The 56,691-nt window shown below is 63.9% G+C and carries 54 protein-coding genes (2 of these 54 only partly in view); 32 read left to right on the top strand and 22 right to left on the bottom strand.

Going from position 1 to position 56,691, the window contains the following annotated elements; translation table 11 throughout:
- The 3 genes in view from LB566_RS08850 to phnG are tightly spaced (at most 1 nt apart) and all read right to left on the bottom strand, a layout consistent with a single transcriptional unit that may run on beyond the window.
- Positions 1-507, bottom strand: the beginning of a protein-coding gene (locus tag LB566_RS08850) for a carbon-phosphorus lyase complex subunit PhnI (protein WP_224624091.1). 606 nt of this gene lie to the left of the window's left edge; only the first 507 of its 1,113 coding nucleotides appear in the window; the start codon lies at positions 505-507; its stop codon lies off the left edge, out of view.
- A gap of 1 nt (position 508) precedes the next feature.
- Positions 509-1,120 (bottom strand): phosphonate C-P lyase system protein PhnH, encoded by a 612-nt coding sequence (gene phnH / locus LB566_RS08845; protein ID WP_224624090.1) that lies wholly within the window; start codon positions 1,118-1,120, stop codon positions 509-511.
- The gene (gene phnG / locus LB566_RS08840) at positions 1,120-1,581 is read right to left on the bottom strand and encodes a phosphonate C-P lyase system protein PhnG (RefSeq protein ID WP_224624131.1); all 462 of its coding nucleotides are present in this window, start codon (positions 1,579-1,581) and stop codon (positions 1,120-1,122) included. Before phnG ends, phnH begins: the two co-directional genes overlap by 1 nt.
- A 123-nt stretch (positions 1,582-1,704) precedes the next feature.
- On the opposite strand from phnG, the gene phnF reads away from it, so the two are divergent.
- The gene (gene phnF, locus LB566_RS08835; RefSeq protein ID WP_224624089.1) at positions 1,705-2,448 is read left to right on the top strand and encodes a phosphonate metabolism transcriptional regulator PhnF; all 744 of its coding nucleotides are present in this window, start codon (positions 1,705-1,707) and stop codon (positions 2,446-2,448) included.
- A gap of 15 nt (positions 2,449-2,463) precedes the next feature.
- On the opposite strand, the gene LB566_RS08830 is transcribed toward phnF, so the two are convergent.
- The 6 genes from LB566_RS08830 to LB566_RS08805 all read right to left on the bottom strand — a co-directional run bounded on the left by LB566_RS08830 (position 2,464) and on the right by LB566_RS08805 (position 10,068).
- Positions 2,464-3,480, bottom strand: a complete 1,017-nt coding sequence (locus tag LB566_RS08830; RefSeq protein ID WP_224624088.1) for a zinc-binding alcohol dehydrogenase family protein — start codon at positions 3,478-3,480, stop codon at positions 2,464-2,466.
- Between the two features lie 66 nt (positions 3,481-3,546).
- The gene (locus LB566_RS08825) at positions 3,547-4,515 is read right to left on the bottom strand and encodes an ABC transporter permease (protein WP_140500307.1); all 969 of its coding nucleotides are present in this window, start codon (positions 4,513-4,515) and stop codon (positions 3,547-3,549) included.
- On the bottom strand, positions 4,512-6,065 hold the full coding sequence (locus LB566_RS08820; protein ID WP_140549459.1) for a sugar ABC transporter ATP-binding protein: 1,554 nt from the start codon (positions 6,063-6,065) through the stop codon (positions 4,512-4,514). The genes LB566_RS08825 and LB566_RS08820 overlap by 4 nt, the downstream gene beginning before the upstream one ends.
- Before the next feature lie 62 nt (positions 6,066-6,127).
- Positions 6,128-7,123, bottom strand: coding sequence for an ABC transporter substrate-binding protein (locus tag LB566_RS08815; RefSeq protein ID WP_140513786.1), 996 nt, complete (start codon positions 7,121-7,123; stop codon positions 6,128-6,130).
- Between the two features lie 329 nt (positions 7,124-7,452).
- Positions 7,453-8,451 carry an aldo/keto reductase gene (locus LB566_RS08810; RefSeq protein WP_224624087.1) on the bottom strand — a complete coding sequence of 333 codons (999 nt, stop codon included), beginning with the start codon at positions 8,449-8,451 and terminating at the stop codon, positions 7,453-7,455.
- Between the two features lie 111 nt (positions 8,452-8,562).
- Positions 8,563-10,068 (bottom strand): UxaA family hydrolase, encoded by a 1,506-nt coding sequence (locus LB566_RS08805; RefSeq protein ID WP_224624086.1) that lies wholly within the window; start codon positions 10,066-10,068, stop codon positions 8,563-8,565.
- Between the two features lie 257 nt (positions 10,069-10,325).
- Here LB566_RS08805 and LB566_RS08800 point away from each other — a divergent pair, with 257 nt between their 5' ends.
- From LB566_RS08800 to gndA, 6 genes are all read left to right on the top strand, one after another.
- Positions 10,326-11,228 carry a GntR family transcriptional regulator gene (locus LB566_RS08800; protein WP_140500297.1) on the top strand — a complete coding sequence of 301 codons (903 nt, stop codon included), beginning with the start codon at positions 10,326-10,328 and terminating at the stop codon, positions 11,226-11,228.
- 138 nt (positions 11,229-11,366) lie between these two features.
- On the top strand, positions 11,367-11,717 hold the full coding sequence (locus LB566_RS08795) for a DUF2946 family protein (protein ID WP_224624085.1): 351 nt from the start codon (positions 11,367-11,369) through the stop codon (positions 11,715-11,717).
- 108 nt (positions 11,718-11,825) lie between these two features.
- Positions 11,826-12,368 (top strand): copper chaperone PCu(A)C, encoded by a 543-nt coding sequence (locus tag LB566_RS08790; protein ID WP_224624084.1) that lies wholly within the window; start codon positions 11,826-11,828, stop codon positions 12,366-12,368.
- Between the two features lie 38 nt (positions 12,369-12,406).
- Positions 12,407-12,925, top strand: a complete 519-nt coding sequence (locus LB566_RS08785; RefSeq protein WP_224624083.1) for a YcnI family protein — start codon at positions 12,407-12,409, stop codon at positions 12,923-12,925.
- Between the two features lie 52 nt (positions 12,926-12,977).
- Positions 12,978-14,615, top strand: coding sequence for a copper resistance CopC/CopD family protein (locus LB566_RS08780; protein ID WP_224624082.1), 1,638 nt, complete (start codon positions 12,978-12,980; stop codon positions 14,613-14,615).
- 68 nt (positions 14,616-14,683) lie between these two features.
- A complete protein-coding gene (gene gndA / locus LB566_RS08775) occupies positions 14,684-16,177 on the top strand; it encodes an NADP-dependent phosphogluconate dehydrogenase (protein WP_263498057.1) in 1,494 nt (497 codons plus the stop codon).
- Between the two features lie 14 nt (positions 16,178-16,191).
- Here the strand turns inward: gndA and LB566_RS08770 are convergent, their stop codons facing one another.
- Complete coding sequence (locus LB566_RS08770) at positions 16,192-17,235, bottom strand: LacI family transcriptional regulator (RefSeq protein WP_224624080.1); 1,044 nt, start codon at positions 17,233-17,235, stop codon at positions 16,192-16,194.
- 403 nt (positions 17,236-17,638) lie between these two features.
- Between LB566_RS08770 and LB566_RS08765 the strand changes: the two genes are divergently transcribed.
- From LB566_RS08765 to LB566_RS08730, 8 genes are all read left to right on the top strand, one after another.
- Positions 17,639-18,877 (top strand): ABC transporter substrate-binding protein, encoded by a 1,239-nt coding sequence (locus LB566_RS08765; protein WP_224624079.1) that lies wholly within the window; start codon positions 17,639-17,641, stop codon positions 18,875-18,877.
- A gap of 100 nt (positions 18,878-18,977) precedes the next feature.
- Positions 18,978-19,871 carry a carbohydrate ABC transporter permease gene (locus LB566_RS08760; protein ID WP_140549468.1) on the top strand — a complete coding sequence of 298 codons (894 nt, stop codon included), beginning with the start codon at positions 18,978-18,980 and terminating at the stop codon, positions 19,869-19,871.
- Complete coding sequence (locus tag LB566_RS08755; RefSeq protein WP_140549469.1) at positions 19,864-20,799, top strand: carbohydrate ABC transporter permease; 936 nt, start codon at positions 19,864-19,866, stop codon at positions 20,797-20,799. Before LB566_RS08760 ends, LB566_RS08755 begins: the two co-directional genes overlap by 8 nt.
- A complete protein-coding gene (locus LB566_RS08750; RefSeq protein ID WP_224624078.1) occupies positions 20,799-21,899 on the top strand; it encodes an ABC transporter ATP-binding protein in 1,101 nt (366 codons plus the stop codon). Before LB566_RS08755 ends, LB566_RS08750 begins: the two co-directional genes overlap by 1 nt.
- A gap of 35 nt (positions 21,900-21,934) precedes the next feature.
- The gene (locus LB566_RS08745; protein WP_224624077.1) at positions 21,935-22,681 is read left to right on the top strand and encodes a sugar phosphate isomerase/epimerase family protein; all 747 of its coding nucleotides are present in this window, start codon (positions 21,935-21,937) and stop codon (positions 22,679-22,681) included.
- An 11-nt stretch (positions 22,682-22,692) separates the two neighbouring features.
- Positions 22,693-23,853 carry a Gfo/Idh/MocA family protein gene (locus tag LB566_RS08740; RefSeq protein ID WP_224624076.1) on the top strand — a complete coding sequence of 387 codons (1,161 nt, stop codon included), beginning with the start codon at positions 22,693-22,695 and terminating at the stop codon, positions 23,851-23,853.
- A 115-nt stretch (positions 23,854-23,968) separates the two neighbouring features.
- Entirely contained in the window at positions 23,969-25,015 is a 1,047-nt protein-coding gene (gene mgrA / locus LB566_RS08735) for an L-glyceraldehyde 3-phosphate reductase (RefSeq protein WP_224624075.1), read from the top strand.
- A 184-nt stretch (positions 25,016-25,199) separates the two neighbouring features.
- The gene (locus LB566_RS08730) at positions 25,200-25,604 is read left to right on the top strand and encodes a Fur family transcriptional regulator (protein ID WP_140549472.1); all 405 of its coding nucleotides are present in this window, start codon (positions 25,200-25,202) and stop codon (positions 25,602-25,604) included.
- 48 nt (positions 25,605-25,652) lie between these two features.
- Here the strand turns inward: LB566_RS08730 and polA are convergent, their stop codons facing one another.
- Positions 25,653-28,604: a DNA polymerase I gene (polA, locus tag LB566_RS08725; RefSeq protein WP_224624129.1), complete on the bottom strand. Its 2,952-nt coding sequence runs from the start codon at positions 28,602-28,604 to the stop codon at positions 25,653-25,655.
- Positions 28,605-29,079: 475 nt separating this feature from the next.
- Here polA and LB566_RS08720 point away from each other — a divergent pair, with 475 nt between their 5' ends.
- From LB566_RS08720 to LB566_RS08685, 8 genes are all read left to right on the top strand, one after another.
- Positions 29,080-30,462 (top strand): M20/M25/M40 family metallo-hydrolase, encoded by a 1,383-nt coding sequence (locus tag LB566_RS08720; protein WP_224624074.1) that lies wholly within the window; start codon positions 29,080-29,082, stop codon positions 30,460-30,462.
- A 146-nt stretch (positions 30,463-30,608) separates the two neighbouring features.
- Entirely contained in the window at positions 30,609-31,229 is a 621-nt protein-coding gene (locus LB566_RS08715; protein ID WP_224624073.1) for a ribonuclease D, read from the top strand.
- An 83-nt stretch (positions 31,230-31,312) separates the two neighbouring features.
- Complete coding sequence (locus LB566_RS08710) at positions 31,313-31,516, top strand: hypothetical protein (protein WP_224624072.1); 204 nt, start codon at positions 31,313-31,315, stop codon at positions 31,514-31,516.
- 108 nt (positions 31,517-31,624) lie between these two features.
- On the top strand, positions 31,625-31,879 hold the full coding sequence (locus LB566_RS08705; RefSeq protein ID WP_140549477.1) for a GlsB/YeaQ/YmgE family stress response membrane protein: 255 nt from the start codon (positions 31,625-31,627) through the stop codon (positions 31,877-31,879).
- Positions 31,880-31,902: 23 nt separating this feature from the next.
- Positions 31,903-32,049, top strand: coding sequence for a hypothetical protein (locus tag LB566_RS08700; RefSeq protein ID WP_224624071.1), 147 nt, complete (start codon positions 31,903-31,905; stop codon positions 32,047-32,049).
- Between the two features lie 186 nt (positions 32,050-32,235).
- Positions 32,236-33,312 carry a type I restriction enzyme HsdR N-terminal domain-containing protein gene (locus LB566_RS08695; protein WP_224624070.1) on the top strand — a complete coding sequence of 359 codons (1,077 nt, stop codon included), beginning with the start codon at positions 32,236-32,238 and terminating at the stop codon, positions 33,310-33,312.
- 221 nt (positions 33,313-33,533) lie between these two features.
- Positions 33,534-35,798 carry a transglycosylase domain-containing protein gene (locus tag LB566_RS08690; protein WP_224624069.1) on the top strand — a complete coding sequence of 755 codons (2,265 nt, stop codon included), beginning with the start codon at positions 33,534-33,536 and terminating at the stop codon, positions 35,796-35,798.
- 50 nt (positions 35,799-35,848) lie between these two features.
- Positions 35,849-36,601 (top strand): SDR family NAD(P)-dependent oxidoreductase, encoded by a 753-nt coding sequence (locus tag LB566_RS08685; RefSeq protein ID WP_140500256.1) that lies wholly within the window; start codon positions 35,849-35,851, stop codon positions 36,599-36,601.
- A 27-nt stretch (positions 36,602-36,628) separates the two neighbouring features.
- Here LB566_RS08685 and LB566_RS08680 read toward each other — a convergent pair whose 3' ends face one another.
- On the bottom strand, positions 36,629-37,549 hold the full coding sequence (locus LB566_RS08680; RefSeq protein WP_224624068.1) for a zinc-binding dehydrogenase: 921 nt from the start codon (positions 37,547-37,549) through the stop codon (positions 36,629-36,631).
- Positions 37,550-37,692: 143 nt separating this feature from the next.
- Between LB566_RS08680 and LB566_RS08675 the strand changes: the two genes are divergently transcribed.
- Together LB566_RS08675 and LB566_RS08670 are read left to right on the top strand one after the other, a co-directional pair.
- Positions 37,693-38,502: an AraC family transcriptional regulator gene (locus LB566_RS08675; protein ID WP_224624067.1), complete on the top strand. Its 810-nt coding sequence runs from the start codon at positions 37,693-37,695 to the stop codon at positions 38,500-38,502.
- Between the two features lie 91 nt (positions 38,503-38,593).
- Positions 38,594-39,031 carry a VOC family protein gene (locus LB566_RS08670; RefSeq protein ID WP_224624066.1) on the top strand — a complete coding sequence of 146 codons (438 nt, stop codon included), beginning with the start codon at positions 38,594-38,596 and terminating at the stop codon, positions 39,029-39,031.
- Positions 39,032-39,167: 136 nt separating this feature from the next.
- Here LB566_RS08670 and LB566_RS08665 read toward each other — a convergent pair whose 3' ends face one another.
- Positions 39,168-40,952: a cation:proton antiporter gene (locus LB566_RS08665; protein ID WP_140549483.1), complete on the bottom strand. Its 1,785-nt coding sequence runs from the start codon at positions 40,950-40,952 to the stop codon at positions 39,168-39,170.
- Positions 40,953-41,166: 214 nt separating this feature from the next.
- The gene (locus tag LB566_RS08660) at positions 41,167-41,616 is read right to left on the bottom strand and encodes a host attachment protein (RefSeq protein ID WP_140549484.1); all 450 of its coding nucleotides are present in this window, start codon (positions 41,614-41,616) and stop codon (positions 41,167-41,169) included.
- Between the two features lie 431 nt (positions 41,617-42,047).
- Between LB566_RS08660 and cysG the strand changes: the two genes are divergently transcribed.
- The 5 genes from cysG to LB566_RS08635 all read left to right on the top strand — a co-directional run bounded on the left by cysG (position 42,048) and on the right by LB566_RS08635 (position 46,936).
- A complete protein-coding gene (gene cysG / locus LB566_RS08655) occupies positions 42,048-43,493 on the top strand; it encodes a siroheme synthase CysG (protein WP_224624065.1) in 1,446 nt (481 codons plus the stop codon).
- Positions 43,490-43,783 (top strand): DUF2849 domain-containing protein, encoded by a 294-nt coding sequence (locus LB566_RS08650; protein WP_140549486.1) that lies wholly within the window; start codon positions 43,490-43,492, stop codon positions 43,781-43,783. The genes cysG and LB566_RS08650 overlap by 4 nt, the downstream gene beginning before the upstream one ends.
- A gap of 48 nt (positions 43,784-43,831) precedes the next feature.
- The gene (locus LB566_RS08645; RefSeq protein WP_224624064.1) at positions 43,832-45,502 is read left to right on the top strand and encodes a nitrite/sulfite reductase; all 1,671 of its coding nucleotides are present in this window, start codon (positions 43,832-43,834) and stop codon (positions 45,500-45,502) included.
- Positions 45,477-46,241: a phosphoadenylyl-sulfate reductase gene (locus LB566_RS08640; RefSeq protein ID WP_224624063.1), complete on the top strand. Its 765-nt coding sequence runs from the start codon at positions 45,477-45,479 to the stop codon at positions 46,239-46,241. The genes LB566_RS08645 and LB566_RS08640 overlap by 26 nt, the downstream gene beginning before the upstream one ends.
- A gap of 161 nt (positions 46,242-46,402) precedes the next feature.
- Positions 46,403-46,936, top strand: coding sequence for a DUF934 domain-containing protein (locus LB566_RS08635; RefSeq protein ID WP_224624062.1), 534 nt, complete (start codon positions 46,403-46,405; stop codon positions 46,934-46,936).
- 110 nt (positions 46,937-47,046) lie between these two features.
- Here the strand turns inward: LB566_RS08635 and LB566_RS08630 are convergent, their stop codons facing one another.
- Both LB566_RS08630 and LB566_RS08625 read right to left on the bottom strand, forming a co-directional pair.
- Positions 47,047-48,069, bottom strand: coding sequence for a fatty acid desaturase (locus tag LB566_RS08630; RefSeq protein ID WP_224624061.1), 1,023 nt, complete (start codon positions 48,067-48,069; stop codon positions 47,047-47,049).
- A 132-nt stretch (positions 48,070-48,201) separates the two neighbouring features.
- Positions 48,202-48,402, bottom strand: coding sequence for a hypothetical protein (locus tag LB566_RS08625; protein ID WP_224624060.1), 201 nt, complete (start codon positions 48,400-48,402; stop codon positions 48,202-48,204).
- A 238-nt stretch (positions 48,403-48,640) separates the two neighbouring features.
- Between LB566_RS08625 and grpE the strand changes: the two genes are divergently transcribed.
- Together grpE and LB566_RS08615 are read left to right on the top strand one after the other, a co-directional pair.
- On the top strand, positions 48,641-49,276 hold the full coding sequence (gene grpE, locus LB566_RS08620) for a nucleotide exchange factor GrpE (protein ID WP_140549492.1): 636 nt from the start codon (positions 48,641-48,643) through the stop codon (positions 49,274-49,276).
- 91 nt (positions 49,277-49,367) lie between these two features.
- Positions 49,368-50,000, top strand: coding sequence for a trimeric intracellular cation channel family protein (locus LB566_RS08615; protein ID WP_224624059.1), 633 nt, complete (start codon positions 49,368-49,370; stop codon positions 49,998-50,000).
- A 90-nt stretch (positions 50,001-50,090) separates the two neighbouring features.
- Here the strand turns inward: LB566_RS08615 and LB566_RS08610 are convergent, their stop codons facing one another.
- The 6 genes from LB566_RS08610 to LB566_RS08585 all read right to left on the bottom strand — a co-directional run.
- Positions 50,091-50,978: a GNAT family N-acetyltransferase gene (locus LB566_RS08610; RefSeq protein ID WP_140549494.1), complete on the bottom strand. Its 888-nt coding sequence runs from the start codon at positions 50,976-50,978 to the stop codon at positions 50,091-50,093.
- A gap of 181 nt (positions 50,979-51,159) precedes the next feature.
- Positions 51,160-53,469, bottom strand: a complete 2,310-nt coding sequence (locus LB566_RS08605) for a PAS domain-containing hybrid sensor histidine kinase/response regulator (protein WP_224624058.1) — start codon at positions 53,467-53,469, stop codon at positions 51,160-51,162.
- Positions 53,470-53,554: 85 nt separating this feature from the next.
- Positions 53,555-54,547, bottom strand: coding sequence for an MDR family oxidoreductase (locus LB566_RS08600; protein ID WP_224624057.1), 993 nt, complete (start codon positions 54,545-54,547; stop codon positions 53,555-53,557).
- A gap of 62 nt (positions 54,548-54,609) precedes the next feature.
- The gene (gene lspA, locus LB566_RS08595) at positions 54,610-55,098 is read right to left on the bottom strand and encodes a signal peptidase II (protein WP_140549497.1); all 489 of its coding nucleotides are present in this window, start codon (positions 55,096-55,098) and stop codon (positions 54,610-54,612) included.
- A 13-nt stretch (positions 55,099-55,111) separates the two neighbouring features.
- Positions 55,112-55,972, bottom strand: coding sequence for a TrmH family RNA methyltransferase (locus LB566_RS08590; RefSeq protein ID WP_140549498.1), 861 nt, complete (start codon positions 55,970-55,972; stop codon positions 55,112-55,114).
- A protein-coding gene (locus LB566_RS08585) for a class I SAM-dependent rRNA methyltransferase (RefSeq protein ID WP_224624056.1) crosses the window boundary here: on the bottom strand, positions 55,972-56,691 show its 3' portion. It continues 366 nt past the right edge of the window; 720 of the gene's 1,086 nt are visible here — the last part of the coding sequence; its start codon lies beyond the right edge, outside the window; it ends in the stop codon at positions 55,972-55,974. Before LB566_RS08585 ends, LB566_RS08590 begins: the two co-directional genes overlap by 1 nt.

Raw genomic sequence — 56,691 nt, 5'->3', positions numbered from 1 at the left:
TCCGTCCGGCTCGATCAGCCCTTCGCGAGCGAGGATCGCCGAGACGCGCGGCATTGCCTGCGCTTCCGTCTCGCGCCGCAAGGGCGCGGGGACATCGGCGCCGGCGGCAAGCTCGGGATCGAGCAGCCGGTGCGTGTAGTCGAAGGTGGGCCCAAGCAACTGGCCGCCGGGCAGGTCCTTGTAGGTCGCCGAAACGCGACGTTCGACCAGCATGGTGGCGGTGTCGATGGCATTTGTATAGCCAAAGCGCGGTAGCGTGGTCCGGTAGGCCCGCACCAGGAAGATCGCCTCGATCATGTCGCCACGCGCCTGCACGATGGCGAGCGCGGCGAGTTCGCGGTCGTAGAGCGAGCCTTCGCTCATCACCCGGTCGACGCCGAGCGCCAGTTGTTCGACGATCTGGTCGAGGCGCAGCGCCGGCACCGAGCGATCCCCGCGCCGACGGTCGGCGAGCAGGCTGTGAGCATTGGCGATTGCCGCTTCGCCGCCTTTTACCGCGACATACATGTTAGGCCTCCATCGTCTTGATGCGTGTCGTCCGCGGCAGGCAGGCGAGGCTGTCATGTGCCGCCAGGATGATGTCGACGCCGCGCGGAAAGCGCCTGATATTCTGCTTCCACTGCTCGATGAAATGACGCGGCATCAGTGCCGGCGCTATCGCTGCCGTGTTCTCGATGCCGGGACCTTCGAGCAGCAGCGGCGTGCCTGACGTGAGATCGCCGACCTGCAGGATCAATGTGGTCGAGCGGTCGGGATAGTCCTGTGTGCCCTGCGAGAAACCATCGAGCGCCATCATCTCGGCCGGCGAGGCGATCAAAGCGAAATGCGCGTCGGCCGGGGTGTTGGCCAGCGGCGCGCCGCTGTGAAAGCCGAGCCAGGATATGACCGCTGCCGAGGCGTGCAGGGCCGGGTCGAGCCAGAGCGGCGTATCGTTGTCGCACAGTGCCAGCGCGACCGCGCCGGTTGTCGCCGAAAGAGGCGCGGGCGGGCGGGCCAGGGCCGGCAAGGGCTGCACGCTGCCCGGCCGCGCCATCGCGTCCATGACGGCGCGAAACACCGTCTGGGCGTTGAACACCGGATCGGCGAACCCGCCCTCGATCGATTGCGCTGCGATGTCCATCAGTCTTCTCCGCGAACCATGGTGAAGAAATCCACCTTCGTCGCCGCCGTCTCGGCGCGGCGCTTATCTCGTGCCGTGGTCAGGGCGGCCCGCAGCGGCGCGAGAAGGCCCGTTTCGACCGCCTGCCGGTGAGCGGGGTCCTGCCACAGCGCGTCGGCGATGGCTGCCAGCTTCGCCTTCTGCTTGTCGCGTCCGAGCGCATAACAATGGCCGACCTGTCCGGATGGCAGGCGCACGGTGGCGCGGGTCACGGTGGCTTCGCCAACATTGAAGGGCGCGCCGCCGCCGCCGATGCGGCCGCGCATGGTGACCAGGGCGGTCTCTGGACCGCGCAGCAGTTCGGCCTCGGCAGGCAGGCCGGATTCATTCCAGAAGCGAACGATGTCGTCGCCGCTGGACTGCGCCAGGGTTGCCATGGCCGCCTTGCGTTCGGCCTTGTCGCGGGCTTCCTGTCCTCGCATGAGCAACATCCCTTCGGTAGTAATTTGTCTATTGATATAGACAACTATACAAATTATAATCCATATGTAGCGCGAGTCCATGACGGGCGCGTGACAAATGCGGGTACGGGTGAGACCGGGGATATGACGGGGGGTTCCGACAGCATCGAGCGGCGCAGCGGCGTCTCCCTGTGGCGGCAGATCGCCGACAGGATCCTGCATGCGATCGCCATCGGCGATTTCGCCGAGAATGCCGCGCTGCCGCCGGAGATGGCGCTGGCCGAGCGCTATGGCGTCAACCGTCACACGGTGCGCAGCGCCATCGCGGCACTCGTGCAGGACGGGGTGCTGCGGGCCGAGCAGGGGCGCGGCACTTTCGTGCTGTCGCGCAGGCGGCTGTCCTATCCGATCGGTGCGCGCACGCGATTCTCTACCGGCTTGCAAGGCCAGGCCTCGGAGCGGCACATCGTGCTCCTCGCCTCATCGGTCGAGCCCGCCAGCCGGCGCGTCGCCGAAGCCTTGGGCCTTGCCAGGGGATCGGATGTCATTCGCCTGGAGACGCGCGGCGAGGCCGACGGGCAGCCGGTGTCGCGCGCCTCCGGCTGGTTCGACGCCAAGCGCTTCGCCGGCATCGATGCCGCCATGGCCGAGACCGGATCGATCACCGCATCGCTCAAGCGTTTCGGCATAGACGATTATCTCAGGCAATCGACGGTGCTGTCGGCGCGTCATGCCGATGCTTCCGACCTTGCCGACCTAGATCTGCAGCCGGGCGGCATCGTGCTGGTCACGGTGGCCGTCAACATCACGCCGGACGGCCAGCCGATCCAGTTCGCCGAGGCGCGCTTCCCGGCGGAGCGGGTGGAGCTGAAACTGTCGGCATTGTGAGCGCGGGACGGTTGTCTATCCGATCTCTATCACGGCCTTGATCAGGCCGGATTTCTCATGCGCCCAGCGGGCGAGGTCATGGGGCGTGTCGGCGAGCGCGGTGCGGTGGGTGACGAGCTTGGCGAGCGGCACCGCGCCATCGCGGATCGAGGCGGCGACGTGGTCGAAGTCGGCCTGCAAGGCGTTGCGGCTGCCGACAAGCGTCATCTCGCGCTTGTGGAATTCGGGGTCGGAAAAGGCGATGTCGTCCTTGACGACGCTGACCAGCACCAGTGTCCCGCCATGCGCGACATGGGCAAAGGCCGACTGCACCGAGGCGGTGTTGCCGGTGGCGTCGAAGACCACGTCGAAACCTTCGCCTGATGTCGCTTCGCTGACCAGATCGGATGCCGCGCCGCGCGACCCGTCGAGGGTCTTGAAGCCGAGTTCATTGGCGGCGAAGCCAAGCCTCTCGCTGCTCATGTCGAGCAGCGTCACGTCGAGCCCGGCGATGCGGGCGAAGATGGCGGTGCCGAGCCCGATCGGCCCGGCGCCGATGACGAGCGTCCGTGCGCCGGGATCGGCACGCGAGCGCCGCACCGCATGGGCGCCGATGGCCAGGAATTCGACGGCCGCGGCATCGGCCAACGACAGGCCGTTGGCTGGATAGAGGTTTTGTGCCGGGACAAGGATCTGTTCGCACATGGCGCCGTCCCGATGCACGCCGAGCACTTCGATCCGGACGCAACAATTGGGCTTGCCGTGCCGGCAGGCGATGCATTTGCCGCACGCCAGATAGGGATTGATGATGACCGGCTCGCCCTTGGCAAGAGCAACGCCTTCACCCGCCTCGACAATGGTCCCCGACACTTCGTGGCCCATGATGCGAGGGTAGGCGAGGAAGGGATGCTTGCCCTCGAAGATGTGGTAGTCGGTGCCGCAAATGCCGACATGGCTGACCGCCACCAGCGCCCAGCCGGCAGGCGGTGATCCAGGGGCGGGACGGTCTTCCACGACAAGGTCGCCGGGCGAACGGCAGACAACGGCTTTCATGCTTCAATCCAGTCGGTTTCATGAAATCGCCGGCCGATCTTCCGGTCAGGCGATCGATTTCAGTGGTTACTTGCCGCCGCGGCGGCGCAGGCCATCGAAATAGACGATGACGATGATCAACATGCCGGTGATGACGCGCTGCCAGAACGTGTTGACGTTGAGCAGATTGGCGCCGTTATTGATGGTGGAGAGGATGAACGAGCCGATCAGCGGCCCGTGCACCGAACCGATGGCGCCGAACAGCGACGTGCCGCCGATCACCGACGAGGCGATGGCCTGCAGCTCGTAGGTGTCGCCCTGCGTCGGATTGCCGATGCCGATGCGCGACGCGAGCAGCACGCCGACAAAGGCCGCGCACAGGCCGGACAGCACATAGGCCATGTAGATCGTGCGCGGCACGTTGACGCCGGAGAGACGCGCGGCTTCCGCGTTCGAGCCGACGGAGAAGAGATAGCGTCCCCATCGCGTGTGATGCAGGAAGACGTAGGAGGGCAGGGCAACCACGATCACCATCCAGAACAGATAGGGGATCCCCAGCAGCGAGCCGCGCGAAAACGCCTGGAACGCGTCGCTGTTGATCGATATCGAATTGCCATTGGTCATCAGGAGACCGATGCCGCGCAGCGAGGTCATGGTCGCCAGCGTGATGATGAAGGGCGGCAGGCCCATCCTGACGATGCCGAAACCGTGGAACAGGCCAATGGCGACTCCGACCAGCAGCGTCGCCAATACCGCGATCCAGACCGGCCAGCCGGCATTGATCAGCAGCGCGACGATGACGGTGGCGAAGCCGACGATGGCGCCGACGGAAAGGTCGATGCCGCCGGTGATGATGACGAAGGTCTGCCCGACGGCCAGGATGGCGATCAGAGAACCCTGGCGCAGCAGGTTGGTGATATTGAGCGCCGAAGCGAAGGACGGCGTGGCGACCGCCAGGATGACCCACATCAGAAGCAGCAGGCCAAGCAGCGTCAGCCCGAACAGGGCATTGTAGTTGCGCTTCGGCTTTTCGGCAGGGATCGCCTCGGTGCTCATGTCTGTCCTCCCGTCTTTTCTTGTTTCTCGGCCAGGGCCTGGCTCAGAATGTCCTCGTGATCGGCGGTGCGGAAACCATGCGTGGCCACCAGCTTGCCGCGCCGGAACACATGCAGCGTGTCGGCCAGTTCGTAGACCTCAGGCAGATAGGACGAGATCAGGATGATGCCCGCGCCCTTGGACAACAGCACACTGAACAGCCGGTAGATCTCGGCCTTGGTGCCGACATCGACGCCGACCGTCGGCTCGTCGAAGATGAACAGTTTGGCGCCGTGCGCCAGCCATTTGCCGATGACGATCTTCTGCTGGTTGCCGCCCGACAGGCTGGAGGCCAGCGCGCCGCGCGTCGGCGTCTTGATCCTGAGGTCGGCGATCTGCCGGTCCGCCTCGGCCTTCTCCTGCGCAGACGAGATCAGCAGATTTTTCGATATGCGCTTGTAGATCGGCAAATTGAGATTCAATGCGACCGGCAGGTTGAGGCACAGGCCCTGGTCGCGGCGGCTTTCCGGCGCCAGCGCCATGCCGAGCTTGATGGCGTCGTGCTCGGAGTTGACCTGCACCTCCTTGCCTTCCCACAACACTTGGCCGGCCGATTTGCGGTGGCGGCCGTAGAGGGTGGTGACGAATTCGCTGCGGCCGGCTCCGATCAGGCCGTAGAGCCCGACGATCTCGCCCGCGCGCACCGACAGCGAGACATTCTCGAAACCCTTGCCGGACAGGTTCCGCGCCTCGGCGATGACGGCGCCCGGCGTGAAATGCTCCTTGTGGTAGATCTGCTCGATCGAGCGGTTGATCATCAGCTTGACCAGCTCCGGCTCGTTGGTCTCGGCGATGTTTCTGGTACCGACCAGCATGCCGTCACGCAGCACCGAGACGCGGTCGGCGAGTTCGAACACCTCCTCCATGCGATGGCTGATGTAGATGATGGTGACGCCTTCACCCTTCAGGCGGCGGATCAGCGTGAACAGCTGGTCGGCCTCCTTGCGGGTGAGGTAGGCGGTCGGCTCGTCGAAAATCAGGAATTTGGTGCCGCGCACGGTGGCGCGGGCGGCGGCGATCAGCTGCTGCTGGCCGATGGTGAGATCGCCGAGCACGACATGCGCCGGCAGGTCGAAGCCGAGACCGTCGATGATCTTCTGCGCTTCCCTGACCATGGCCCGCTGCTGGAGGATGCCGAAGCGCGAGTTCTCCTCGCCGAGGAACATATTGGCGGCGACGGTCAGGTGGCGGCAGAGCACGACTTCCTGGTGCACGGCGTTGATGCCGAGGGCCATGGCTTCGTGCGGCGTCGCCAGGGCAGCCGGCTTGCCTTCCCACACAACCTCTCCGGAGGTGCGCGGGATGACGCCGGTCAGGAGTTTGATCAGGGTCGATTTGCCGGCACCGTTCTCGCCGACAATGGCGTGGATCTCGCCCGCCTTGAAGGCCAGGGTCACCGGCTTCAGCGCATGCGTGCCGGGATAGCGCTTTTCCAGACCCTGCAGCTCGAGGATCGTCCTGCCGGGCTCCAGCACGGGGGCCGGATGCAGTTCCTGCGCGGTCGACGTCATGGCAATCCTCCCTGTTGTTTCCGGGGCGCGGAGGCCCCGGAAACAGTTGCGCGTGCCTATGCTCAGTTGAGCTTCGGGTTGAGCAGCGCGTCGATCTTGGGATCCTTCATGTTGGCCTTGGTGACCAGGTTGGCGCCGGTGTCGACATTGGTCTCGACCTTTTCGCCCTTGGAGGCGGCAAGTGCGGTCTTGATGCCGTCATAGCCCATCCGGTAGGGATCCTGGACGACGAGGGCGGAAATGACGCCGTCATTGAGGAACTTGATCAGCTTCTCGTCGCTGTCGAAGCCAACCAGCGCCAGTTTGCCGCCGAGGCTGTTTTCGGCGACAGCCTGCCCGACGCCCTGCGCCATGATCAGGTTGGAAGCGAAAATACCCTTGAGGTTCGGATTGGCCGTTATCAGGTCGGTGGCGATGTTGAGGCCGGTGGTGGCCTGGCCGTCGGCATATTTGTCGGCGACCAGCTTCAGGCCTGGATACTTCGCCTTGAGCTGTTCGATGAAGCCCTGCTTGCGCTGTTCGAGCGAGCCGGCGCCAGGCGTGTTGGTGATCAGGGCAACGTCGCCCTCGATCTTGCCGCCATTGGCTTCGCCGATGGCCGCTGCGAGGCCGTCAGCGGCAACGCGACCGCCCTGGACGTTGTCGGTGGTCAGGAAGGAGGTGAAGGCCTTGGAGTCGGCGCCGGAATCGATGCCGATAACCTTGACCTTGGCCGCGGCTTCGTCGATCGGCTTGCCGAGCGCCTTGAACTCGGTCGGCGAGATGACGATCGCCGCCGGATTGCTGGCGACGGCGTTTTCGAGGATCGAGATCTGGCCGTTGACGTCGGTCTCTGCCTGGGCGCCGAGCTCCGGCACGTTGACGCCGAGATCCTTGCCGGCCTTGCGGGCCCCGGCCAGGACGATCTGCCAGTAGAAGGACGTGGTGTCCTTGACGATGATCGGAATGGTCACGTCCGCCGCCGAAACCGGCGCCGAGTGCATGACGCCGGCAAGCATCGACGCGGCCGCCAGCGCCATGACTGCGCGGCGATTGAGAATGCTGGTCACGAATTTCATGGAATTCCTCCCTAGGTCGCCCGGTGAACGATACGGAAGCTCGGTTCGGATAGGCGTGGCCAAACAGAACTTTATCAATAAAAAACAGTTACGCTGTTTTGATAGTGCATCGATCCGGTCGATGCAAGCGGTGTTTATGCCATCCTCCGGGCCTGGCGGCATGAACTCACTGGCGCCTTGCTATCCCGCGCGGCCGACGCTTCCGTTTCGCCTGACTAGCGTATGGAATATTAATTCCATAAATTAGTCAATGTAGAATGCCCGTTCCTTCTTCGGTTCGCGGGATCGTGAAGCCCCCGCGATCGCGCGCCTTCAAAGGACCCGCAGCTTCACGCCAATTCCTGCACCACGGTGTAGGGGCGATATCTGGCGTAGTCCGCCTGAGGCACGTCTACATCGAGCAGTTCGAGATTGCGGGTCAGGTTCGCCAGCTTGGCGGTGCCGGTCAGCACGGTGGCGACCGAGGGTTCCTGGAGGGGGAACTGGAACGCGGCGGCGGCAAGCGGGTAACCACCTTCGGCGGCGATCCGCTCCATCGCGCCGACGCGGTCGAGCACGTCACCGCTGGCGGGCTTGTAATCGAAATGGGCGCCCTGCACCGGTCCGGTCGCCAATATGCCTGAGTTGAACACACCGCCGATGACCAGCGAGGTCTGTCGGGAGCGGCAGAGCGGCAAAAGTTCGGCTTCTGCGCTGCGATCGAGCAAGGAATAGCGGCTGGCGAGCAGGATGCAGTCGAGCGGCGCGCGACGCATCACGTCGAGGCAGATCCGGACTTCGTTGACGCCAAGCCCGTAGGCGGAAATGACGCCGGAGGTTTTCAGTTCCTCGAGCGCCTTGAGGCCGCCGTCCATGAGCTGGCGAAAATGCAGCTTGGTCTTCTCGACGCCATGCGTGTAAACGCCGATGTCGTGCACAAACAGGATGTCTATCCTGTTCAGCCCGAGCCGCGCATAGCTGAAGTCGACCGAGCGCATGATGCCGTCATAGGAATAGTCGTAGTCGAGCGCGAAGGGCAGCGGATCGACGTAGGAGTGATCGGGAACCTGATCCTCCGGAACGGGCCGGAACAGGCGCCCGACCTTGGTCGACAGCACATAGGAATCGCGCGGCTTATACCGCAGGAAGTCGCCGAAACGCCGCTCCGAGAGGCCGAAACCATAGAAGGGCGCGGTGTCGAAATAGCGCAGGCCCGCTTCCCAGGCGCCTTGCAACGTTTCCATCGCCGCCTCGCGCGAACAGGCGCGGTAGAGGCCGCCGATCGCGGCGCCGCCGAAGCTGACTTCGGTGACCTCGAGCCCTGTCTGGCCGATGCGGCGTTTTTCCATGCACAACCTCCCCATTGCCCGCCATCGTCCGGCGCGGCGGATTCCAAGCGTCAACCCGCAGCATTCCAGGAAAGTTCGTGGCCACCTTCCGGACTGCGCGAACTCAAAGAGCTAGAGCGTCGCGCCGAGATGCCAGGGCACGAACTCGTTGTCGCCATAGCCGAAATCCTCGCTCTTGGTCTTGCGGCCGGAGGCCGTCTCGACGATCAGTTCGAAGATCTCGCGTCCCATGCCGGCGATGGTCTTCTCGCCGGAGGCGATGACGCCGCAATTGACGTCCATGTCCTCTTCCATCTGATGATACATGGTCGAGTTGGTTGCGACCTTGATCGACGGCGTCGGCCGGCAACCGAAGCAGGAGCCGCGGCCGGTGGTGAAGACGATGATGTTGGCGCCGCCCGCCACCTGGCCGGTAGCGGATACCGGGTCGTAGCCGGGCGTGTCCATGAACACCAGCCCGCTGCCGGTGACCTTTTCGGCATAGCCGAAGACGCCGTTGAGCGGCGTCTGGCCGCCCTTGGCAACGGCGCCCAGCGATTTCTCCAGGATGGTGGTGAGGCCGCCGCGCTTGTTGCCGGGCGAGGGGTTGTTGTCGATCGAGGCGCCGTGCTTGGCGACGTGGTCTTCCCACCATTTGACATAGCCGTCGAGCTTCTTGGCGATCTCGGGCGTCGCGGCGCGATACGCGAGCAGATGTTCGGCGCCGTAGATTTCCGTCGTCTCGGAGAGGATACCGATGCCGCCGACCCCGGCGAGGATGTCGACGGCTGCGCCCAGCGCCGGATTGGCCGTGATGCCGGACATGCCGTCGGAGCCACCACATTGCAGGCCGACGACGATCTCGCTGACCGGGATCGGTTCACGCTTGAGCTGGCCGACTTCCTCTGCGATCTCGGCCAGCACACCCATGGCCTTCTCGACCGATTTGCGCGACCCGCCGGCGTCCTGGATGTTGAAATGGCGCTTGCCGGCGGCCGCACCCTTCTGGCCGTACAACGTGAGCTGGTTGACCTCGCAGCCGAGCCCGACCATCAGCACACCGCCGAAATTGGGATGGCGGGCATAGCCGGCCAATGTGCGGTGCAGCACCATCATGCCGTCGCCGGTGGCGCTCATGCCGCAGCCCTGGCCGTGGACGATCGGGACGAAGCCGTCGATGCCGGGATATTTCGGCAGCAGCGTGCGGTTGGCCGCGTCGGCGATGGCGTGGCAGACGGTCGCCGAACAGTTGACGCTGGCGATGATGCCGATGAAGTTGCGGGTGCCGGCGCGGCCGTCGGCGCGGCGATAGCCCATGAAGGTGCGGGCGCGGTCAGCCTCGGTCGCATGCTCGGCCTCGCTTGGCGGCACCACCGGCAGGCGGCCAGCCTCGAACACCAGATTGTGCGAATGGACATGCTCGCCGGGCGCGATGTCCTGCGTGGCGCGGCCGATCGCCTGGGCATACTTGACCACGGCGGAACCGGCGGGAATCGGCTTGATCGCCACCTTGTGGCCGGGCTCGATGACGGCAGCGGCAAGCGCACCGCCCGGCAGCGCGGTGCCGATCTCGATGCGACCGTTGGCGACCGCGACATTGTCGGCTGGGGACAGAAGAATGGAGTTGGAGGCGTTCACGGGCGTTTCCTGGGGTGATCCTGGGCGGCGCGCGGATTGACACGCGCTTGTTAAGAGTTAATGTCTTTTATCGTGAAAAAACAGTTTTGCGTCAATTGTTTTTTCCCCGGCAGTTCCTGTGCCCGTGGATGAGTAGCGGCGCTGCAACCGGTAAGCGAGCTCCTCGGCAAAGCGATTCCGCTTTCAAGGGTGACGGGAACGTCATATTTGCGCTTCAAGTCGGCCGCCGCAAGCGCCGGCCAGCGATGGGTCAGGGCATGTCGAAGAGCAACAACGTCTACAAGGATGCCTACAACAGGTGCCTCAGGCTGCTCGACGAGACGCGCAGCCTGCCTTCGGAACCGGAGCTGGGTACGCTGCTCGGCGTCAGCCGCACCACCGTGCGCAGCATCCTTGCGCGCATGGAAGAAACCGGGCTGATCGCCTGGAACAAGCGCGCCAAGACGGTGCTGCGCGAAACGCGCCCCGATGATTTCTTCCCCGAGGAAGAGACCGACACGCTGGCCGAGATCATCGAGCGGTCTTTCATGCGCAGGCTGCTCGCCGGCGGCGCCGAGGCCGGCATGCAGATCAACGAGCTCGAACTGGCGCGCGAGATCGGCGTCGGCACCACCAGCGTGCGCGAGTTCCTGATCCGCTTCTCCCGCTTCGGCCTGATCGAGAAGCGCCGCAACAGCCATTGGGTGCTGAAGGGTTTCACTCGCGCCTTCGCGCTGGAGTTGACGGAAATCCGCGAGATGTTCGAATTGCGCTCGGCATCGGCATTCACCGCACTGCCGCAGGACAGCGCGGTGTGGGCCGATCTCGACAATCTCGAAGAGGAGCACCGCGGCCTGGCCCGCGACATCGCCACGCGTTTCAACGAGTTCTCGGAGCTCGACGAGCGCTTCCATCGGCTGATCCATCGTGCCTCGCACAACCGCTTCATCGTCGATTTCTATGATGTCATCGCCATGATCTTCCACTACCACTACCAGTGGAACAAGGCGCAGGAGCGCGAGCGCAACGAAATCGCGATCGGCGAGCATCTGGCCTATATCGCGGCGCTCAAATCACGCGACCTGGGCAAGGTCGATGCCGCCTGCCGCAAGCATTTGAAGTCGGCGCGCCAGACGCTGCTGACCTCGATTCCCGAGAGCCGGCACCCACAGAGGCCCTGATCGCGCCGCGTTGCCGCAGCACCGATTTGCCGATTTTCCGTCTCTTGCTGCCGTGGTAGACATCTTCCGATGATCGCTTGAAGAAGCAGATGGTTTGAACAGGCACGTCATTTGAACAAGAAGGGGAGACGGTGGAGCATGCCGGTCGCGCTTGTCGCGGCCTACCTGCTGCTGCTTCAGTCGACGCTGAGCGCATTCGCCTTCGCCACCGGGCCGGCCGCCTCGCAAATCGACGCCTTCGGCAACGTCATCTGTACCCACGAGGGCACTGCCCAGCTTCCCGATGGCGGCCCGCATCCGTCGCATCTGCCGGCATGCTGCATGCTGGGCTGCAGCATGGTTTCAGCGGCCTTTGCGCCGCCACCCGATGCCGGGCTTGCGCTGGCCTCGCTTTCGTTCGAAGCCGTCGTTTTCATCTTTCCGGCGGCGACGCATCTCGATTTCGCGCGCCAACGCTCGCCGTCGAACCCGCGCGCGCCGCCGCTTTAGGCCTGAGCCTGCTGTACGCTCGGCGGAACCTTCCGCCGGTGCTTTCATCCAAAGAACGGATCTTTCGCGACCGGCCATCGGCGCGATTCCCTATTCATGGAGCAAACCATGTCCCAAGCTTTTCATATCGCGGCGCCTCCTTCGGGCGACCGCATCAAGTTCCTGCGCAGTTTCAATGAACGTGCCGGCCTTGCCGTGCTGGCGTTCGTGCTTTTGTTCTTCGGTGCCCAGGCCGTCTGCGCGCATGAATTCAAGGCCGGCGATCTCGAGATCGAGCATCCCTGGTCGCGCGCGACACCTACCGGCGCCAAGGTGGCCGGCGGCTATTTCACCGTCACCAACAAGGGCAATGCACCCGACCGGCTGCTGTCGATTTCCTCCGACGTCTCCGAAAAGGCAGAGCTGCATGAAATGGGCGTCAAGGACGGCGTCATGACCATGCGGCCGGTGACGGGAGGCCTGGAAATCCCGGCCGGCGGCAAGGTGGCGCTAGCACCCGGCGGCTATCACCTGATGTTCATCGGCCTGAAGCGGCAACCCAAGCAGGGCGAAGAATTCGCCGCCACGCTGACCTTCGAAAAGGCTGGCGCCGTCAACGTCGAGTTCGCTGTCGAAGGCATGGGCGGCGGCATGGACGACCACGCCAATTAATCACGCCCATTCCGGATTTTGAAATCAGAGGGACCATCATGAACAAGTATCTTTTGTCGGCCGGCGCGCTCCTCGCGCTGGGGACCGGTGCCGCCTTCGCGCATGTCACGCTCGAAACCCAGGAAGCGGCGGTCGGTTCGACCTACAAGGCCATCCTGCGGGTGCCGCATGGCTGTGACGGCAAGGCGACGACCGCCGTGCGCGTGCAGATTCCGGAAGGGGTGATCGCGGTGAAGCCGATGCCGAAGCCCGGCTGGACGCTGCAGACCAAGAAGGGCAAGTACGAGAAATCCTACCAGCTCTACGGCCAGGCGGTGGCCGACGGCGTCAAGGAGGTCGATTGGAGCGGCGGCAATCTGCCGGACGAATTCTACGACGAGTTCATCTTCCGTGCGATGCTGACGGCAGACCTCCCGGCGGGTCAGAAACTCTATTTCCCAGTGGTGCAGGAGTGCGATGGCGCCGCCGACCGCTGGATCGAAATCCCGGCGGCCGGGCAGGACGAAGACTCCCTGGAGAACCCCGCGCCCGGCATCAAGCTCACGCCGAAAAAATAAGCTCTCGCGGCGCGCTCCATGTCAGGAGCGCGCTGCATTTCATGGCAATGACATGACGGTGATATTCCCTTCCAGGACGGTTCGTGCGGCCGGCAAGCTCATCGGCCGGGTTTCTACTGGGCTGCTGGTCGTGGCCGTGCTGCTGATTGCCATGGCGGCGACAAATCAGGCTTCCGCCCACGCCGCGCTGATCAAGACCGATCCGGCCGACGGCGCCGTGCTGTCGCAGGCCCCGGCGCAATTCGCGCTGACTTTCAGCGAACCGGTCTCGCCACTGGTGCTGACGCTGGTGAAACCCGACGGCACGGCCGTTCCGCTGACGTCCTTCCGCCTCAGCGACCAGACCGTCGTGATCGACGATCCGCAGGCACTTGGATCGGGCACGCATGTGCTGAGCTGGCGGGTCATTTCCGCCGACGGTCATCCGGTCGGCGGCTCTCTGCTGTTTTCCATCGGCGCGGCGAGCGAGCCGCCGGCCGTTTCCGAAGCCGTCGACTGGCAGTTGCGCTCGGCGATCTGGATCGGCAAGGTCTGCCTCTATATCGGCCTGTTCCTCGGCGTCGGCGGCGCCTTCGCCCTCGCCTGGCTGGCGCGGGGTGGCCGCGCCGGACAGCGCTTCGTTGCCGCCGCAATCCTGTGCGGGCTGGTCGCGGCACCCCTGTCGCTTGGCTTTCAAGGGCTGGATGCGCTCGGCGCGCCGCTCACGCATCTGGCGCAGCCGGCCATCTGGACCGCGGGTCTCGGCACCAGCTTCGGCTGGACGGTGTTGATCGCGCTGATCGCGCTGGGGCTCGGTCTTTTGTCGCTGGCCGGGCCGCGCGCGGCCGCCAGGCCCGTAGCGCTCGCCGGCCTGGCCGGAACGGGTCTCGCGCTCGCCGCCAGCGGCCACGCAAGCGCTGCCGAGCCGCAATGGCTGACGCGGCCGATGGTGTTCCTGCACGGCGCCGGCATTGCCTTCTGGGCCGGTGCGCTGGCGCCGCTCGGGCTCGCGCTGAAACGGCAGGATGCCGAAGCCGTCGCGTTCCTTCGCCGGTTCTCCGCCGCTATCATGCCGGTGGTGGCCTTGCTTGCCGCCGCCGGCGTGGTGCTGGCCGTCATCCAGGTGCAAACACCCACAGCGCTGGTCAACACCGCCTATGGCCGGCTGCTGCTGGTCAAGCTCGCGCTGCTGGTCTTCCTGTTCACGCTCGCCGCCGTCAACCGCTGGAGATTGACGGCGATGGCCGAGGCGGGGGCAACGGAGGTGCGGCGCAGGCTCACCCGTTCGATCGGCGTCGAAATGCTGATCGTGCTCGCCATCTTCGGTGTCGCCGCCGGCTGGCGCTTCACGCCGCCGCCACGGGCGCTGGCGATTGCAGCGGCGCAGCCGGTTTCGGTTCATATCCACGCGCTGAAGGCGATGGCCGATCTCAGCATCACGCCCGGCCATACTGGGCCGGTCGCCGCCTCGATGATCATCATGAGCGGCGATTTCGGGCCGCTCGACGCCAAGGAGGTGACGCTGGTGCTGTCGAAGCCGGACTCCGGCATCGAGCCGCTGAAGCGGGCGGCGACCAAGCCCGGCGACGGCAGCTGGCGTGTCGACGATCTCGTCATCCCGGTCCCTGGCCGGTGGACGGCGCGTATCGACATACTGGTCTCCGACTTCGAGATGGTGAAGATCGAGGCGCCGGTAGACATCAGGCCGTGATGGCTCTCCAACACAATTCGGCGAGGCGGTTGACGCGAGCCTGAAGGCTCGTCAATCATCCTGGCAGGATGCGTCTTGGAAAAACCCGGGCAATCGCGGCTCGAACAAACAAGATCCGAAAGCAGGGAAGAAACATGGAAAAAGCCGAAATCGGCCTGATCGGCCTTGGCACGATGGGCTCCAACCTGGCGCTCAACATTGCCGAGCACGGGCACCGCATCGCTGTTTTCAATCGCACCAGGGCGCGTACGGATGCCTTTGTCGAGAATGCCGGCGCGCTCAGGGATATGGTTGTCCCCTGCTACAGCCTGGAGGAACTCGCCGCCGCGATCCGGCCGCCGCGGCCGATCATCATCATGGTGCTGGCCGGCAAGCCGGTCGATGAACAGATCGCCGCCTTGCGCGGCGTGCTGTCCAACAACGACATCGTCATCGATGCCGGCAATGCCAATTTCCGCGACACGATGCGGCGCTTTTCCGAGCTGGCGGGCTCCGGCCTCACCTTCATCGGCATGGGCGTGTCCGGCGGCGAGGAGGGTGCGCGCCACGGGCCGTCGATCATGGTCGGCGGCACCGAAGAGTCCTGGAAGCGCGTCGAGAAGGTGCTGACGGCAATCTCCGCCAAGTTCAAGGACGAGCCATGCGCGGCCTGGCTCGGCACCGACGGCGCCGGCCATTTCGTCAAGACCATCCACAACGGCATCGAATATGCCGACATGCAGATGATCGGCGAAATCTACGGCATCCTGCGCGACGGCCTGGGCATGGGACCAAAGGAGATCGGCACCGTGTTCGCCGGCTGGAACAAGGGCCGGCTCAACTCCTACCTGATCGAGATCACCGCCAAGGTGCTGGCGTCAGATGATCCCAGGACGGGCAAGCCGGTGGTCGACATCATCCTCGACCGCGCAGGCCAGAAGGGCACCGGCAAATGGTCGGTCATCGAGGCACAGCAACTCGGCATTCCGGCGACCGCCATCGAGGCGGCGGTGGCGGCACGCGTCCTGTCGTCGATCAAGGACGAGCGGCTTGCGGCGGAAAAAGCCTATGGCAGCATCGGCGTCACCAGGATTTCGGGCGACAAGGCGGACCTGCTCAAGGACCTGGAATTGGCGCTGTTCGCCGGCAAGATATCAGCCTACGCGCAAGGCTTCGCAGTAATGAGCGGCGCTTCGAAGGAGTTCAACTGGAACCTGCCGATGCCGACCATCGCCAAGATCTGGCGCGCCGGCTGCATCATCCGATCGCAGATGCTCGACACCATGGCCGAAGCTTTCGGCAGCGGCGGCGCTTCGACCAATCTCCTGATGGCGCCGGCCTTCATCACCATGATGCAGGAGGCGCATCCGTCACTGCGGCGCGTCGTGGCCAGGGCTTCCGAAGCTGGATCGCCGGTGCCGGCGCTGTCTTCGGCCCTTGCCTATTTCGACAGCTATCGCCAGGGCCGTGGAACCTCGAACTTGATCCAGGCACAGCGCGACTTCTTCGGTGCGCATGGCTTCGAGCGCATCGACGACAAGGGCGCCTTCCATGGACCCTGGGGGAGCGGCGCGGCCGGCTGACGGCTCGGCTTCAATCAGCCGCGATAAGCCACAACCCCGCCCGGAGCGCTGAGCGACTGCAGCGAGCCGGGCGCCGCGCCGCCGATCCAGCCGAGCACGGCGCGGGCGAGTTCGGAACCGGCCAGCCGGAAGTTCTCGTTGACGATCAGCAGTTCCCGGCGGAACAGATGCAGCAGTTCCGACGACTGTTTCGACACAACGTCGATGTCGCGGCCGAGCTTCAACCCGGCGTCCTCGATGCCGGCAACAATGGCGAGTGTGGCGGCCGCGGCGCTGCTGACGATGCCGTCCGGCCTGATGTCGCGCCGCATCAGCTGCGCGGTTCTCATCCTGATCTGCTCGATCGAGTGGTCGATCGAAACGGTGTTGAACGGCACCTCCGAGGCGCCGACTTCGCTCAGCGCGTCGGCAAAGCCGTTCACGGTGTGCCCGTGATAGGTCAGGCCGACCGGCGGCGTCACCAGGGCCAGTCGACGCCGGCCCAAGCCGGCCAGATGGCGCACCGCCTCGGCCGCGAAGGCGTAATTGTCGAAATCATGATAGGGGTGCACGAGCCCCATATCGGTGCGGCCGTGCGTTGCAAAGGGTATGCCGCGCTCCAGCATGTAGCGGGCCCTTGGGTCGTTGGGCTGGGTGCGCGAAATGATGACGCCGTCGGCGGAGCCGGTCTCCACGAGATAGCGCACCGGGTCCAGCGGATCCTGCGAGCGCGAGTAGGGCGTGACGATCAGATGGTAGGGCGTATCGGCGATGACTTCGGTGACGCCGTAGATGATGTCGGAGACAAAGCTCATGATTTCGTGCTCGGTGTTGAGCACGAGGCTGATGACGTTGGTCTTGCCGGTTCGCAGGCGCACGCCGGCGCGGTTCGGCCGGTAACCAATCTGCTTGGCCACGAGCTGGACGCGGCGCCTGGTCTCGGCGCCGATCTCCGGCGCATCCTTCAGCGCCCGCGACACGGTGGTGACGCCGAGCCCGGTCATGAAGGCGAGCGTCTTCAGCGTCGGCCGCTCCCTGGCCGACGTCTCGTCATCGCTGTCCGTGCGCCGTCTGTCCATTCGTCCCGCCCCGTCAGGCGCTTAGCAGCCGCTGGGCAAGCCGGCAATCGCCGCCGTCGCTCCCATGGCGCGTCTCCTTAGCTGAACAAGCCTATACTGAAACGTTACAGCTTGTCACGATCGGTGTGTAATCAGGGCTGTGGCCGAGGTCGAAAGCCCGCACGGGCTCGCCGCCGAAAAGCGTTGGGAATCAGCAGGTAGGGCCTTGCGGACAAGCTTCTTGCGGGTTTTCCCCTTTGCTCAGAGCGATTTTGCATATTGCGATGCACAATGGGCCCACTGCCAAAGGATTTTGTTCGCAGCCCGAAAAATATCGGACTGACTTTCAAGGGAAGGGTTGCGCAGGCCTTGCAATTGACGTATCGAAAATCTGTAACGTTTCAGATTCTGGGAGGAAACCGAAATGCGATACAAATTCCTGACCGCCGCGTTCGCGGCGACGGTGGCGTTGAGTTTTGCCGGGCCGGCGGCCGCAACCGATCTGGAAGTCACCCATTGGTGGACATCCGGCGGCGAGGCGGCGGCGGTCGCCGAACTCGCCAAAGCCTTCGACGCAACCGGCAACCACTGGGTCGACGGCGCCATCGCCGGGTCCGGCGGTACGGCGCGGCCGATCATGATCAGCCGCATCACCGGCGGCGACCCGATGGGCGCCACCCAGTTCAATCATGGCCGGCAAGCGGAAGAGCTGGTGCAGGCAGGCCTGATGCGCGACCTCACCGATGTCGCCACCAAGGGCAAGTGGACCGAGGTCGTGCGGCCGAAGAGCCTGCTGGACGGTTGCACCATCGACGGCAAGATCTATTGCGTGCCGGTCAACATTCACTCCTGGCAGTGGCTGTGGCTGTCGAACGCGGCCTTCGAGAAGGCCGGCGTGCCGGTGCCGAAGAACTGGAACGAATATGTTGCCGCCGCCCCGGCGCTGGAAAAGGCCGGCATCGTGCCGCTCGCGGTCGGCGGGCAGGCCTGGCAGGCGTCGGGCGCATTCGACGTGCTGCTCGCCGCGGTGGGCGGCACCGACACTTTCCTCAAGGTCTACAAGGACAAGGATGCGACGTTCGCCGCCGGCCCCGAAGTCGCCAAGGTCTTCAAGGCGGCCGACGATGCGCGCAAGATGGCCAAGAACACCAATGTGCAGGACTGGAACCAGGCCACCAACATGGTCATCACCGGCAAGGCCGGCGGCCAGATCATGGGCGATTGGGCGCAAGGCGAATTCCAGGTCGCCGGCAAGACAGCCGGCAAGGACTACACCTGCCTTCCCGGGCTTGGCCTGAACGAGGTCATCGCCACCGGCGGCGACGCCTTCTACTTCCCGCTGCTCAAAGACGCCGACAAGTCCAAGGCGCAGGAAGTGCTGGCCGAGACCTTGCTCGATCCCAAGACCCAGGTCGCTTTCAACCTCAAGAAAGGCTCGCTACCGGTGCGCGGCGACGTCGACCTCAACGCTGCGAACGATTGCATGAAGAAGGGGCTCGACATCCTGGCCAAGGGCGCCGTCATGCCCTGGACGGACCAACTGCTCTCGCAGGACAGCCAGAAGCAGAAGGAGGACCTGTTCTCGGAGTTCTTCGCCAAGCCCGACATGACGCTCGAAGAAGCACAAAAGCGGTTCGCCGACATCATCGCCTCGGCCGACTGACCGCCGACGAGCCGCCTCGCTCCCGACCCGGCCACCCGCAGGGCCGGGAGCGAGGCGTGCCGACCTTGCCGCCCTTACCCGATCCAGCATGGCTGCACCGATGAGCAAGAGCGAACGCCCGAGCCAACTCTTCCGCAACCTCAATGCGAAGGTCGCCTCGATCCCGATGATCCTTACCGCGCTGGTGGTGTTCGTCGGCGGCACAGCCTGGACGGTGCTTTATTCCTTCACCAATTCGAAGCTTCTGCCGCGGCTGCATTTCGTCGGGCTCGACCAGTACTACCGGCTGTGGGCGACGCCGCGCTGGCTGGTCTCGATCGAGAATCTTTTGATCTACGGCGTGCTGTCGCTCGTCTTCTCGCTGGCAATCGGGTTCCTGCTTGCGGCACTGCTCGACCAGAAGATCCGTTTCGAGGACACGTTCCGCACCATCTTTCTCTATCCCTTCGCGCTTTCCTTCATCGTCACCGGACTTGTCTGGCAATGGCTGCTCAATCCCGATTTCGGCATCCAAGGCGTGGTTCGCGACCTCGGCTGGACAAGCTTCAATTTCGATCCGCTCTACAATTCGAGCATCGTCATCTACGGCATATTGATCGCCGCGCTGTGGCAAGGCACCGGGCTGATCATGTGCCTGATGCTGGCGGGTCTGCGCGGCATTGACGAGGACATCTGGAAGGCTGCCCGGGTGGACGGCATTCCCACCTGGAAGACCTATCTCTTCATCATCATCCCGATGATGCGGCCGGTCTTCATCACCACGCTTGTCATCATCGCGTCGGGCATCGTCAAGGTCTACGACCTCGTCGTCGCGCAGACCAGCGGCGGGCCGGGCATTTCCTCTGAAGTGCCAGCCAAATATGTCTACGACTACATGTTCTTTGCCCAGAACCTCGGCCAGGGCTTTGCCGCCTCGACCATGATGCTCTTGTCGGTGATGATCGTCATCGTGCCGTGGGCGTATCTCGAATTCGGAGGCCGCAAGCGTGTCTGATCATGCCGTCTCCCTGGCCGCATCCCACGCCGCCATCCGCGCCGATGCCTCGGGACCGAGCGGACCGAAGCCACGGCACATGTTCTCGCGCCGCAACATCTTCCTGTATGGCACGCTCATCGTGGTGGCGCTCTATTACCTGCTGCCGCTCTATGTGATGGTTGTCACCTCGCTCAAGGGCATGCCGGAAATTCGTCTCGGCAACATCTTCTCGCCGCCGCTTGAGATCACGTTCGAGCCCTGGGTCAAGGCATGGTCGCAGGCCTGCACCGGCCTTAACTGCGACGGTCTCTCTCGCGGCTTCTGGAACTCGGTGCGCATCACCGTGCCCTCGGTTATCCTGTCGATCGCCATCGCTTCGGTGAACGGCTATGCGCTCGCCAACTGGCGCTTCAAGGGCGCCGACACGTTCTTCGTCATCCTGATCGTCGGCGCCTTCATTCCCTATCAGGTGATGATCTATCCGATCGTCATCATCCTGCGCGAGATCGGCCTCTATGGCAGCCTCAGCGGCCTGGTGATCGTCCATTCGATTTTCGGCATGCCGATCCTGACGCTGCTGTTTCGCAACTATTTCACCTCCATGCCGGAGGAGCTGTTCCGGGCGGCGCGCGTCGACGGCGCCGGCTTCTGGGGCATTTATCTGCGCATCATGCTGCCGATGTCGCTGCCGATCTTCGTCGTCGCCGTCATCCTGCAGGTGACCGGCATCTGGAACGACTTCCTGTTCGGCGTCGTCTATACGCGCCCCGACACCTATCCGATGACGGTGCAGCTCAACAACATCGTCAACTCGGTGCAGGGCGTGAAGGAATACAACGTCAACATGGCCGCCACCATCCTGACCGGACTGGTGCCGCTGGTCGTCTACTTCATTTCCGGCAAATTGTTCGTGCGCGGCATTGCCGCCGGCGCGGTGAAAGGGTGATGTCGATGGCGGCAAACGGCACCAGCGTTTCGATCCAGGACCTGTCGCTGAACTTCGGCTTGGTCTCGGTGCTGCAGACGCTCAACCTCGACGTCGCCGAGGGCGAGTTCATCGTGCTGCTCGGACCCTCTGGCTGCGGCAAGTCGACCTTGCTCAACTGCATCGCCGGACTGCTCGATATTTCCGACGGCCGCATCTTCATCAAGGGCAAGAACGTCACCTGGGAAGAGCCCAAGGACCGCGGCATCGGCATGGTGTTCCAGTCCTACGCGCTTTATCCTCAGATGACGGTGGAAAAGAATTTGTCCTTCGGGCTGCGCGTCGCCGGCGTGCCCAAGGACGAGATCGCGAAGCGCATCGCGCGCGCCGCCGAGATCCTGCAGATCGAGCCGCTGTTGCAGCGCAAGCCCGCGGCCCTCTCCGGCGGCCAGCGCCAACGCGTGGCGATCGGGCGCGCGCTGGTGCGCGACGTCGACGTGTTCCTGTTCGACGAGCCGCTGTCGAACCTGGACGCCAAGCTGCGCTCCGAACTGCGCGTCGAGATCAAGCTTTTGCACCGTAAGTTGCAGAATACCATGATCTACGTCACGCATGACCAGATCGAGGCGATGACGCTGGCCGACCGTATCGCGGTCATGCGCGGCGGCGTTATCCAGCAGCTCGACGCGCCCCAGACCATCTATAACAAACCGGTCAACCGCTTCGTCGCCGGCTTCCTCGGTTCGCCGGCGATGAACTTCATCGACGGCAGGCTCGAAAAAGACGCTGGCGACTGGTTTTTCGTGGCCGATAATCTCAAGGTTCCGCTCGGCACCTATCAATTCGACAAGCAACCGGACGCCGGCCCTGCCGTGTTCGGCATCAGGCCCGAGCATGTCAGCCTGAACAGCGGCACGGGCTGGCCGTTCTCGACGGCGGCCAATGTCCAGGTGGTCGAACCGATGGGTTCCGACACGCTGGTGTGGCTGAAGCTTGCACAGCAGAATTTCAGCGTCCGGGTGACGTCCGAACGCACGCCCCAGAATGACGAGGTGGTGACCGTGGGCTTCGACCCGATGCGCGCCTCGCTCTTCGATGCCCAAACCGGCAACCGCATCTGACGCCGACAACATCCCCAAGCAGAACGGACAAGACGATGAACTGGTCATTCCAACTTTATAGCGCCCGCAATTTCCTGCCGTGGGAAGGCGTGCTCGAGATGCTCGGCAAGCTCGGCTACACAGAGGTCGAAGGCTTCGGCGGCGTTTATGACGATCCCAAGGCCTTTCGGGCGGAACTCGACAAGAACGGCCTTGCCATGCCGACCGGACATTTCTCCATCGATGCGCTGGAGAAGGATTTCGACGGCGTGCGCAGGATAGCCGAGGCGCTCGGCATCAAGCTTTTGATCTGCCCCTACCTCATGCCCGAGGACAGGCCATCGGAGGCTGCCGGCTGGCGCGGCTTCGGCGAGCGTCTGGCCAAGGTCGGCGAGACGGCGAAAAAGGCCGGCTACGGCTTTGCCTGGCACAATCATGATTTCGAGTTCAAGGCGCTCGCCGACGGCTCGCTGCCGCAGGATCACATCCTGGCTTCAGCGCCCGACATCGGCTGGGAAATGGACGTCGCCTGGGTGGTGCGCGGCGGCGCCGATCCGCTGCCCTGGATCGAAAAGCATGGCAAGCGCATCGTTGCCGTTCACGTCAAGGACATGGCAAGGCCGGGCGAGGGGCTGGACGAGGACGGTTGGTCCGATGTCGGCCACGGCACGATCGACTGGGCCGGCCTGATCAAGGCGCTGCGGGCCAAGAGCGCGGCCAAATACTTCGTCATGGAACAGGACAATCCCAACGACATCGAGCGCTTCGCCCGCCGTTCGATCGCAACCGTAAAGGCCTACTAGGAACAAGCATCATGGCAAACAAACTTGGCGTCGGCGTCATCGGCTGCGGCAACATCTCGAAGGCATATTTCTCGCTGGCGCCGCTGTTTCGCGGCATCAAGATGCGGGCTTGCGCCGATATCAACATGGACGCCGCGAAGGCGCGGGCGAAGGAGTTCAAGCTGCGCGCCGAGACGGTCGAGGACCTGCTCAAGGCCGACGACATCGATATCATCGTCAACCTGACCATTCCGGCCGTGCACTACGAAGTATCGAAACAGGTGCTCGATGCGGGCAAGCATGTCTATTCGGAAAAGCCGTTCGTGCTTTCGGTCAAGGAGGGGCTCGACCTGAAGAAGCGGGCGGAGAAGAAGGGTCTTCGCATCGGCTCGGCACCCGACACCTTCTTCGGCGGCGCGCATCAGTTGGTGCGCAACCTGATCGACACCGGCAAGCTCGGCAGGATCACCAGCGGCACCTGCCATGTCATGGGGCACGGCATGGAGCACTGGCACCCCAATCCGGACTTCTTCTTCCAGCCGGGCGCCGGCCCCGTGCTCGACATCGGGCCGTACTACATCACCAATCTGATCCAGCTGATCGGACCGGTGAAACAGGTGGCGGCCTTCGCCACAACCCCGGCCAAGGAACGCACGATCAGTTCGAAACCGCGCGCGGGCGAAAGGATCCCGGTCAACACGCCGACCACCATCCATGGCCTGCTGGAGTTCGAGAACGGGGCCGTGATCACGCTCAACACCAGCTGGGACGTCTGGAGCCACGGCCATGCGCCGATGGAGCTCTATGGAGAGATGGGAAGCGTGTTCGTGCCGGATCCGAACTTCTTCGGCGGCGACGTGCGCTTCACTGAAGCCGCCAAGCCGGTGAAGAAGCTACCGAAATGGCAGCATCCGTTCGGCGTGCCCAATGAGATGCATTCGCAGGGCATGATGGCCAATTATCGCACCGCCGGTCTCGCCGACATGGCGATTGCGATCTCCGAGGGCAGGCCGCACCGCTGCTCGATGGAGCTGGCGCTGCATGCCGTCGACGTCATGACGGGCATGCTGCGCTCGGGTGAAACCGGCAAGTTCGTCGCCATGCAGACCACCTGCGAACGTCCAGCCGCGCTCGGCATCAAGGAAGCCAAGGCGCTGATGGCGAAGAAGAGCCAGATCGGGGATTATCGATAATTTTGATGAACCCTCTCCCGGTTTTCGCCGGGAGAGGGTAAGGATTGGGGCGCAGGGCACGCGCGTCGCGTTCGCGATGACAGTGCCCAGTCATCCAGCTTCGAGGATTTTCCCCATGCCCTATGTCGCCGCCGAAAACCGCTATGAGAAAATGGTCTACAACCGCTGCGGGCGGTCCGGCCTGAAACTGCCGGCGATCTCGCTGGGGCTGTGGCACAATTTCGGCAACGACACGCCGCACAGGACCAAGCAGGCGATCGTGCGCAAGGCTTTCGACCTCGGCATCACGCATTTCGACCTCGCCAACAATTATGGGCCGCCGCCCGGCTCGGCCGAGATTGCTTTCGGCGAGATACTGCGCACCGACTTCGCCGCCTATCGCGACGAGCTCATCATCTCGACCAAGGCCGGCTACGAGATGTGGGCGGGGCCCTATGGCCAATGGGGCGGACGCAAATATTTGCTGGCCAGCCTCGACCAGAGTCTGAAGCGGATGGGGCTCGACTATGTCGACATCTTCTATTCGCACCGCTTCGATCCGGATACGCCGCTGGAGGAAACGATGGGCGCGCTCGACCATGCGGTGCGCTCGGGCAAGGCGCTCTATGTCGGCATCTCGTCCTACAATTCCCAGCGCACGCGCGAGGCGGCCGATATACTGAAGCGGCTCGGCACGCCTTGCGTAATCCATCAGCCGAGTTATTCGATGCTCAACCGGTGGGTCGAGGATGACGGGCTGCTCGACACGCTCGATGGGCTGGGCGTCGGCTCGATCGTGTTCTCGCCCCTGGCACAGGGCATGCTGACCGACAAATATCTCGGCGGCATCCCCCAGGGCAGCCGTGCCTCCCAGGGCAAGTCGCTGCGGCCGGCCTTCATCAACGACAACACCATCGCCAACATACAGGCGTTGAACGCGATCGCGGGCCGCCGCGGCCAGACGCTGGCGCAGATGGCGCTGGCGTGGGTGCTGCGCAAGGGCAAGGTGACATCGGCGTTGATCGGCGCCAGCCGGCCGGAGCAGGTGGAGGACTGTGTCGGCGCGCTGGAGGCGCCCGATTTCAGCGACGCCGAGCTTGCCGAGATCGACAATTACGCGCGCGAGTCCGACATCAATCTGTGGGCGGCCTCGGCCGAGCGCAACGGCCCGCCAAGGAAGTAGGCATGGAAGCCGGTGAACGACAATGGCGGGAGCCCTCCCGCCATTGTCGTTCGCGGAATGCCGCGCCAGCGCGTTTCAACAGAAGAGTAGCAAAGACGGCGGTTCGTCGCTATCTGAATGGGCAGCGGGCCGTATGCGTGTTGAAACGACCCGCATGTGACGCAAGACAGGTCGGAAACGGATCATGGCGGCAAGGGATGTGCTGACGAAGAACCAGCTGTGCGTGCTCGAGAAACTCGAGGCCGCCAGCGGGCCGCTCAGCGCCTACACCTTGCTTGACCAGCTGCGGGAGCGGGGATTCCGGGCGCCGCTGCAGGTCTACCGTGCGCTCGACACGCTGGTGAAGTCCGGCTTCGTGCATCGGCTGGAAAGCCTCAATTCCTTCGTCGCCTGCGTCGAGCCGCACGACCACAGCCATTCGATGACCGCTTTCGCCATCTGTGACACATGTGGCCAGGTGACCGAAATGTCCGACCACGATGTCGGACACCGGCTGGACGAATGGGTGCGCTCCTCAGGTTTTGCCGCCAAGAAGGCGGTGATCGAGTTCCGTGGGACCTGTGCCAAGTGCTTGTCGGAAGCTGCCTGACGCGTTCTCGCAATCCGAGATATTCGCTCCACGACGACCAAGTCCACGCTAATGCGCCTCGTCCCAATTGTCAGCAGCGCGCGCATCGACATGCAGCGGCACCGACATCGAGACCGCCGGCATGGCCGCGTTCTCCATGACGTGGCGCACGACGGGAATCGTCGCCTCGACCTCCGCCTCGATCGTCTCGAAGATCAGCTCGTCGTGCACCTGCAAGAGCATGCGGGCCGAAAGCCTGGCCTTCTCCAGCGCCTCGTCCATGCGCACCATGGCGCGGCGGATGATGTCGGCGGCGGTGCCTTGCAGGCGCGCGTTGATCGAGGCGCGCTCGTTGAAGGCGCGGATCGAGGGATTGGAGGACCGGATCTCGGGGTAGTGGATGCGGCGGCCGAAGATGGTTTCGACGAAACCGTGCTCGCGGGCATAGGCCTTGGTCTCTTCGATATAGTCGCGGATGCCGGGAAAGCGCTCGAAATATTTCTTGATGTAGTTGCTGGCCTCCTCGCGCGGAATCGACAGCTGGTTGGCGAGGCCGAAGGCCGAGATGCCGTAGATGATGCCGAAATTGATCGCCTTGGCGCGGCGGCGCACTTCCGAAGGCATGCCCTCCACGGGCACGTTGAACATTTCCGAGGCGGTGATGGCGTGGATGTCGGCGCCGTCGGCGAAGGCCTGCCGCAGTTGCGGGATTTCGGCGACATGAGCGAGCACGCGCAATTCGATCTGGCTGTAGTCGGCCGAAACCAGCCGGTTGCCCTTGTCGGCGATGAAGGCCGTTCTGATCCTGCGCCCTTCGGCGGTGCGCACCGGGATGTTCTGCAGGTTCGGTTCGGAGGATGACAGCCGTCCCGTTGTCGTCGCGGCGAGCGCGTAGGAGGTGTGGACCCGCTTGGTGTCCGGGTTGACGAAGCCGGGCAGCGCATCGGTGTAGGTCGATTTCAGCTTGGTCAGCTGGCGCCAGTCGACGATCTTGCGCGGCAGTTCGTGGCCTTCGGCGGCGAGGTCTTCCAGAAGCTGCGCCGAGGTCGACCATTGGCCGGTCTTGGTCTTGGAGCCGCCGGGCAGGCCCATGCGGCCGAACAGGATATCGCCGAGTTGCTTGGGCGAGCCGATGTTGATGCGCTCGCCGACGAGCTGGTAGATTTCTTCCTCGAGCCGGGCCGCGCCCTGCGCCAGTTCGCCCGACAGCCGCGACAGGATCTGCCGGTCGACCGAGATGCCGCGCTGTTCCATGCGCGCCAGCACCGGCACCAGCGGCCGTTCCAGCCGCTCATAGACCGACACCAGGCCCTTGGCGGCGAGCCGCGGCTTCAGCACCTGCCAGAGCCTGAGCGTCACATCGGCGTCCTCGGCGGCGTGGGCGGTAGCCTTGTCGACGTCGACCTGGTCGAAGCCGACCGAATTTTTCCCGGAGCCGGTCACGTCCTTGAGCTGAAGCGGACTATGGCCCAGCCATTTCTCGGCGAGCGCGTCCATGCCGTGGCCATGCGAGGTGCCGGCATCGAGCACGTAGGAGATCAGCATGGTATCGTCAAAGGGGCCGACCTCGATGCCGTAGCGGCTCATGATGACGAGGTCGTATTTCAGGTTCTGCGCGATCTTGAGGACAGACTTGTCCTCGAGCAGCGGTTTCAGCACGGCCAGCGCCTCGCGCAGTGGGATCTGGTTGTCGACCGGCCCGCCGCCGAGCAGGTCGCCATTTCCGCTCCTGTGGGCAAACGGCACATAGGCGGCGCGACCCGGCGCCGTCGCCAGCGACAAGCCGATCAGTTCGGCCTGCATCGGATCAGGCGACGTCGCGCGGGCATCGAAGGCGACGATGCCGGTCTCCAGCGCTTCGGCGACCCAGGCCTTCAGGCTGGCGACGTCGCGGATGCACTGATAGGCCGAAATGTCGATCTTGCGGGCGGTGGCGGCCTCCAGGCGAAGCGCCGACAGAAGCGAGGGGGTGTTGCCTTCCTTGGTGGCGCCAGCTGCGGCCAAGGTCGCCTCGCCGTCCTGCTCCGCCTCGGCGCTGGGCGCGACCGGCGCGCCAGCGCCGACATCGGGTCCATGCGCGGAGTCCGCGCGTTCGACCGTCACCGCGACAGCCTGCACGTCGCTTGCCTCGGTTCCCGTCGTTTCCGCCACGCGGCGGGTCAGCGAAGAGAATTCCATGGTCTTGAGGAAGCCGATCAGCTTCGGCCCGTCCGGCGCGTGCAGGACGAAATCGTCCAGCCCGTCGGCCACCGGCACATCGTTTTTCAACGTCACCAGCTGGCGCGAGATGCGCGCCTTGTCGGCATTGGCGATGATGGATTCGCGTCGTTTCTCCTGCTTGATCTCGCCGGCGCGCTCGAGCAGTCCGTCGAGATCGCCGAACTGTTCGAGCAATTGCGCCGCGGTCTTCGGTCCGATGCCCGGCACGCCGGGAACATTGTCGACGGAATCGCCGGTCAATGCCTGCAGGTCGATCATCTTCTCCGGCGGCACGCCCCATTTCTCGATGACCTCGGGAATGCCGATCTGGCGATCCTTCATCGGATCGTACATGCTCACCGTCGGGCCGACCAACTGCATCAGGTCCTTGTCGGAGGAGATGATGGTGGTGTCGCCGCCGGCCTCGCAAGCCAGCCGGCAATAGGTGGCGATGAGGTCGTCGGCCTCGAACCCTTCCATCTCGAGGCAGGGCAGGTTGAACGCCCTGGTCGCCTGCCGGATGAGGCCGAATTGCGGGATCAGGTCTTCCGGCGGCGCCGAACGGTTGGCCTTGTATTCGGGATAGAGATCGTTGCGGAACGTCTTCGACGAATAGTCGAAAATGACCGCGAAATGCGTCGGCACGATGCCCACATCGGTGTTGCGGGCATCCTGCATCAACTTCCACAACATGTTGCAGAAGCCGGACACGGCGCCGACCGGCAGGCCGTCGGACTTACGGGTCAGCGGCGGCAGCGCGTGATAGGCACGGAAGATGTAGCCGGAGCCGTCGACAAGAAAGAGATGATCGCCTTTTTTCATGCCGGCAGGGATAGCGCGGCGCGGCGGCTTGGTCCATGCCAAAGGCACCGCTTCCAGCAACACCCTGACAGGCAGGCGACAGGTTGGTTGGAAAGAGGTGAAATCGGCATTATTTTCGCACGCAGGGCTGCCTGGCTCCGCCTGTCCGACGGCACCTCACGGCCATGTTACAAAAGTGTAATATTCGTGCCCTTGAATCGCCACGTTCGAGGACACAGATAAATGTCATCGGCAATTTTCGCCGACGTCCGGAGCAAGGCCCGTCCCCCGCCTATCCCGGACACCTGCGGCAGCCTATCCCCCCTCTCCGGGCTGCCGCATCGTTTCGAGTAGAAGGGCCGCCGTGGTTCCCCCTCCACCACGGCGGTCTTTTTTGTTCGAATACGCGCTTGGAGCCCGTGGTCCAATGGTCCCGGGCTTTTCGTTTGTCCGCTCTGCCTTTAGGGTTCCGGCACTGAATCGAAAGGCTCGCCAAATGTCCGTTTCCCCCGTTCTCGACCGTCTCGACAAGAATCTCGACCAGAGCTTGGAGCGCCTGTTCGGGCTGCTCCGGATCAGGTCGATCTCCACCGATCCGGCCTATGCCGCAGACTGCCGCAAGGCGGCCGAATGGCTGGTGGGAGAACTCAAGGTGATCGGCTTCGATGCCAGCGTGCGCGACACGCCAGGCCACCCGATGGTGGTTGCGCATCATGACGGGCCGGCCGGTTCGCCGCATGTGCTGTTCTATGGCCACTATGACGTACAGCCGGTCGATCCGATCGAGCTTTGGGAAAACGACCCGTTCGCGCCGGCGCTCAAGGACATCGGACCCGGCCACAAGGTGATCACCGGGCGCGGATCGGCCGACGACAAGGGTCAGTTGATGACCTTCGTCGAGGCTTGCCGGGCCTGGAAGCAGGTGCATGGCAATCTGCCGTGCCGTATCACCATCCTGTTCGAGGGCGAGGAGGAGTCGGGCTCGCCGTCGCTGAAGCCGTTCCTCGAAGCCAATGCCGATGAACTCAAGGCCGATTTCGCGTTGGTCTGCGATACCAGCATGTGGGACCGCGACACGCCGTCAATCTGCGTGGGACTGCGCGGGCTGGTCGGCGAGGAGATCACCGTGAAGGCCGCCGACCGCGACCTGCATTCGGGTCTCTATGGCGGCGCCGCCGCCAACCCGATCCGCATCCTGGCCAAGGTGCTGGCCGACATTCACGACAAGGACGGCCATATCACCATCCCGGGCTTCTATGACGGCGTCGAGGAAACGCCATCGCAGATCCTGAAATCGTGGGAAACGCTGGGCGAAACGGCCGAGACGTTCCTTGGCCCCGTCGGCCTGTCGATCCCGTCGGGCGAAAAGGGCCGCTCGCTGCTGGAACTCACCTGGGCACGGCCGACGGCCGAGTTCAACGGCATCACCGGCGGTTACACCGGCAAGGGCTTCAAGACGGTGATCGCGGCGCAGGCCTCGGCGAAAGTATCTTTCCGCCTCGTCCACAAGCAGGATCCCAGGAAGATCCGCGCCGCCTTCCAGCAGTTCGTCAAGGAGCGCATTCCGGCCGACTGTTCGGTAGAATTCCACCCGCATGGCGGCTCGCCGGCGATCCAGCTTTCCTACGACTCGCCGTTCCTGGCGAAGGCCAAGACGGCGCTGTCGGACGAATGGCCGAAGCCGGCGGTGACGATCGGCAGCGGCGGCTCGATCCCCGTGGTCGGCGACTTCCAGACCTATCTCGGCATGGAATCGCTGCTGGTCGGGTTCGGCCTCGACGACGACCGCATCCACTCGCCCAACGAAAAGTATGAGTTGAGTTCCTTCCACAAGGGCCAGCGCTCCTGGGCGCGCATCCTGGACGCCCTGACGCGCTGAGCCGCGAAATCACGAAAGGCGGGAAAATCAAGTTTATGTTGATTTTTCCGCCGATCACGGCAAGGACGGGGTTGCCAGCGCAACGTGCTGGAGCGCGCGTGTCCGCCTGAGGGATGCGCGACGCAAGGCGCGACCCGGAGAAGACGATGAGCGACATCCGTTTCCACAGACACGATCTGCCCGACCTCTCCCGCTACAATGTCGGAGCGGTTGCCATCGATACGGAAACGCTGGGCCTGAATCCGCATCGCGACCGGCTGTGCGTGGTGCAGATTTCACCCGGCGACGGCAGCGCCGACGTCATCCAGATCGCGCCGGGCCAAAAGGAGGCGCCGAACCTTGTCAAGCTCTTGGGAAACCACAGCGTGACCAAGCTGTTCCACTATGGGCGCTTCGACCTTGCCGTGCTCTACCATGCGTTCGGGGTGATGCCCGAGCCGGTGTTCTGCACCAAGATCGCCTCGCGGCTGACCCGCACCTACACCGACCGGCATGGGCTGAAGGACATCTGCTTCGAGCTTCTGGGCATCGGCCTGTCCAAGGCGCAGCAATCGTCCGACTGGGCGGCTGAAACGCTGTCGCCCGAACAACTCGAATACGCCGCTTCCGACGTGCTCTATCTGCACCGGCTGCGCGACGTGCTGGCGTCGCGGCTTGCGCGCGAGGATCGCACGAAGGAGGCCGACGCCTGTTTCCGCTTCCTGCCGACACGCGCCAAGCTTGACCTCATGGGCTGGGACGAAGAGGATATTTTCGCTCATAGCTGATGGCGTCGCGGCGCCCTGCCGCCGATGGCCGTCTGGGACAGATGCCGGCCGTCGCGTTCCGTCGGCTCGAGAAGAGGGATGACATGGCCGACAGGAAGCCCATATCGACCGCGCCCACCGACGGTTCCAAGGTCACCGTGACCTGGAAGGACAGCGACGGCGTGCTCAACGAATCCATCGCCCAATACCGAGACGGCGGCTGGTGGGTCTACATCGACAGCAACACGCAGAAGAAGGTCGAGCCGACCAGCTGGCGGCCCGCCGCGAGCGACGACGGCGACCAATGACTAGCCCGCTGGCGAGGCGGGCTGCTTTCGCATAGCGTGAAGCCGTTGATCGAGGCCGATTCGGAGCCTTCCGCTCCGCGCTCGCCCTCTTGCTTGGAGGAAGTCCCTATGGGTGTCGAAAGCCTGCTCGTCTTCATCATCATCGGTGCCGTCGCCGGCTGGCTCGCCGGTCTCATCGTCTCCGGTTTCGGCTTCGGCCTGATCGGCAACATCATCGTCGGCATTATCGGCGCGTTCATCGCCGGCTGGCTTTTCCCGCGGATCGGTTTCTCCATCGGTGGCGGCATTCTCGCCTCGATCATCCACGCCACCATCGGCGCCATCATCCTGCTGGTGCTGGTCAGGGTCCTGAAGCGAGCCTGAGGCCCGGCACAGAGGAGCGCGCCATGAAACAGAATCCGCTCTATCTCGTCATTGGCGCGCTCGTCGTCGTGGTCATCGCGCTCGGCATCTATGTCTATCGTGAACAGACCAAGCCGAAAGGCGTGGAGCTCAAGATCGACGACAAGGGCATCTCGATTCAGCAGAACTGAACGGAGCCCTCGCCATGCTGTCACGGGAGGGCCGCCGGAACACCCCTAGTTGTTCCTGGCCTCGGTTTCAAAAAATGCATGGCAAAATCTGAGCCTGTAGCGACCGCCCGTCTAAAGCTCGATCGTTTGCCATCTTGCGTCTTTATTATTTTTGCGTGATCCTCCTTGAATATTTGGGAGGGGACAATGAGCGTTGAAGAAAAACTGCGTGTACTGGCGGACCGGATCAGGACCCATTCGAGCGCAATGCTCACAGAAGAAGCACTTAAAACGGCAATTATCCTGCCATTCTTATCTGCCCTCGATTATGACGTGTTCAATCCGGACGAGGTAATCCCTGAATTTTGCGCAGATGCTGTTGGGAAAAAAGGGGAAAAAGTTGACTATGCAATCAAGTTAGACGGAGAGATCCGGATACTTATTGAATGCAAACCTATATCTATGGCGCTTGAAAAGGTGCATTTAGCTCAGCTCTATCGCTACTTTTCAGTGACGAACGCAAAATTTGCAATTCTCACAAACGGTCGAACGTTCCATTTTCATACCGATTTGGTTGCGCCCAATCGCCTCGACGACCGACCGTTTCTCACCTTCGACTTGTCCGACATGCAGGGGCAGCTCGTTACTGAGCTAAAAAAATTCGCCAAAGCTGAATTCAATATCGACGGGATTCTTCAGTCGGCACATAGGCTGAAATACACGTCTGCGATCAAGAAAGAGATCGCGAACGTCATGGAAAACCCTCCCGAGGACTTTGTTCGGATGGTGACGGGAGGACTCTACCAGGGTCGCTTTACGAGCCAGGTGAAAGAACAGTTCACGCCTATGGTGAAGGCCGCGTTTCGTGAAATTGTGAGGGAGTCTGTTCAATCAAGGTTGTCAACGGCGTTAGCGGAAACGGAAGTTTCCGAGATCGGCGTCGAGGGAGAAGAGACCGAGGAGGTCGTTACAACGGAGGAGGAGCGCGAGGGGTTCATGATCATAAGAGCGATCGTGCGAGACACCTTGAAGCCTGCCCGTGTAGTGATGAGGGATCAGAAAAGCTATTGCGGCATCTTGATCGATAATAACAACCGTAAGCCACTCGCGCGGTTGTGGTTCAATCGCTCCATAAAGTATCTTGGGCTTTTTGATGGTGAAAAAGAGAATAAAGTCAAGATCGATACACTTGACGAGATATATGATTATTCAGATCGCCTGAGGGCTACCGCGAAGGAATACACGGCTCCTGTACATATTTTGGCGCCGACAGTTATTTCGTAGAGAATAGTACCGGGGGTCCTCTCTGAAAAACTATGCCGAGGGTCGTGGTTCGACAAGTCTGCCGAATGTGGGGCGTGCGCTGTGACAAGCACTGCGGTGGGAGAGCTCTCGCCACCCGATAGGGCATTTTGCGCAGAAGCGGGTGACTTAACCCGCCTTTAAACCGCCGCATCTACTCTGCAACCCGAACGCCATAGGCATCGGGATATCAAGCGCAGCGCATGGCGAACCGCAGAGACAGCCGCATCGAACCCAGTTTCGAGGGACCGCCGCAAGCGAGATCCCAGACAGGTCTTTCGGTGAGCGAGGAGGACCGCGTCGTGCCCAGCAACCGCAAAGCCTCCGCCAAACGCAAATCGCCGAAGGCAAAATCGTCGCATGCCAGGCGCGCCAAGAGCCGGCGCGGCCTGTTCGGCGTGCTCGGCCGGCTGGTCTACTGGTGCTTCGTGCTGGCCATCTGGGGCGGCATCGCCGTGGCCGGCGTCGTCGTCTACTACGGCGCCAAGATGCCGGCGGCCACGACCTGGTCGATCCCCGATCGCGCGCCCAATATCAAGATCGTCTCCGCCGACGGCCAGTTGCTCGGCAATCGCGGCATGAGCGGCGGCGAGGCGGTCGGCCTGCACGAAATGTCGCCCTACATCCCCGAGGCGGTCATCGCCATCGAGGACCGCCGCTTCTATTCGCATTTCGGGGTCGATCCGATCGGCCTGTCGCGCGCCATGGTCGCCAACCTCGCCGGCGGGCATTTCTCGCAAGGCGGTTCGACGCTCACGCAGCAACTGGCCAAGAACCTGTTCCTGACGCCAGACCGCACGCTGGAACGCAAGGTGCAGGAGGTGCTGCTGGCGCTGTGGCTGGAGCACAAGCACACCAAGGACCAGATTCTCGAAATGTACCTCAACCGGGTCTATTTCGGCTCCGGCGCCTATGGCGTCGAAGCGGCCTCGCGCCGTTATTTCGGCAAGAGCGCGCGCGACGTCACGTTGCCGGAGGCGGCGCTGCTTGCCGGTCTCCTGAAGGCGCCGTCGCGACTGTCGCCGGCGCGCGATCCCAAGGCCGCCGAGGAGCGCGCGCAACTGGTGCTCGCCGCCATGCGCGACGAGGGCAAGATCAGCGCCAAGGAACTGACCACGGCGATGAGCGCGCCGGCGACGCGCGCGCCGTCCTACTGGACAGGCTCGGAAAACTACGTCGCCGACACCATCATGGAAGAGCTGCCCGATCTGATCGGCGACGTGCGCGGCGACATCGTCATCGATTCCACCGTCGACCTGAACCTGCAGAAGCTCGCCGAGCAGTCGATCCGCAGGCTGATCGACGAAAGCGGCAAGAAGCTCAACGTCACCCAGGGCGCGCTGGTGTCGATCGACGATTCAGGTGCGGTGCGCGCCATGGTCGGCGGCTACGATTATTCGACCAGCCAGTTCGACCGCGCCTCGGAAGCGCGCCGGCAGCCCGGTTCGGCGTTCAAGCCGTTCGTCTACATGGCCGCCCTCGAGGCCGGCCGCACGCCCGACAGCGTGCGCAACGACGCGCCGATCAAGATCGGCAAATGGACACCCGACAATTACGGCGGCAAGTATTTCGGCAAGGTGACGCTGGCCACCGCGCTGGCGAAATCGCTGAACTCGGTGGCGGCTCAGCTGACCATGGAAGTCGGACCGGACGCAGTGGTCGAGGCGGCGCATCGCATGGGCATCCAGTCCGATTTGCAAGCCAACACCTCGATCGCGCTCGGCACGTCCGAGGTGACGCCGCTGGAGCTGACCTCGGCCTATGTGCCTTTCGCCAATGGCGGCTACAAGCCGGATATCCATTTCATCCGCCGCGTGACATCAGCCGAGGGCAAGGTGCTGTACGACGCCGGCAGCGGCAGCGCGCCACGCGTGGTGAAGCCCGAGATCGTCGGCATGATGAACTCGATGATGACCGGGACGGTGGAGATCGGCACGGCCAGGAAGGCGGCCTTCACCTGGCCGTCGGCCGGCAAGACCGGCACCAGCCAGAATTCGCGCGACGCCTGGTTCGTCGGCTACACCGCCAATCTCACCACCGGCGTATGGTTCGGCAATGACGACGGCAGCCCGATGAAGAAGGTCACCGGCGGCGCGCTGCCGGCGCAGGCCTGGCACGAGTTCATGGTCGCCGCGCATGAGGGCGTGCCCGTGCGGCCGCTGCCCGGCACCTGGAAGTCGACGCCGGCCGATAGGATCGTGCCAGACGAAATCCCGTCGGCCGATGCGACGCAGCCGGCTCCGAAGCCGCAAGCGCCTGTCGGCCAGTCGGCGCCCGCTGCCGTCGCGGCGCAGCCAGCGCCGGTCCGCGCGCCCCGCCCGGCCCAGACGGTCGACGCCGACGGTTTCGATATGCCGGGCGACTCCGGAACCACCGCGTCGGTCGGACATCCGGTGCCGCCGGGCAGTGTCGGCGGTCCGCTCAAGAAGCGGCAGACCTCGATCCTCGATATTCTCGGCGGCGGCTAGCGGCAACTCGCCTCTCGCCAGCGCCACAGCGTTCGGCTACACCTCCCGACATGGCAGAGATCGACACCAGGAAGACCATTGTGCTGACCGGCGCCAGCCGTGGCATCGGCCATGCCACGGTCAAGCGTTTCTCGCGCGAGGGCTGGCGCGTCATCACCTGCTCGCGCCAGGCATTCGCCGAGGATTGTCCGTGGCCGGCCGGGCCCGAGGACCACATCAAGGTCGATCTCGCCGACCAGGAGGATGTCGGCATCGCCGTCTCCGAAATCCGCCACCGGCTCGAGGCGCATGGCGGCCAGCTGCACGCGCTGGTCAACAACGCCGGCATTTCGCCGAAGCTCAAGGACGGCAACAGCCGCATGAACTCCATCGACACGCCGATGCATGTCTGGCGCGACGTGTTCCAGGTCAATTTCTTCGCGCCGATCATGCTGGCGCGCGGCCTGTTCAAGGAACTGGCATCGGCGAAAGGGTCGATCGTCAACGTCACCTCGATCGCCGGGACCCGGGTGCACCCCTTCGCCGGCACCGCCTATGCGACATCGAAGGCGGCGCTCGGCTCCCTGACGCGCGAGATGGCGCATGATTTCGGCCCGCACGGGATCCGCGTCAACGCCATTGCGCCAGGCGAAATCGACACCGCGATCCTGTCGCCGGGCACGGACAAGATCGTCGAGACCATTCCGCTCAGGCGGCTGGGCACCACGGCCGAGGTCGCCGACATCATCTTCTTCCTGTGCTCCGGGCAGGCGTCTTATGTGACCGGCTCGGAAATCCACATCAATGGCGGCCAGCACGTGTGATGGGGCTGATCTCAGGCTGGGGATCGCTCATCCGGTCATGGTGAGAACGGCCTTGCCGCTGAAGCTGCGCTGTCGCAGCGCGTCGAGGGCCTGGGCGATGTCGGTCCATGGCATGGTCAGGGCGACGCGGGTTTCCAGCCGGCCGGCCGCAACGAGAGCGAGCAGCGAGGCGATGTCCGAGCCAATGCCCGCGCCGGACGTGTAGTAGGCGAAAGTCTGAAGCCTCGCCCCCTCGTGACCCGGAACGAACTGGCGGAACCCAATTGGCGTGAGTTCGCCACTGCTCGAGCCGAACATGACGATCGTCCCGCCAGGCGCGACGCGTTCGATCGCGTGGGCGAGGCTTTGGCCGCCGACCGACTCGGTGATCAGCGAAAACGGCCCCTCAGCCAGTTCGATCGCCTCGACGACTTGCCCGGCACCCAGGCGGCGGAGATCCTCGCCATGCCGGGCGGCCGCGACCGCGGTCACGGACGCGCCCTGCTCGCGCGCGATCTGGAGCTGGAAACGGCCGACCGCACCGCTTGCGCCGGTGATCAGGACCCGTTGGCCGGCAAGGTCGCCGCCATGGCGCAAAGTCCTGAGCGCGGTGGTGCCCGCGACCGGAAGCGTGGCCGCGGAAACGAAGCTGACGCCATCCGGCAGGACGGCGAGGCGGTCGGTCGAAACCGCGACGCGTTCGGCCCAGCCCGCCTGGTCCACCAGAGCCGCGACCCGGGCGCCCGCGGCTGGCCCGGAGCCATCGGTTGCCGCCTGTTCGACGATCCCGACGATGTCCTGGCCGGGTATCCAGCCGTCCGGGCGTATGGTGAGCAGGCGCAATTCGCCGCGATTCAACGAGGTTGCATGGACCGAGACAAGCGCCTCGTTTGCGAGAGGCCGAGGGTCCTCGACCTCGGCAAGCGCCAGTCCGGCGGGGCTGTCGGAAGACATGACTAGGGCGCGCATGGGACGTACCTTCCTGATGGTTCGTGGCTGCAAAGCGCGGCGGCATCCTGATCAACCGGGTGCATGGGCAAGCTGGAACCTATCGACTTCCCAACTTGAAGAATTTAGCTATCATGGCGTTTAATCGCTAAAAGCCGTCAATCATGAGACAACCTCTTCGCTACCCATGGCTCGATTTCAATGTGGATGACGTCCTCGCACCGGCAATCGCCGTGCGCGTCGACGTTACCGAAACCAGGGCCGAAGTCCCCTCCCATCGGCATCGCAAAGGCCAACTCGTCTTCGCGCTCGGCGGTGGCGTCACATGCCGCGTCCCGAGCGGCCTGTGGATGGTGCCGCCGCATTGCGGGGTGTGGATTCCCGGCGACATGGAGCACAGCAATGTCGCGACGGCCAACGCCCGGATATTCTTCGTCTACATCGAGCCGGGAGCCGCCGAATTGCCGGACCGGTGCTGCACCCTTTCGGTCTCGCCGCTGCTGCGCGAACTGATCATCGAACTGTCCGATGGCGTGGGGGATGATGAGGCGAGGGATGCGCTTTTGATCAGGACGCTGCTTGCCGAACTGCCGCGCATGCCTGTCCAGCGGCTGCATCTGCCGATCTCATCGGAGCCGCGATTGAGGCGGATCGCCGAAGCGTTGGCGCAGGACCCCGCCGACCGCAGCACATTGTCGGAATGGGCCAGCCGGGTTGCGCTCAGCGAGAGCAGTCTCGCCCGTCTCGTCGTGAAGGAGACTGGCTTAAGCTTCGGACGCTGGCGCCAGCAGTTGCACCTGATCGTCGCAATTAGAGAACTGGCTTCCGGTGCGAGCGTGCAGCAGGTCTCCGGCGATCTCGGCTACGATTCCGTCACCGCCTTCATCACCATGTTCAAGAAGGCGCTTGGCAAGCCGCCGGCAAAATACCTCGGCAGCGTCGCGCAAAATGGCGGCTCTGCCTTTGTGGTGTGATCAGCCTGACTGCGGGCGGGGCACCTCGAACATACATTGTTAGAGCAGGCGACGCCTTGTAGATTCGAACGCCACCTTGGAGATGGAAAACATGGCGCTCAAGCGGATGGACAACGTAGGAATCGTCGTCGAAGACCTCGGAGAGGCGATTGATTTCTTTCGCGAACTCGGCCTCGAGCTTGAAGGACGGGCCACGATCGAAGGAGAATGGGCCGGACGTGTCACCGGACTGGGCGATCAGCATGTCGAGATTGCCATGATGCGCACACCGGACGGCCATAGCCGGCTCGAGCTCTCCCGCTTCCTCATGCCGCCTGTCGTCGCAGATCACCGGAACGCGCCGGTCAACGCCCTAGGCTACCTCCGCGTCATGTTCGCCGTGGACGACATCGACGAGACGCTTGAAAGGCTCCGCACGCGCGGCGCGCAGCTCGTAGGCGAAGTAGTCCAGTATAAAGACGTGTATCGGCTCTGTTACATCCGTGGGCCTGAGGGGTTGCTCATCGGACTCGCCCAAGAACTCGGTTGAGCGCGATACGAAGACAAATGGCAGGGGTGACCGATGTCAGCGGGCGCGTCCAAGGCCGCCCCACCTGTCCGAGGTCCAGACCTCCACGGTCGGCCGCGTTCTCGCTAGGCGCGGATTAGGTCCGTGCAGGATCGGCTCAGGCGGCGGACGGTTCAGCCGCCCGCGGCTTGTGACCAAGCACCTCTTCCACTATGCCGCGCGCGATCTCGCGTTCGCCCATGATCACCGTATCGGCGCCGAGCCCCTTGAGATGCTCGACCTCGGCATCGGAATGGGCGCGGGCGACGACGTTGATGGCGGGATTGGCGGCGCGCGCACGCAGCACGATCTGACCGGCCTCGAAGGCATTGGGGATGGCCAGGATCAGCCGTTTTGCGCCTTCGGGATTGGCGGCCGCAAACACTTCGGCATTGGCGGCGTTGCCGGCCACGGTCTCGATGCCCTCGGCCCTGAGCTTCACCAGTGTCTTGTCGGCATCCTCGACCACCAGGAAGGGCAGGGCGGCTTCCTTCAACGCAGCGCCGACGAGACTACCGACACGGCCGTAGCCGATCAGGATCGCGTGGCCGCTGAGGGCTGTTCTTGGCGGCGGTCCATCTTCCTGTTTCGCCGCCGAGGCGACTGAAGCCACCTGGCCGGGCTCCGTCGCCGGGCCGACCGGTTTGGGCTCCACAGGCGGCGCCGTCCTGGCGGCGCGGGCCTCGAGCCATGGCTTCATCCAGTCGATGACCAGGAACATCACCGGGTTGAGCACGATCGACAGGATGGCGCCCGCCAGGATGAGATCTCGCCCCTGTTCGGGCAGCAGTTTCAGCCCGACGCCGAGTTCGGCCAGGATGAAGGAGAACTCGCCGATCTGGGCAAGGCTCGCCGAAATCATCAGCGCCGTCGCCAGGGGATAACCGAAGGCGACGACGATGAGGAAGGCCGCCAGCGACTTGCCGACGACGATGATGGCGAGCGTCGCCAGGATCGGCAAGCCGTTGCTGAACAGGCTGAACGGGTCGAACAGCATGCCGACCGAGACGAAGAACAGCACCGAGAAGGCATCGCGCAGCGGAAGCGATTCCTCCGCAGCGCGGTGGCTGAGTTCGGATTCACTCATGATCATGCCGGCGAAGAAAGCGCCCAGTGCCAGCGAGACGCCGAACAGCTTGGCCGCGCCGAAGGCGACGCCAAGCGCTATCGCCAGCACCGAAAGCCGAAACAGCTCGCGCGAGCCGGTATGGGCGACATAGTGCAGGATCCAGGGAATGACGCGACGGCCGACCACCAGCATGACGATGACGAAGGCTGCGACCTTGGCCAGCGTGATGCCGACGACGCCCCAGATGCCGTAGCTCGCGGGCAGGGACAACAGGCCGCTCGCATGCGCATCCGCCTGCCCCTGGCCGCCAAGCACGCCGGCAAGCGCTGGCAAAAGCACCAGCGCCAGCACCATGGCCAGGTCCTCGACGATCAGCCAGCCGACGGCAATGCGGCCGCGCTCGGTCTCGATCAGTCGACGCTCCTGCAGGGCGCGCAGCAGCACCACGGTAGAGGCCACCGACAGCGCCAGGCCGAAGACCAGCCCTGCTCCCGCCGACCAGCCGAGCATCCAGGAAAGCCCCGCGCCGAGTGCCGTGGCAAAGCCGATCTGGACGATGGCGCCGGGCACGGCAATGGCGCGGACCGACAGGAGATCCTTCAGCGAAAAATGCAGGCCGACGCCGAACATCAACAGAATGACGCCGATTTCGGCGAGTTCATTGGCAAGGCCGGCGTCAGCGACGAAACCGGGCGTGTTCGGCCCGACCAGCACGCCGGCCACGAGATAGCCGACCAGCGGCGGAATGCGGAAGCGGTTGGCGAGAGCGCCGAAGACGAAAGCGAGCCCCAGACCGGCTACGATGGTGGCGATAAGGGGAGTGTCATGCGGCATTGTCTATGGAGCGCCTTTCAAGCCAGCGATGCAGGATATGCGCCGCCCGAAGCCGCCGCTTGTTTGCAATATGGTGGATTGAGTGTCGGCCATGCAACCCCACAAAACCGGAATTGCCGGTGACGCGACAAATACCTCGCCGGTGGGCAAGCAAGCCGGAATTCGAGATCAGCCGAAATCACGCGCCGCAATGGCGGCGCTCGATAGCCAACGATCAAGCTGCCCGCAACAGAGCCTCGATCTCGAACACCGCGTGGTTGGTCAGCGTCTTGGGAATTTCCGCGCTGACCTTGTCGCTGACTTCCTTGTGCAAGGCCTTGCGCATCGCGCCGAGCACGAGCGGTGGCGCGATGAGGATGATTTCATCAAAAGAGCCTCGATGAGCCAGCTTGTAGAGCCGTTCGGCGAGTTCGTCGGCAAAGCGCTCCTTGCCGATCCGATGCCAATCCGTCTCCTCAACCGCGCTGCGGTGGACAGAGGGACCGTCATTGTAGCGACCGGGACTGTCGCTGCCTTGCTCGCGCGTTGGCGGGTTGTCCTGCCTCACTTCCTGCACCACTTCGAGGTTCGGAAATTTGGTGTCACCTGCATTTCTGAGGAAGAGCGCTTTTTCTCCGTCGGCCACCATGATCCAGATGCCGTGCTTCAACTTGATCGCGCTCATGACGCCGGGCTCCTTCCTTCGCTGCCGCCACGCTGGGTTCACGCCGCGGCCAGGTATGATTTTGCATTGCGCATGCGGAAGGAACGCGCCTCGATCCGGTAATGTTCCAGCCAAAAAGCCAGGTCATACAGGGGCTCCGTCGAGGCTGACGCGCGCGCACGAACGCCAGGCGGCTTTAATCTACTAAGTTAGTAGAATTTAGAAAAAACTGTTTTGTCATGAAGCGCGTTCGGCCCAAAAAAGAGGAGAAATCAAGGCCCTCGACAGCGGCTGGACGTCGGTCTCCGCAGCAAGGTGGAATATTTTTCTCTTGGCCGCGGCGCTTTAGAAAAAGCGATTGCATCCCGGGAGGCGATGCGCGAGTGGGTTTCTTCAGCTTTTTCGCGCCCACGCGTAGAAGTGAAGACCAGATCAGGATTCCGTTCGTATCCATGCCGCAGCCCGCCCCCAAGCTCAATGCCTTCCCCGTCTTCGTACGGGTCGAAGACGAAGCCGTGACGATCGTCGGCGGCGGCGACGAAGCGTTGGCCAAGGCACGATTGCTTGGGCAGTCTAGCGCTATGCTGCGCATCGTCGCGGAGAGCGCCTCACCGGACATGCTCGGCTTCATCGCGCAGAGCGGCGCCACCCACTTCGGGGCCTATGAGGCGAGCCGGCTGGAAGGCTCGGTGATGGTGTTCGCTGCGAGCGGCGATGAGGCGCTCGACCGGCGCGTCGTCCAAGATGCGCGCCGGCTCGGCATTCCCGTCAATGCGGTGGACCGGCCGGAGCTTTGCGATTTTTTCACCCCGGCGCTGGTCAATCGCGCACCGGTCGCGATCGCCATTGGCACGGAAGGCGCCGGGCCGGTGCTGGCGCAGATGCTGCGTGCCCGCATCGACCGCATGCTGTCGCCCTCGTTGGGCAGGCTGGCGGCTCTCGCCGCGTCCTTCCGGGCCGCCGCTGAAAGCCTGCCCAGGGGCAATTCCCGCCGCCGGTTCTGGAGCGAGTTCTTCGGCGGTGCGCCGGCGCGCGCTGTCGAAGCTGGCGAGCTTTCGCAGGCGCATGACGCAGCCGCCGATCTTCTGCGTTCGGATGCATCCGCTTCAGGCCATATCGCCCTGGTTGGCGCGGGCCCCGGTGCCGAGGACCTTTTGACGCTGCGCGCGCATCGGCTGCTGATGGAGGCCGATGCCATCGTCCACGATGCGCTGGTGCCGGAGGCTGTCGTCGCCATGGGCCGACGCGACGCCGAGCGGCTGGCGGTCGGCAAACGCAAGGGCTGTCACACCAAGAGCCAGGCCGAGATCAACGCGTTGCTGGTCGAGCTTGGCCGCGAAGGCAAGCGCGTGGTGCGGCTGAAGTCGGGCGATCCCCTGGTGTTTGGCCGGGCCGGCGAGGAGATGGCGGCGCTGCGTGATGCGGGCGTAGCCTATGAGGTGGTTCCGGGCGTCACCGCTGCTTTCGCCGCCGCCGCCGATTTCGAATTGCCGCTGACGCTGCGCGGGGTTTCCTCCTCGATGGTGTTCACCACAGGTCACGATCTCAAGGGCAATTCGCTGCCCGACTGGGCCAAGCTTGCCATTTCGGGTGCCACCGTTGCTGTCTACATGGGCCGCTCGGTGGCCGCGGAGGTTGCCGGCCGGCTGATCGAGGCCGGGCTTTCGCCGGATACGGCGGTAGCCGTGGTCGAGAATGCCAGCCTCGGCAATCGCCGCCGTTTCCACGGCACGCTTGCCGACCTGCCGTCGCTCGAAGCGCGCGCCGACCTCTCAGGTCCGGTCATGACCATCATCGGCGATGCGGTCGCCGGCGCCAATTTCGAACGGTCCGAACCGCTCGCGGCACACAGGCATGAAGGTGCGCCCATAGCTGCCACCGAGGGAGTTCAGCAATGAAGATACTGACCGCCAACCGGCTCGCCGACGGTATCGCCGTCTGGTACGCAGACGGCGGGTGGGCCGAGACGGCGGACCATGCCGACCTCGCCCATGACAAGGCGGCCGAGGATCGTCTGGAAGCGATCGGTGCCAAAGCCCACGCCGACAACGAAGTCGTCGACGTCAACCTCATCGATGCCGAAATCGTCAATGGCGTTGTCGAGCCGGTGCGGTTGCGCGAGAAGATCCGCGCCGCAGGCCCCACCATCCGCAACGATCTCGGCAAGCAGGCCTCCCGGGCGGCGTAAGCCCAGACCAGAAGTGAACACGGGCGGACGCGCCCTGAAAGACGAAGCATGTACCGCTACGACGAGTTCGATCACGATTTTGTCCAGGCCCGCGTCGCCGAGTTCAGCGATCAGGTCCAGCGCCGGCTCGCCGGCGAGATCACCGAGGACCAGTTTCGGCCGCTCAGGCTGATGAACGGCGTCTATCTGCAATTGCACGCCTATATGCTGCGCATCGCGGTGCCCTATGGCACGCTGAACAGCAAGCAGTTGCGCATGCTCGGCCATATCGCGCGCAAATACGACAAGGGCTACGGCCATTTCACCACGCGCCAGAACATCCAGTTCAACTGGCCGGCACTGTCCGACCTTCCTGCGATCCTGGCCGATCTGGCGAGTGTCGAGATGCACGCTATCCAGACCAGCGGCAATTGTATCCGCAACGTCACCGCCGACCATTTCGCGGGTGCGGCCGCCGACGAGGTCGCCGATCCGCGTCCCTACGCGGAAATCCTGCGCCAGTGGTCATCGGTTCATCCGGAGTTTTCCTACCTGCCGCGCAAGTTCAAGATCGCGGTAACCGGCGCGGAGCGCGACCGCGCCGCCATCCAGACCCACGACATCGGCCTGCACCTGAAGAAGAACGCGGCCGGCGAGCTCGGCTTCGCCGTCTATGTCGGCGGCGGCCAGGGCCGTACGCCGATGGTGGCCAGAAAGATCCGCGATTTCCTGCCGGAAGCCGACCTTTTGTCCTACTGCACGGCGATCCTGCGCGTTTACAACCTGCATGGCCGCCGCGACAACAAGTTCAAGGCGCGCATCAAGATCCTGGTCCACGAGACCGGCGTCGAGGAGATCACGCGCCAGGTCGAAGCGGAATGGCAGCAATTGAAGGACGCCGAGTTGAAGCTGCCGGAAGCAGACATCCGCGCCATCGACGCCTATTTCGCGCCGCCAGCGCTGACCGCGCGGCCGGACGGCGACGAGGCTGTAAAGCTGGCACGCCTCGATTCCAAGGGCTTCTCGGATTGGCTCGACCAGAATGTGGTGACGCATCGCCACCCCGACTATGCGGCGGTGACCATCTCGCTGAAGGGTATCGGCGAAGTGCCGGGCGATGCGACCGACAGCCAGATGGAAGCGATTGCCGATATCGCCGAGAAGTATGGATACGACGAGTTGCGCGTCAGCCACGAGCAGAACCTGATCCTGCCGCATGTGGCGCGCGCCGACCTGAAGGCAGTCTATGACGCACTGGTCGATATCGGCTTGGCGACCGCCAATTCCAACCTGATATCGGACATCATCTCGTGCCCGGGCCTCGACTATTGCGCGCTGGCCACGGCGCGTTCGATCCCGATCGCGCAGGAGATCTCGCGTCGCTTTGCGTCGCTGGAGCGGCAGCGCGAGATCGGCGAGTTGAAGCTGAAGATCTCCGGCTGCATCAATGCCTGCGGCCATCACCATGTCGGACACATCGGCATTCTCGGAGTCGAAAAGAAAGGCACCGAGCTGTACCAGGTGACGCTTGGCGGTTCGGCCGACGAGAACACCTCGGTGGGCGAGATCATCGGCCGCGGCTTCTCGTCGGAAGAGATCACCGACGCCATCGAGCAGATCGTCGAGACCTATCTCGGCCTTCGGCTCAATCCACAAGAGAAATTCATCGACGCCTACCGCCGTGTCGGTCCCGCGCCGTTCAAGGAGGCGCTCTATGCTGGCGAAGCCAAGGCCGCTTGACCCTATCGTCGACGTCGATGACGGCATCGCCGCCAAAGCGGCGGGGCTTGACGCACTCTATGGTCATCTGAAGCCGCTCGAGATCATCGAACGCGCGGCCAATGAACTGTTCCGCGACGAGATTGCCGCGGTCTCGTCTTTCGGGGCGGACTCGGCGGTGCTGCTGCACATGATCGCCGAGATCGACCGAACGCTGCCGGTCATCTTTCTCGATACCGGCAAGCATTTCGAGGAGACGCTCGGCTATCGCGACGCCTTGGTCGCCGATTTCGGGTTGACCAACATCCAGGTGATCAAGCCCGAGGAAGCAGCACTCGAACGGATCGATCCGACCGGCAATCTGCACCAGAGCGATACCGATGCCTGCTGCAACGTGCGCAAGGTCGAGCCGCTGGCGCGGGGCGTGGCGCCTTTCCGCGCCTGGTTCACCGGCCGCAAACGCTTTCAGGCTTCGACGCGCGCAGCACTTCCGGTGTTCGAGGCGGTCGGCCCACGTATCCGCATCAATCCGCTGGCGCACTGGACGACGTCGGACCAGGCGGACTACATGCGTGCGCATGCGCTGCGCGAAAATCCGCTGGTCGCCTATGGCTATCTGTCGATCGGCTGCTTCCCGTGCACGCAACCGGTGCAGCCGGGCGAGGACGCGCGCAGCGGTCGCTGGGCCGGTCATGCCAAGACCGAGTGTGGCATTCACCTGTCGGGACTGGAGAAGTCGCTGACCGACGCATCGCTATAGGGTATGCTGATATTCAGGTGAGGCCAGCCTGCAAACGGCGGCTTCGGGGGCTCACGTACTACAAGTGCGCTCCGCTCCGGCTCTCGGAAGCTAACGTTTTCGACTCGGGCCTGCTTGAATCTCCACACACCCTTGAGCCCTTAAATTTTTAGGAAATTTCGATGACTGAACCGACGATACCGGAGACCCGCCTCTGGACCCCGAAGGGTTTTCGGGAGGATGAGTGGGCTCATGCCGAAGGCGCGGAAGCACTGTCCGGCAATGGCCGCTTCATCCTGCCGCTGCAGGCGTTTCTCGATCTCGATCCGGAGGTGCGCCGGTCGGCCAAGGAAAGGATCGGTGTCGTGCTGCAACCCGGCGATCAGCTCGAAAGGATCGCCGGCCTGCTCGACCAGCTGTCGCTGGTGGCTCTGGCATTTCCGTCGTTCAGCGATGGCCGCTCCTTCTCAAAGGGCGAATTGCTGCGCAGCCGACATCATTTCGAAGGTGCCGTGCGCGCCACCGGCCAAGTGCTGGTCGACCAGCTGCCGCATATGCTGCGGCTCGGCTTCGATGAATTCGAGATTTCCAATCCCGTGCTCTTGAAGCGGCTGGACGAAGGCCGCACCGGCGGATTGGGACTCTACTACCAGCCTGCCGCCGTGCCGAAGCCCAAGGGACCGAAATACTCCTGGCGTCGGCTGCGTGCCGGCTGACATCACGATACTTCCTGGCGACAGGTTTACGCCGCCTGTCCTCTCCCGTCACGACGGCGGGAAGGCGCCGGTCGGCGGATCGGGGACCAGCAGAGCCAGACAGAAAATGGCTACGCCGCCATCCGTGCCTGACGAAACGATACCAGTTTCCCGCTGTTTTCATCCCACAGCGCCAGCTTGACGCAGCGCAGGCTCTCAAGAAGGGTGATGCGGCCTATGCCGCGCAATTCCGGATAATCGCGCAGCACTTCCTGCAGGCGGTAGCCTGGCACCTTCGCGGAGAGGTGATGGACATGGTGGACACCGATGTTGCCGGTGAACCAGTTCAGCACCGGCGGCAGGTCATAGTAGGAGGATCCGTGCAAGGCGGCGCGCTGGAACTCCCATTCCTCGTCCTTCGCCCATTCGGTCTCCTCGAACTGGTGCTGGACATAGAACAGCCAGATGCCGGCCGATCCGGCGAGGATGACGATCGGCAGGTGGACCACCAGGAAAGCGCCAATACCGACGAACCATATCAGGATCGACGCCGCCAGCACGATGGCGAGGTTGGTGGCCATCGAGGACACCCAGGGCTTCAGGCCACCGCGCATCATCCCGATCGGCAGCCTTTGCTCGAAGATGAAGAGCCATATCGGCCCCAGTCCGAACATGACCAGGGGATGACGATAGAGACGATAGGCGAGGCGACCTCTCCAGGACATCCGCCGGTACTCCGCGACCGTCAACGTCTTGATATCGCCAACGCCGCGCTCGTCGAGATTACCCGCGCTGGCATGATGGGTGGCATGAGCACTCCGCCAGCAATCATAAGGCGTCAGCGTAAGCACGCCTAGAACGCGGCCTATCCAGTCGTCGGCGGTGCGGTTGGCGAAGAAGGATCCGTGCCCGCAATCGTGCTGGATCATGAAAATCCGCACCAGGAAGCCCGCTGCCGGCAAGATCAGCACCAGCCCCCACCAATGGCCATAGGCAAAGGCGATCGAGGACAGCGCCCAGAGCGCTGCGAAAGGGATGAGGGTGATCGCCAGTTCGACGGCACTGCGCCGCCTGTCCGGCTTCTTGTAGCGCGACAATATCTTCAACCAGGCGCGCTTGCTATTGGCGGCAGTCTCAGGGGAAATCATGTTCATCAGGGACCATAGACGGAGCCGGCCCGCTCCCGCAAGGCTGCACTCACGCAAAATTACCGCGTGTAATTGTCGCGACGGGCGAGGGCCCGTCCAGCCATTGGGCCGGTTCCATCCGAATTTTCGCCAGCGCGCCTACTGACGTCCGCCGCCAACCATCCCGCTTTCCATGCCGTCGAGGCGATCGAGCAGGTCGCGGAAGCGGTCGGGAATGTCTTTCTCGGCGCGAAAGGCCGGCAGCGCATGCAGAAAGCGTGTCATCGCCGCGGTCCCCAGCTGGCGCCGGATTTCGGCGGCGATCCGATCTCTCTTTTCGCCTTTGTCGCGGAGTGTCATTTTCAAAAATCCTGTGTCGGTTCGAAAATCCTCCAGCCAGCAAATGGTTCCCCGTTCACGACGTCGGGGCAAGCAAAGGCGATAGCTATGGTAAAGTTTGAATTAAAATCGAAGCAACGCCTTGGCAGCCATCCGGTTCGAGCGGCTGGCCTTTGCCATCGCTTACCCCTTGATTTTTGCCCACCAAACCTCGATATCGGGCTCAAAATCCACACTATTCGAGATGACGGGAAACGGCATGAGCGACCAGGCAAAAGACGAACGCGCGCCCGACGAAATCGAGGCGACCGAGGCCAATGCCGAGCGCACGGAAGGTGGCGTCGATGGCGATTATGAAGCGGTTGTGCGGCTGCTGAAGGAGAATGAAGAGCTGAAGGATCGGGCGCTTCGCGTCGCGGCCGAGATGGAGAATTTGCGTCGCCGCACCGCGCGCGACGTGCATGACGCGCGTACCTATGCGGTTGCGAACTTCGCCCGCGACATGCTGTCGGTTTCGGACAATCTGCGCCGCGCGCTGGACGCGATTCCCGCCGAGGCCAAGGCGTCCGGCGATGCGGGTTTCAAGGCGCTGATCGACGGCGTCGATCTCACCGAGCGTGCCATGCTGTCCGCACTGGAGCGGCATGGCGTCAAGAAGCTCGCGCCGGAAGGCGAGAAGTTCGATCCCAATTTCCACCAGGCCATGTTCGAAGTGCCCAATCCCGATGTGCCGGCCAACACGGTGGTGCAGGTCGTGCAGCCGGGCTATTCGATCGGGGAGCGGGTGCTGCGCCCGGCCATGGTCGGCGTCGCCAAGGGCGGCCCTAAACTCGCTGCCGGCGAAGCGCCGGTCGAGCCGGGGCCCGTCAACGAGCAGGCGGAGAAGGATGCTTGATCGTGAGTAGCGAATAGGGAGTAGCGAGTAGGGACCAGATACTAATCTGCGGCTTCGTGCTATTGCCACTACTCACTACTCACTCCAGCCCATGCATCCCATCGCGCTTCTCGACTATGCCGGCGTTGCGGTCTTCGCGGCGACAGGTGCGCTTGCCGCGTCGCGCAAGCAGCTCGACATTATCGGCTTCCTTTTCCTGGCGTGCGTCACCGGCATCGGCGGCGGCACTCTTCGCGACGTCATCCTTAACCTGCCGGTTTTCTGGATCGCCAATTCCAGCCATGTGCTGATCTGCGCGGCGGTTGCGGTGCTGGTCTTTTTCAGCGCACACCGTGTCGAATCCCGCTGGAAGTGGCTGCTCTGGCTCGACGCCGTCGGGTTGGCCGCTTTCTCGGTGATGGGTGCGGCCAAGGGATTGGCCATTACCGGTTCGCCGGTCGTTTCCGTCGTCACCGGCGTGCTGACCGCTACATTCGGCGGCATCCTGCGCGACGTGCTGGCAGGGGAGCCTTCGGTGCTGCTGAGGCCGGAAATCTATGTCACGGCCGCTCTGGTTGGCGCGTCAATCTTCACATTGGGCGATGTCGCCGGACTGCCGCAGATCGTCTCAGGCTTGGCCGGTTTCGCCGCGGCATTCGCCGTGCGCGGCGGCGCGCTCAAATTCGGCTGGTCGTTTGCGTCCTACAAGAGCCGGCCCGGCAGACGGCCAGAGGATATTTCGTGAAGTAGGGAGTAGTCAGTAGGGAAATAGTCAGTAGGTGTGAATTATGGTGTCTTCACTACTCACTACTCACTACTCACTACTCACTATTGCTCACGCCGCGAAGCGTTGCGCTTCCCCGCCGTAATAATTGACGTAGCGGGCGCCGATCTCCTTGACCGGCATCACCACGAACACATCGACCGTCGAGAATTCACGATCGATGACGCAGCCGTCGCCGATGCGGGCGCCGACCCTGAGATAGCCCTTGACCAAGGGCGGCATAGCCGCGATCGCCGCCTTGGCATTGACCGCCTCGATCGGCATCAGATCCATGGAACAATAGCGCCCGGCGACGGCGCGCACGTCCCAGGCCGAATTCGTGCGGCAGTGATGCGCCAGATAGGTGAGTGCCTCGGCATGGGCCGCCGGCACGGTGCCGTGGAAGGACGCACAGCCGGTCATCACGCCGATGCCATAGTGGTTGATATACGCCCAGATGCCTTGCCACAACGCCTCGATGGTGCGCTTCGAACGGTATTCCGGCAGGACGCAGGAGCGGCCGAGCTCGAGAAAGCGCTGCCCCGGGTGACGGGCGATGAGCTTGGTCAGCTCGAATTCGCCTTCGGAATAGAAGCCGCCGGCGGCGGCAGCGATCTCTTGCCGCAGCAGCCGGTAGGTGCCGACGATGCGGCGATGTTCGGGGCCGGAAAGCGAGGTATCGAAGACGAGCAGATGATCGCAGTGCGGATCAAAGCGGTCGGCATCACGGCGGTCCTGCACCTGAAACAGGTTCTTCCTGGCGCCAAGCTCGTCATAGAATACCCGGTAGCGCACTTCCTGCGCGGCCGCGATCTCGGCCTCGTTGCGGGCCAGCCGCACTTCGAGGTTGCCGATACGGCCGAGCGCTGCGCCCTTTGTGACGGAATCGACGTTGCGCCCGGCAAGCAAGGCGCCGCCGGCGTTCGGCCGAGTGTCACATTCCGGCATAACTGTATGCACGAGTGATTCTCCTTCGAGCCATCCCTCTTGGCACGGGGATACGGTGTAGGTGCAACAGGATTGTGACAGTACCGTGATACGGCGTCGCGGGCAATACTTCGTCGGCTGGCGAATACGGTCAACCGGCTACCTTGTGCAGGGCAAGGTGGCGGCGCTCGGCAGGAGATCGATGGAAAAAAGCTCAGGCGGCGACCTGCCCCTCGATGGCGTCGACCAGCGCATCGGGGTCGAGCGGCTTGGTGACGAAGCCGCTGGCGCCGTGGGCGAGCACGGCATGGCGGGTCTTTTCCTGGCTATCGGCCGACAGCACCATGATGGGTACGGGCGGCACGGCCGTCTCCTCCTCATGGCGGCGGATGGCGGCGATGGCGTCCATCCCATCCATCACCGGCATGTGCAGGTCCATCAGCACCACGTCGAAGCGGTGCTTGTGTCCGGCACCGGTAACGGCCTCGACCGCCGCCTTGCCGTTGCCGACAACCTTGACGCGATGACCGGCCTTCAGCAGCGTGGCGCGAGCGAGCATGGCGTTGATGTCATTGTCCTCGGCGATCAGCACCGACAGGCCATGCTGGAGGTCACCGGCGGCGCGAAGCGCCGGCGGGTGGGGCTTTTCCGGCCGTGTCGGGGCAAGCGCCGGCGCATGACTGCTCAGAAGCACACGCAAAAGTGTTCCGCCTCGCACCGGTCTGGCGAGGAAGGTCGCGTAGCCGCTGGCGCGGAACTCGCCGAGCATGCCGCGATCGGTCGGGGCGATCAGCGTGATGGCTTCGCATTCGGAAAAACCGCTTTGGCGCAGCCGCTTGAGCAGTCTACCGTCGCCCTCTTCCATGGCCGCGTCGACCAACAGCACGTCGCAACCGCCGGAGAACGATGCCGCCTGCGCCACGGTGGTGGCGATATCGACCGCGCCGCCATTGGCGCGGATGCTGCGGGCGATGGCGTCGGCTTCGACGATGTTTCTCGACAGGATCACCGCGCGCCTGCCCTGAAGTGCGTCCGTCCGGCCCGGCGGTGGCTCGCTCGCGGATATGGCCGGGATATCGAAGACGAATTCCGAACCCTGGCCCAGCCGGCTGGAGACGGAAATCGTGCCGCCCATGGCGGTCACCAGGCGCCTGGAGATGGCAAGACCGAGACCGGCTCCGCCATGCGCGCGCGTCGAGGTGCCGTCGGCCTGCTCGAACTCCTCGAAAATGCGCTCCATGTCCTCCTCACGCAGGCCTGGCCCGGTATCCGCGATGGTGAAGCATATGCGGTCGGTGGTTTCGGTGCGGGCGCGCGCGATGCTCACCAGCACGCCGCCGCTGTCGGTGAACTTGATGGCGTTGCCGATCAGGTTGAGCAGCACCTGCCTGACCCGGCCCGGATCGGCGGTGATCAATTGCGGCACGTCGGGCTCCACATGACAGCCGAGGCCTATATCCTTGGCGAAGGCCCGCGCGGCCAGGAGCTCGACGATGTTGTCGGCGATCTCGCGCACGGACATTGGCTGCGGTTCGGGATCGAAGCGCCCCGCCTCGATCTTGGAATAATCGAGCAGGTCCTCGATGAGAGCCAACAGGGCGCTGGCCGAGGTCGAGATGGCGCCGACATAGGTCTGCTGCTCCGGCGACAGGCTGGTATCGGCCAACAGCCTGGCCATGCCCATGATGCCGTTCATCGGCGTGCGGATTTCATGGCTGACGGTGGCGAGGAAGCGCGATTTGGCCTGGCTCGCGTATTCGGCCCGCTCGCGCGCGGTGATCAGCGAGGATTCGGCACGTTTGCGGGCGGTGATGTCGCGGGCGATGGCGCGATGCGAGACGGCGCCGCTGTCCTTGTCGCGCACCGACAGTTCGATCCACGAGAACCAGCGCGAACCACCGGGCGTGCGGATGGCGACGTCGGTGGAACTCAGGCATTCATGGTCGGAAAACGCGGCGTCGGGAACGATACCGACTTCGATGCCGAGTTCCGCCAGGGTCTTGCCGGCGAGGTCGCGCTGATCGATCTCGACCAGATCGGCGAACACCTTGTTGGCATAGACGATATGGCCGTCGCGGTCGCGATGGATGACGAGATCGCCAAGCGCGTCGATCAGGCCGCGAAAGCGCTCTTCGCTCTCCTGCATCTCCCACATGCGATCGGCCAGCGTCTCGATCTCGGCACGGCTGCGGGCCGTGGTTTCATCAAGCAGCGCGGCGGTGCGGTATTCGTTCCTTCTGGCGCGCAGGTGCAGGCCGAAGCCGGCAAGGCCGGTCGCCAGCAAAGCGAGGCTGATGAAGATCGGCGCGCCGGTCAGGTGGGTCAGCCCCGCCAGCATGATGATGGCGACCAAGGTCAGCAGCGGCAAGCCTTCGCGGCTGGCCAATCGCGGCTCATGTCGGGCCTGTTGCGGCTCAGGCGCCAGCGGCGGTGCGGCGACGAACCGCCGCGCCGACGCCGGCGGGGATACCGCATCGACGTCTTCGCCAGTCTCCGCTTCCTGGATGCCGGATTCCGCGACCATGCGAAAATCCTACCGGACAGAAATTATGGAAGCCTGCGGGGGATCGTTCGAATTTTAGCGGATAGGTTGTTTTACCCCGGCGAACTCACTGCATGTCGACGACGACGCGGCCGCGGATCTTGCCGTCGACGATGTCTCGCGCGGCGCCGATGATGTCGTCGAAGCCGATGGTCTTGGACAGCCTGGCGAGCTTGCGCAGATCCAGGTCGGCGCCGATGCGGCGCCAAGCCTCAAGCCGCACCGGTTTCGGCGCCATCACCGAATCGATGCCGAGCAGCGAAACGCCGCGCAGGATGAAAGGTGCCACGCTCGACGGCAGGTCCATGCCGCCCGCCAGGCCGCAGGCCGCGACGGCACCGCCATAGGAGGTCATAGAGAGCACATTGGCCAGTGTGTGGCTGCCGACGGAATCGATGCCGCCCGCCCAACGCTCCTTGGCGAGCGGCTTGGTCGGCTGGCTGAGTTCGTCGCGCGATATCACCTCCGCGGCGCCGAGATCGATGAGATACGGGCTTTCGGCATTGCGCCCGGTCGAGGCAATGACGTGATAGCCCAGGCTGGACAGGATGGAGACTGCGACCGAACCGACGCCGCCGGCCGCGCCCGTCACCACCACGGGCCCGCGATCGGGCACGATGCCGTGCCGCTCCAGTGCCATGACGCACAGCATGGCGGTATAGCCGGCGGTGCCGACCGCCATCGCCTCATGCGCGCTGATGCCGTCGGGAAGCGGCACCAACCAGTCGCCATTGACGCGGGCGCGCCCGGCATAGGCGCCAAAATGCGTCTCGCCGACGCCCCAGCCGTTCAGGACGACCTTGTCTCCCTTGCGCCAGTCGGGATGGGAAGAGGATAAGACCGTTCCGGCGAAATCGATGCCTGGCACCAAGGGCCAGCGGCGAATGACCGGCGCCTTGCCCGATATTGCGAGCCCATCCTTGTAGTTCACCGTCGTCGCCTCGACGGCGACGGTGACGTCACCCTCCATGAGATCGGCTTCGGTGAGGTCGGTCACCGCCACCGACTGCTTCTTTTCGGCGTCGCGCGAAACGAGGATGGCTTTGAAGGTTTCGGGCATTTTTCTCTCCTCGATCTATCGACGTTTGGACTCTGCTGCGGCGGCCGCGCCGGGTCAATCGCTCAGGCGTCGGGACCCTGGGGCTTGGGCTGGCGCCGCCAGCCGAAAACTTCGTCAAGGACGACCAGCGCGGCGCCAACCGAAATGAAGGCGTCAGCGAGATTGAACACGGCAAAGGACCAGACCGGAGTGTGGAACAGGATGTAGTCGATGACGTGGCCGTAGACGGCGCGGTCGATCAGATTGCCGAGCGCGCCACCGATGATCAAGGCAAAGCCGGTGCGGGCAACCACATGGCCCGCGGGCGTGTGCGTGGCCAGATAGAGCACGAAGGCGACGACGAGTACGGCGATGACCACCAGGCCGGTATCGCCGAAGGATGAGAACATCGAGAAGGCGATGCCGGTGTTGTAGGTGCGAAACAGCGCCAGGAAGGGCAGGAGATCGAGCTTTTCCTGAAAGGGAAGGCCGGTCTCGACCAAGTGTTTTATCCATTGGTCGAGCGCGATGGCCGCAACGACCAGCAGCGCATAGGGAGACCATGATTTCACGATCGGGCAACCCTCATTGTGGATCCACCATCGGGTCCAGTTTCAGCGCGCCGCGGCGGATCTCGAACAGCATGACGCCGGTGGCGACGGCAAGATTGAGCGAATCGGCACGGCCTGCCTGCGGAATCCGGAGCAGCCTGTCGCAACTCGCCGCCAGGCTTTCGGGCAGGCCTTGCTGTTCATTGCCCATCATCAGCAGCACCGGCCCCCGGGAAAAATCGACCGAGCGGTAGTCGACCGCGCCTTTGAGGTGCGTGCCGGCGACGAGACCCGAGAACCCGCCGCGCCAGGCGAGGAATGCCTCGGTCGTCGCCTTGGCCACCGGAACGGCGAAGATCGAGCCCATGGTGGCGCGCACCGTCTCCACCGAAAAGGGATCGGTGGTGTCTCCGACCAGGATCACGCCCTTGGCGCCGACGGCGTCCACCGTGCGGATGACGGTGCCGAGGTTGCCGGGATCGCGCACCCGGTCGAGCGCCACCCAGACATCGCCATTGTCGGCGCGGATATCCTTCAGCGCCAGGAGTTTCTGCGAGAAAACGCCGATCACCATTTGCGGATTGTCGCGGCGGGTTATGGCGACAAGCACTTTTTCCGAGACTTCGAGCACGGTGCCGCCTGATGCAACCGTGCGCGCAGCGACCTTCTCAACCGCCGCGTTGCCGCGTCCGGCCTTGGCGAAGACCAGGGTCCTGATCTGCCAGCCGAGGTCGAGCGCATCGATGACCAGCTTCAGTCCCTCGGCCATGAAGGCGTTCTGCTGGTCGCGGAATTTTTTCAAGGCCAGCGCCTTGATGTCCTTGACCAGCGGATTGGCGAGGCTGGTGACCTCTTTCACCTGCCCGACCGGACGGGCGCCGTCATATCCACTCATCAGGCCACCCAGCGCGAGAACAGCGAGGTCGACAGCGCGCGGCCCGCCGATTTTTCGCGGATGATCAATTCGCCCGATTCAACCCTGCCGCCCATGCCGGCAAAGGTGTCGCGCATGAGGGCATGGATGGCGAAGAAGGAGGCGCGGATCGAATAAGCAGTCAGCACCACGGCAAGCGGTTTCGGAGTCAGGATCGATCGGCAGAGATCGGTCAATGCCGGCAGGTCCTCGAACAACTGCCAGACCTCGCCCTTGGGGCCGCGGCCATAGGCGGGCGGGTCGAACAGAACGATGTCATAGCGGCTGCCGCGGCGCTCCTCGCGCTCGGCGAATTTCACCGCGTCTTCGACGATCCAGCGGATCGGCTTGTTGCCAAGCCCGGCCATCTCCTGGTTTTCGCGGGCCCAGCCGATCGCCTTTTTCGAGGCATCGACATGGGTGACCTCGGCGCCGGCGCGCGCCGCCACCAGCGAGGCAAGGCCGGTATAACCGAACAGGTTGAGCACTTTGACCGGCCGCCTGGCCGCCGCAATCAGTCCGGCCATGTGATCCCAGTGCGAGGCCTGCTCGGGAAACACGCCCACGTGGCGAAACGAGGTGAAGCGGCCGAGATAATCGATGCCGTCGTGCTTCATCGGCCAGGTCTCGCCGAGCGGCGTCCCGGGGAAGCGCCAGCGACCAATGCCTTCCTCGTCGGTATCGCCGGTGAAGACAGCGTC

Source organism: Mesorhizobium sp. CA13 (assembly GCF_020165235.1).
Classification (GTDB): Bacteria; Pseudomonadota; Alphaproteobacteria; order Rhizobiales; family Rhizobiaceae; genus Mesorhizobium.
The sequence above is the reverse complement of the archived record's forward strand: the minus strand, read 5'-3'. Positions and strand labels throughout refer to the sequence as shown.

Coding starts and splice junctions, on each gene's coding strand:
- phnH (WP_224624090.1), bottom strand. CDS start 1,120: ATGGACATCGCAGCGCAATCGATCGAGGGCGGGTTCGCCGATCCGGTG.
- phnG (WP_224624131.1), bottom strand. CDS start 1,581: ATGCGAGGACAGGAAGCCCGCGACAAGGCCGAACGCAAGGCGGCCATG.
- phnF (WP_224624089.1), top strand. CDS start 1,705: ATGACGGGGGGTTCCGACAGCATCGAGCGGCGCAGCGGCGTCTCCCTG.
- LB566_RS08830 (WP_224624088.1), bottom strand. CDS start 3,480: ATGAAAGCCGTTGTCTGCCGTTCGCCCGGCGACCTTGTCGTGGAAGAC.
- LB566_RS08825 (WP_140500307.1), bottom strand. CDS start 4,515: ATGAGCACCGAGGCGATCCCTGCCGAAAAGCCGAAGCGCAACTACAAT.
- LB566_RS08820 (WP_140549459.1), bottom strand. CDS start 6,065: ATGACGTCGACCGCGCAGGAACTGCATCCGGCCCCCGTGCTGGAGCCC.
- LB566_RS08815 (WP_140513786.1), bottom strand. CDS start 7,123: ATGAAATTCGTGACCAGCATTCTCAATCGCCGCGCAGTCATGGCGCTG.
- LB566_RS08810 (WP_224624087.1), bottom strand. CDS start 8,451: ATGGAAAAACGCCGCATCGGCCAGACAGGGCTCGAGGTCACCGAAGTC.
- LB566_RS08800 (WP_140500297.1), top strand. CDS start 10,326: ATGTCGAAGAGCAACAACGTCTACAAGGATGCCTACAACAGGTGCCTC.
- LB566_RS08795 (WP_224624085.1), top strand. CDS start 11,367: ATGCCGGTCGCGCTTGTCGCGGCCTACCTGCTGCTGCTTCAGTCGACG.
- LB566_RS08790 (WP_224624084.1), top strand. CDS start 11,826: ATGTCCCAAGCTTTTCATATCGCGGCGCCTCCTTCGGGCGACCGCATC.
- LB566_RS08785 (WP_224624083.1), top strand. CDS start 12,407: ATGAACAAGTATCTTTTGTCGGCCGGCGCGCTCCTCGCGCTGGGGACC.
- LB566_RS08780 (WP_224624082.1), top strand. CDS start 12,978: ATGACGGTGATATTCCCTTCCAGGACGGTTCGTGCGGCCGGCAAGCTC.
- gndA (WP_263498057.1), top strand. CDS start 14,684: ATGCGTCTTGGAAAAACCCGGGCAATCGCGGCTCGAACAAACAAGATC.
- LB566_RS08770 (WP_224624080.1), bottom strand. CDS start 17,235: ATGGACAGACGGCGCACGGACAGCGATGACGAGACGTCGGCCAGGGAG.
- LB566_RS08765 (WP_224624079.1), top strand. CDS start 17,639: ATGCGATACAAATTCCTGACCGCCGCGTTCGCGGCGACGGTGGCGTTG.
- LB566_RS08760 (WP_140549468.1), top strand. CDS start 18,978: ATGAGCAAGAGCGAACGCCCGAGCCAACTCTTCCGCAACCTCAATGCG.
- LB566_RS08750 (WP_224624078.1), top strand. CDS start 20,799: ATGTCGATGGCGGCAAACGGCACCAGCGTTTCGATCCAGGACCTGTCG.
- LB566_RS08745 (WP_224624077.1), top strand. CDS start 21,935: ATGAACTGGTCATTCCAACTTTATAGCGCCCGCAATTTCCTGCCGTGG.
- LB566_RS08740 (WP_224624076.1), top strand. CDS start 22,693: ATGGCAAACAAACTTGGCGTCGGCGTCATCGGCTGCGGCAACATCTCG.
- mgrA (WP_224624075.1), top strand. CDS start 23,969: ATGCCCTATGTCGCCGCCGAAAACCGCTATGAGAAAATGGTCTACAAC.
- LB566_RS08730 (WP_140549472.1), top strand. CDS start 25,200: ATGGCGGCAAGGGATGTGCTGACGAAGAACCAGCTGTGCGTGCTCGAG.
- polA (WP_224624129.1), bottom strand. CDS start 28,604: ATGAAAAAAGGCGATCATCTCTTTCTTGTCGACGGCTCCGGCTACATC.
- LB566_RS08720 (WP_224624074.1), top strand. CDS start 29,080: ATGTCCGTTTCCCCCGTTCTCGACCGTCTCGACAAGAATCTCGACCAG.
- LB566_RS08715 (WP_224624073.1), top strand. CDS start 30,609: ATGAGCGACATCCGTTTCCACAGACACGATCTGCCCGACCTCTCCCGC.
- LB566_RS08710 (WP_224624072.1), top strand. CDS start 31,313: ATGGCCGACAGGAAGCCCATATCGACCGCGCCCACCGACGGTTCCAAG.
- LB566_RS08705 (WP_140549477.1), top strand. CDS start 31,625: ATGGGTGTCGAAAGCCTGCTCGTCTTCATCATCATCGGTGCCGTCGCC.
- LB566_RS08700 (WP_224624071.1), top strand. CDS start 31,903: ATGAAACAGAATCCGCTCTATCTCGTCATTGGCGCGCTCGTCGTCGTG.
- LB566_RS08695 (WP_224624070.1), top strand. CDS start 32,236: ATGAGCGTTGAAGAAAAACTGCGTGTACTGGCGGACCGGATCAGGACC.
- LB566_RS08690 (WP_224624069.1), top strand. CDS start 33,534: ATGGCGAACCGCAGAGACAGCCGCATCGAACCCAGTTTCGAGGGACCG.
- LB566_RS08685 (WP_140500256.1), top strand. CDS start 35,849: ATGGCAGAGATCGACACCAGGAAGACCATTGTGCTGACCGGCGCCAGC.
- LB566_RS08680 (WP_224624068.1), bottom strand. CDS start 37,549: ATGCGCGCCCTAGTCATGTCTTCCGACAGCCCCGCCGGACTGGCGCTT.
- LB566_RS08675 (WP_224624067.1), top strand. CDS start 37,693: ATGAGACAACCTCTTCGCTACCCATGGCTCGATTTCAATGTGGATGAC.
- LB566_RS08670 (WP_224624066.1), top strand. CDS start 38,594: ATGGCGCTCAAGCGGATGGACAACGTAGGAATCGTCGTCGAAGACCTC.
- LB566_RS08665 (WP_140549483.1), bottom strand. CDS start 40,952: ATGCCGCATGACACTCCCCTTATCGCCACCATCGTAGCCGGTCTGGGG.
- LB566_RS08660 (WP_140549484.1), bottom strand. CDS start 41,616: ATGAGCGCGATCAAGTTGAAGCACGGCATCTGGATCATGGTGGCCGAC.
- cysG (WP_224624065.1), top strand. CDS start 42,048: ATGCCGCAGCCCGCCCCCAAGCTCAATGCCTTCCCCGTCTTCGTACGG.
- LB566_RS08650 (WP_140549486.1), top strand. CDS start 43,490: ATGAAGATACTGACCGCCAACCGGCTCGCCGACGGTATCGCCGTCTGG.
- LB566_RS08645 (WP_224624064.1), top strand. CDS start 43,832: ATGTACCGCTACGACGAGTTCGATCACGATTTTGTCCAGGCCCGCGTC.
- LB566_RS08640 (WP_224624063.1), top strand. CDS start 45,477: ATGCTGGCGAAGCCAAGGCCGCTTGACCCTATCGTCGACGTCGATGAC.
- LB566_RS08635 (WP_224624062.1), top strand. CDS start 46,403: ATGACTGAACCGACGATACCGGAGACCCGCCTCTGGACCCCGAAGGGT.
- LB566_RS08630 (WP_224624061.1), bottom strand. CDS start 48,069: ATGAACATGATTTCCCCTGAGACTGCCGCCAATAGCAAGCGCGCCTGG.
- LB566_RS08625 (WP_224624060.1), bottom strand. CDS start 48,402: ATGACACTCCGCGACAAAGGCGAAAAGAGAGATCGGATCGCCGCCGAA.
- grpE (WP_140549492.1), top strand. CDS start 48,641: ATGAGCGACCAGGCAAAAGACGAACGCGCGCCCGACGAAATCGAGGCG.
- LB566_RS08615 (WP_224624059.1), top strand. CDS start 49,368: ATGCATCCCATCGCGCTTCTCGACTATGCCGGCGTTGCGGTCTTCGCG.
- LB566_RS08605 (WP_224624058.1), bottom strand. CDS start 53,469: ATGGTCGCGGAATCCGGCATCCAGGAAGCGGAGACTGGCGAAGACGTC.
- LB566_RS08600 (WP_224624057.1), bottom strand. CDS start 54,547: ATGCCCGAAACCTTCAAAGCCATCCTCGTTTCGCGCGACGCCGAAAAG.
- LB566_RS08590 (WP_140549498.1), bottom strand. CDS start 55,972: ATGAGTGGATATGACGGCGCCCGTCCGGTCGGGCAGGTGAAAGAGGTC.